The following is a 57,035-nucleotide window of genomic DNA, read 5'->3' on the forward strand; positions in this document are numbered from 1 at the left end:
GGGCATCCTCCACGGCTGCCTGCGCCACCGCACCGCATACGACGAGCAGACAGCATGGTCGCACCGCCAAAACATCCCCACCGCAAAGGCCGCTTGACAACTTGCGCACTTGGGATGTCTAACCAAGTGCCTATCGCGGCCCGTTAAGCTCGGCCCATGAGCGAACCAACCCGCTGGGAGTACGCCACCGTCCCGTTGCTCACGCACGCGACCAAACAGATCCTCGACCAGTGGGGTGAAGACGGCTGGGAGCTGGTCTCCGTCCTGCCGGGGCCGACCGGTGAGCAGCACGTCGCCTACCTGAAGCGGCCAAAGTGAGCGCCTCGGCCAAACTCGCCGAGCTGGGCATCGAGCTGCCCGACGTGGTGCCGCCCCTGGCGGCCTACGTGCCCGCTGTGCGCACCGGCAACCTGGTGTACACCGCCGGGCAGCTGCCCATGGAGTCGGGCAGCCTGCTGCGCACGGGCAAGGTGGGCGCCGAGGTCAGCCCTGAGGACGGCAAGGCTCTGGCGCGGGTGTGCGCGCTCAATGCGCTGGCCGCGATCAACTCGCTGGTCGGCGTCGACTCGGTGACCCGCGTGGTCAAGGTGGTGGGTTTTGTCGCATCCGCACCGGGCTTCAGCGGGCAACCGGGCGTCATCAACGGTGCGTCGGAGCTGTTCGGTGAGGTGTTCGGCCAGGCCGGAGCCCATGCCCGGTCGGCGGTCGGGGTGTCCGAGTTGCCGTTGGATGCGCCGGTTGAGGTCGAAGTGATCGTTGAAGTCGCGTGACTCTGGAGCACCCCGCGTACAAGCAACTCCGTCCGGTGACGGAGACCGCGTCGGTGCTGCTGTGCGACAACCCCGGACTGCTGACCCTCGACGGCACCAACACCTGGGTGCTGCAGGGGCGAGGCAGCGACGAGATGGTGATCGTCGACCCCGGTCCTGAGGAGGATGACGAGCACATCGATCTCATCGCGGGACTCGGCAAGATCCCGCTGGTGCTGATCAGCCACAAACACGAGGACCACACGGGTGCCATCGACAAGCTCGTCGACCGCACCGGTGCGGTGGTCCGCTCGGTGGGCAGCGGTTTCCTCCGTGGACTCGGCGGCCCGTTGACTGACGGCGAGGTCATCGACGCGGCCGGCCTGCGCATCACGGTGATGGCCACGCCCGGCCACACCGTGGACTCGGTTTCCTTTGTGCTCGACGATGCGGTGCTGACCGCCGATACCGTGCTGGGCCGCGGCACCACCGTCATCGACAAAGAGGACGGCAGCCTGCGGCAGTACCTGGATTCGCTGCAGCGGTTACGCGGCCTCGGACAGCACACGGTGCTTCCCGGACACGGTCCAGAGCTCCCCGATTTGGCCGCCGTCAGCGACATGTATCTGGCGCATCGCGAGGAGCGACTCGACCAGGTGCGTGCAGCACTGAGAGAACTCGGCGACGACGCCACCGTGCGACAGATCGTCGAGCACGTCTATACCGACGTCGACGAAAAACTCTGGGACGCAGCGGAATGGAGCGTCCAAGCCCAGGTGGATTACCTACGTTCCTGAGCGATTTGTGTGCATATAGGAGCGCTCACCGCAACACAGCGCACACAAATCGCAAGGATCAGCGGGCGCGACGGGCCAGGCGCTCGCTGTCGGAGATGAGAACGCTCTTGCCCTCCAGCCGAATCCACCCGCGATGGGCGAAATCGGCCAGCGCCTTGTTGACGGTCTCGCGCGAGGCGCCGACGAGCTGAGCGATCTCCTCCTGGGTCAGGTCGTGGGTGACCCGCAGCGCGCCGCCCTCCTGCGTGCCGAAGCGCTGAGCCAGCTGCAGCAGCTGCTTGGCCACGCGGCCGGGCACGTCGGTGAAGATCAGGTCGGCCAGGTTGTTGTTGGTGCGCCGCAGTCGGCGGGCCAACACGCGCAGCAGCTGTTCGGCGATCTCGGGACGATCGGAGATCCAGGCACGCAGCGCGTCGCGGTCCATCGAAACTGCGCGCACGTCGGTGATGGTCGTGGCGCTGGACGTCCGCGGCCCGGGATCGAAGATCGACAGTTCGCCGAACATGTCCGACGGGCCCATGATCGTCAGCAGATTCTCGCGGCCGTCCGGTGAGCGGCGGCCGATTTTGACCTTGCCGGAAACGATGATGTAGAGCCTGTCGCCGGGTTCACCTTCCGCGAACACGGTGTGCCCACGGGGGAAGTCGACGGGCTGTAATTGCTTGGTCAGCGCTGAAACGGCGCTGGGTTCGACTCCCTGGAAGATTCCGGCCCTCGCCAGGATCTCGTCCACGTTGCCCCTCTTAAGCTGTTGGGTGATATGACATGCGCAGGCCGACCTCTGTTTGGTTAGCGAAAACAGTCTAGAGGTAACCCCCGCCGACGTTGTCGGCATTACGCCTCCAGCGTGACCAGCCCACGCTACACACGATTCGGTTGCCGAGTCGCCCGAAACTCCGGATTGACCGCGCTGTGGACATAGACCCGCGTCGGCAAACCGGTGGACTCGGCGAGCGCGGCTCGCGCGCTCGGCACCGCCCCCTGCGCGTTCAGGCGTCGGTGCTGGGAGTCCATGGCGCGGCTCATACCGTCTCGCGCAAGTGTGTTGACGTCGACCGCCTCGGCCTGATCTAGAAATGCCGCGACGTCGCTCGCAGAGACCGTGTCGTGGCGAAGAGTCGCTTCGACTCGATCCAACGCGAACGTTGCCATCATCAGCAACCCCGGGATCAGCGCCACGAGCAACCACGACACAAGGGTGAAGTAAACACGGCCAAGGTCTCATCGGGATCACGAATTGTCACCGGTCCGCACCGGTTCGGTCGGGGCCTGTCGGCGATCCTCAGTACGCTGATTCTGTGACTGTCCCCAAGCGCGCCCGCAAAAGAGACGGCGAGACCCGCCTCGGCCTCATCCGCCGCGCCCGGCGAATGAATCGCGCGCTGTCACAGGCCTTTCCACATGTGTACTGCGAGCTGAACTTCACCAATCCACTCGAACTGACCGTCGCGACCATTCTGTCGGCCCAAAGCACCGACAAGGGGGTCAACCTCACCACCCCCGCGCTGTTCAAGAAGTACCGGACCGCGTTGGACTACGCGCAGGCCGACCGCACCGAACTAGAGCAGATGGTCCGCCCGACCGGCTTCTATCGAAACAAGGCCAACGCGTTGATGCGGCTGGGCGCCGAACTCGTCGAGCGGTTCGACGGCCAGGTGCCCAAGACGATGGAGGAGCTCGTCACGCTGCCGGGCGTCGGCCGCAAGACCGCCAACGTCATCCTGGGAAACGCCTTCGGCATTCCCGGCATCACCGTCGACACCCACTTCGGCCGCCTCGTCCGGCGCTGGAACTGGACGCAGGAAGAGGACCCGGTGAAGGTCGAGCACGCGGTCGGTGAACTCATCGAGCGCAGGGAATGGACCGACCTCAGCCATCGGGTGATCTTCCACGGCCGACGCGTATGCCACGCGCGAAAGCCCGCCTGCGGCGTGTGTGTCCTCGCCAAGGACTGCCCGTCGTTCGGCACCGGCCCGACCGACCCGTTGATCGCTGCCCCGCTGGTCAAAGGCCCCGAAACCGACCACCTGCTGGCACTGGCCGGCCTCTGACCCGCCGTCCCGCCAGTTCCGATGCACACCTCGACTCGATGGACCGTGGCGGTATTGGTCGTCGTCGTGGCTCTCGGGGTAGCCCTGTGGTCCCAGCTCGGGGATGACGAGTCCGCACCGGGCTCGACCGGACCCGGCGCATCGCGCGACCGGCGTGACGCCGACACCGCCGAAGCCCTGGCGGGCCCCCGGACCCGCGCCGACCTGGCACCATGCCCGCCGCCCGGCCTCGGCGACGGGCCGGCGGCGTTACGCGGCATCGTGCTGGAATGCGCGGGTGACGGGTCGAGCGTCGACGTCGCCAAGGCTCTCGCCGGGCGGACGGTGGTGCTGAACCTGTGGGCCTACTGGTGTGCGCCGTGCACTCAGGAGCTGCCCGCGATGGCGGAGTACCAGAAGCGGGTCGGGTCCAAGGTGACCGTGTTGACGGTGCACCAGGATGAGAACGAGACCGCGGGGTTGTTGCGACTGGCTGAACTGGGGGTACACCTGCCGATGTTGCAGGACGGCCGACGTCGCATCGCGGCGGCGCTGAAGGTGCCCAACGTGATGCCAGCGACGGTTGTGCTGCGTTCGGACGGTAGCGTGGCCGCAATCCTGCCGCGGTCCTTCGCCAACGCCGACGAGATCGCGGCCGCGGTCGGGCCGCAGATAGGAGAGGCGGGGTGAGCTGGGCCAGCGAGGGGAGTGAACTCGCACCCCTCAACGCCGAAGCCGCCCCCACCTGGCTCAAACCCCTGGTCGACAACGCCAAGGACATCAAGCGCGCTTATCGGCGGCGGGTGTCGCCCGAGGTGCTGGCGATGCTGACCGCCGCGAACACCAAGGCCGCAGTCGCCGGAGAACGGCGCGACGCCGCGGTGCTGGTGCTGTTCTCCGGCCCGCAGGAGCCCCGCTCTGGCAGCGGGCTCGCCGAGGCCGATCTGCTGGTGACGGTGCGCGCGTCCACCCTGCGCCACCACGCCGGACAGGCCGCCTTCCCAGGTGGGGCCGCCGATCCGGGCGATGCCGACCCCGTGCACACCGCCCTGCGTGAGGCCAATGAGGAGACGGGCATCGATGTGGGACGGTTGCAGCCGTTGACCACCCTCGAGCGGATGTTCATTCCGCCGTCGGGCTTCCATGTGGTGCCGGTGCTGGCCTATTCGCCTGATCCGGGGCCCGTGGCGGTGGTCGACGAGTCCGAAACAGCGGTCGTGGCCCGTGTGCCGCTACGCGCGTTCGTCAACCCCGAGAACCGAATCATGGTGTACCGCAAGGAGAATACGCGTCGCAGTGCCGGACCGGCGTTCCTGCTCAACGAAATGTTGGTGTGGGGATTCACCGGACAGGTGGTTTCGGCGATGCTCGACGTCGCCGGTTGGACGCAGCCGTGGAACACCGACGACGTTCTTGAACTCGAGGACGCGATGGCTCTGGTCGGACACGGCCGCGACGCTGCCGGTTAGGGTAGGCCCAACCATGACATCGTCCCAGTGGCTCGACCTCGCCGTCCTCGCGGTCGCTTTCATCGCCGCTATCTCGGGCTGGCGCTCGGGTGCGCTGGGATCACTGCTGTCCTTCGTCGGCGTGGTGCTCGGCGCGGTGGCCGGCGTGCTGCTGGCACCACACGTCGTCGCCAATATCGAAGGCCCCCGGACCAAACTGTTCGTCACGTTGTTCCTGATCCTCGCCCTGGTGGTCGTCGGTGAGATCGCGGGCGTGGTGCTGGGCCGGGCGGTGCGCGGCGCAATCCGCAGCCCCGGAATGCGCACCCTCGATTCGACGATCGGGGTGGCGCTGCAGATCGTCGCGGTTCTGGTCGCGGCGTGGATGCTCACCTATCCGTTGCAGACCTCGGACCAGCCCAACCTCGCCGCGGCCGTGCGCGGGTCGGTCGTGCTCAAGGAAGTCGACGACGTTGCGCCCCCGTGGCTGAGGTCTGTGCCAAGACGGCTGTCGGCGCTGTTGGACACCTCCGGCCTGCCCGACGTCCTGCAACCGTTCGGACGCACGCCGATCGTGGCTGTCGACGCCCCCGATGCAGCACTCGCCGCCGACCCCGTCGTCGCGGCGACACGGCCCAGCGTGGTGAAGATCCGTGGCGTCGCGCCCGGATGCCAGAAAGTGCTCGAGGGCACCGGATTCGTCGTCGCGCCCAACCGGGTGATGTCGAATGCGCACGTCGTCGCGGGCGCGGAGAGCGCCACCGTCGAGGTCGACGGCCGGACATACGACGCATACGTCGTGTCGTACGACCCCCAGGCGGACATCTCGATACTCGATGTGCCTGGCCTGGACGCCGCGCCGCTGCAGTTCGCCCAGGGCGAGGCCGCAACCGGCACCGACGCCGTCGTGATGGGGTATCCCGGTGGCGGTGATTTCGCCGCCACCCCGGCCCGTATCCGGGAGACCATCGAGCTCAACGGCCCCGACATCTACCGCAGCACTACGGTGACGCGCCAGGTGTACACCATCAGAGGCAGTGTGCGACAAGGCAATTCAGGTGGACCGATGATCGACCGCAGCGGCCAGGTGCTCGGTGTGGTGTTCGGGGCGGCGGTCGACGACGCCGACACCGGTTTCGTGCTGACCGGCGAGGAGGTCGCGCGTCAGCTCGACAAGCTGGGCAACACCGAACGCGTGGCGACGGGCGCCTGCGTCACGTAGTCACGCGCCGTACACCTGTGTGAGGAACCGCTGCAGCTGGGCGTTGACGGCCACGGGTGCTTCCTCATGCGCGAAATGCCCTGCGCCATCGATGGACACGTAGCGGCCGTGCGGCGCATAGTGCTGGGTCCGGTAGACCGGATCGGTGAGGACGTACGGGTCGGCGTCGCCGCGGAGGTGCAGCACGGGAACGTTGATGGGTCGACGCGTCGAGCGCATGAACCGACGGCCCTCGCCGCGGAACTGGCTTCGGACCGCCCAGCGCTGATATTCCAGCGCCGAGTGCGCCGCCGAGGGGATCTGGACCGCACGACGCATGTGCGCGATCGTCTCGGAGAAGTCCTCGGAGGCAAGCCATTTGGCGCTCGCTCGACTGCGAACCAGTCGTTCCAGTTCGGCACCGCCGCGGCGCGTCAACGCGCGCTCGGGCCACATCGGCACCTGGTAGCGCAGCATCCACGGGAGCAGTGCCAGCCCCTGGTCCCGTCTCGTCAGCGCAGAGGCACGCAGCGCGTTCGGATGCGGTGAGCTGACGAGCGCGATCGCCCGGACCGCCCGCGGGTGCAGCACGGTCGTCGCCCAACAGACCAGTCCGCCGTCGGCGTGGCCCACCAGAGTCGCGGTCTTGTGGCCGAGCGCGCGTACCAGCCCGGCGGTGTCGCCGGCCAGGGTCCAACCGTCGTAACCGCGGGGCGGTTTGTCGCTGCCGCCGTACCCGCGCAGGTCGACGGCGACCACGCGAGCTCCGGTCAGGCCCCGCAGCTGGTGGCGCCACGACCACCAGAACGATCCGAATCCGTGCAGCAGGATGACCAGCGGCCGCTGCGTCAACGGGATGGGCGCGTTCCGGGATTCCTGGTGGTCCGCTTCCACCACATGAAATCGAATCCCGTTGGCGTGTACGTCCAGATGACGCCACGGGCCGTCGATGCGAACGACCGACGGGTCTGGTGGCATTACCAGCCTGAGGGGTCAGAGGTCGAGGCCGGCTTGCCGCCGTCGCTCGACTCCACGGCCACCGCCTTGTCGTGGCCAGGGGTCAGGGCCTCGGGGAGCTCTCTGACCGATTCGATGGTCTGCCGCGGGCCCCTGATCCGGCGCACCTTGAGGTAGCCGAGCAGAGCGAAGATCGCGGTCACCACGACCATCACCCCGAAGACGATCAGGAACGCCGCCCAGCGCCACAGCCAGGTGTCGAGCAATTCGGCGGCGAAGAAGAAGAAAAAGAAGGTGGAGTAGAACAGCACCACCAGCGCGAGAATGAAGTAGACGCTGCCGGTGAGACCCTTCTTGACGTCACGGGTGATCTCGGCCTTGGCCAGCTCCACCTCGGCGCGGACCAGCGTGGAGACCTGTGCGGTGGCGTCCTTGACGAGATCGCCGATGGAGGGGTCGGGCTTGGGCGCATGAGGGTCGACCAGTGGTATCGAGGTCACGGTGGTCGGCACGCCATTCCTGCGATCACTCACTGACAGTCCTCCCGCATTGATCGGTGTGCGGTTCATGTTGCCATGTGGCGTGCCGCTAAACGATTCCGGCCGACGTTAGACTGACAGGGTCGAATGGAACGCAGGTCGGGGCACGTCGAGGAGGTTTTCCGGTTGAGGAGCAGCGGCCGCTGCCTGCGGATTCCAGTGATCGTCGCGACCTTGCTCGCGGTGCTGTTCTCGACGTCCGCGCTCGCGCATGCCCAGGAGCCCGTCACGCTGGGCGGCGGCTCGGGTCTGGTCGTCAACGGTGAGACGTTGTGCACGCTGACCACCATCGGCTACGACAATCGCGGGAACCTGGTCGGATTCACGTCCGCGCACTGCGGTGGACCCGGCGCGAAGGTGGCCGCCGAGGGGGCGGAGCGCGCCGGGGTACTGGGCACGATGGTCGCGGGTAACGACGCCCTCGATTACGCCGTCATTCAGTTCGACCCGCAGAAGGTGCGGCCGGTCAACAACATCGACGGATTTCAGATCGACGGCCTGGGGCCCGATCCCGTCGCCGGCGACATCGCGTGCAAATTGGGCCGCACCACCGGTTATTCCTGCGGGATCACGTGGGGTCCGGGCGAGGAACCCGGCACCTTCATCAACCAGGTATGCGGTCAGCCGGGCGATTCGGGCGCTCCGGTGACGGTCAACAACCGGCTGGTGGGCATGATCCACGGGGCGTTCTCAGAAGAACTGCCCACGTGCATCATCAAGTACATCCCGCTGCACACGCCCGCGGTGAACATGTCGTTCAACACGCAACTGGCTGACATCGTCGCCAAGAACCGGCCGGGCTCGGGCTTCGTCCCGATCGGCACCGCCCCGGCAGCCTGATTACTTGCTCGCGCGGATGGCCTCGAACACGCTGGGGTCCACCAGAGTTGACGTATCCCCGAGTTCGCGGCCCTCGGCGACATCGCGCAGCAGCCGTCGCATGATCTTGCCGCTGCGGGTCTTCGGCAGCTCCGGTACGACGTGGATCTCGCGCGGCCTGGCGATCTTTCCGATCTCCTTGGCGACCTGTTCGCGCAGCTCCGCGATCATCTCGTCGCCGCTGTCCTTGGCGTGCGACTCGAGGATCACGAACGCGCAGATGCCCTGACCGGTGGTCTCGTCGGACGCACCGACGACGGCGGCCTCGGCGACATGGGAGTGGCCCACCAACGCCGACTCGACCTCGGTGGTGGAGATCCGGTGCCCCGACACGTTCATCACATCGTCGATGCGGCCCAGCAGCCACACCGAACCATCGGAGTCGACCCGCGCCCCGTCGCCGGCGAAGTACCAGCCCTGCTCGCCGTAACGCGACCAATAGGTGTCCTTGTACCGCTCCGGATCGCCCCAGATGCCGCGCAGCATCGCCGGCCACGGCTGGTCGAGGACGAGATATCCGGTCACGTGCTCGGCTTCGTCGGCGCCGGGAACCAGTTCCTGGCCTTCCTCGTCGACGATCTTGGCGGAGATGCCGGGCAGCGGCTTCATGGCCGAGCCGGGCTTGGCGGCGGTGACACCGGGTAGCGGCGAGATCATGATGGCCCCGGTCTCGGTCTGCCACCAGGTGTCGACGATCGGAGTGCGGTTCGCGCCGAAGGCGTCCCGATACCACCGCCATGCCTCCGGGTTGATCGGCTCGCCGACGGAACCGAGCAGGCGCAGGCTCGACAGATCATGCGCGTCGGGGAACTCGCGGCCCCACTTCATGAACATGCGGACCAGAGTCGGCGCCGTGTAATAGATGGTGACGCCGAACTTCTCGATGATCTCGAAGTGCCGGTGCTCGTTCGGCGAGTTCGGTGTGCCCTCGTAGACCACCTGCGTGGCGCCGTTCGACAGCGGCCCGTAGACGATGTAGGTGTGGCCGGTGACCCATCCGATGTCGGCGGTGCACCAGAAGACATCGGTCTCGGGTTTGATGTCGAAGACGTAGTGGTGCGTGTACGACGCCTGGGTCAGGTACCCGCCGGAGGTGTGCATGATGCCCTTGGGCTTGCCGGTGGTCCCCGACGTGTAGAGCAGGAACAGCGGGTGTTCGGAATCGAACGCCTCGGGTGTGTGTTCCGGTGACTCCGGCTCGACGGTGTCGTGCCACCACAGGTCGCGGCCCTCGGTCCACGGGGTGTCGATCCCGGTGCGGCGGACCACCAGAACGTGTTCGACGGAGTCCTGGCCCTTGCAGGCCTCGTCCACCGACTCCTTCAGCGACACCGCCTGGCCGCGACGGAACTGCCCGTCGCTGGTGATGACCAACTTGGCTTCGGCGTCCTCGATGCGGGCCGCCAGCGCGGTGGAGGAGAAACCCGCGAAGACAACGGAGTGCATGATGCCGAGCCGCGCACACGCCAGCATGGAGACGATGGCCTCGGGGAGCATCGGCATGTAGATGGCGACCCGGTCGCCGGCCACCAGGCCCAGCTTCGTCAGCGCATTCGCGGCCTTGCACACGTCGGCGTGCAGCTGCGCGTAGGTGATGTCGCGGGCGTCGTCCACCGGCTCGCCCTGCCAGTGGATCGCCACCCGGTCGCCGTTGCCCGCCTCGACGTGGCGGTCGACGCAGTTGTAGGCGACGTTGATCTTGCCGCCCACGAACCACTTGGCGAAGGGGGCCTCCGACCAGTCCAGCACCTCGGAAAACGGGGTGTCCCATGACAGCCGTTCGGCCTGCTTCGCCCAGAACGCCAGCCGGTCGGCCTCGGCTTCGGCGTACAACCCCTCGGTCGCGTTGGCCTGCGCGGCGAATTCCTCGGAGGGGGGATAGACGGACGGAACGTCGGTATGTTGCGTCGAGGTGCTCGTCATGTCTGTGAGCGTAGTCACCGATGCTGATGATCAGGTCATCAAGTCACAGTGAGCTCCGCGGGCGGCGGATCGGACGCGCCGAACGTCGTGGCAGACGGGTCCAGCGGTCGGCTAGCGTGTGCTGCCGTGACCGCCGCCGACCCGTTGGCCCCACTGGCAGAGCTGCCAGGGGTGGCCGAAGCGAGCGCGGAAGCCGGCGAGGCGCTGGGGCGCGCGCACCGGCACCGCGCCAATCTCCGCGGGTGGCCGGCGAACGCCGCCGAGGCCGCTCTGCGGACGGCGCGGGCGTCCTCGGTTCTCGACGGCGGCGCGCTGCAGTTGTCCGAGGCGGGTCCCGATCCGATCCTCGCCGGTGCCCTGCGGGTATCGGAAGCGCTCGAGGGTGGCGCGACGTCTCTCGTCGGCGTCTGGCAACGCGCGCCCCTGCAAGCCATCGCGAGGCTGCACGCGTTGGCGGCGGCCGATATCGCCGACGACGACCACCTCGGCAGGCCCCGCACCGATCCCGACGTCGGCCGCCGCCTGGAACTACTGGCCGACATCGTGACCGGCGGGACCCGGGTGCCCGCGCCGGTGCTCGCCGCCGTGGTGCACGGTGAACTCCTGACCCTGGCGCCCTTCGGCAGCGCCGACGGCGTGGTGGCACGGGCCGTCGGGCGGCTGGTGACGATTGCCAGCGGGCTGGATCCGCACGGTCTCGGCGTGCCGGAGGTGTACTGGATGCGCCAGTCCGGCGACTATCGGGCCGCCGCGCGCGGGTTCTCATCCGGCACGCCCGACGGACTCACCGCCTGGTTGCTGATGAGTTGCCAAGGGCTGCGGGCCGGGGCGCGAGAGGCGCTCGCCATCGCCGCGGGCAGCGTCGGGGAGGGCGTCCAGCAAAGTAAAGCGGGCGACGCTCCGAACTAATTCGGCTCGCCGCCCGCTAGCACGGACACCGGTTACCATGCGTGCTCCGGTGGGTTGCGTGGGTGGCCTCGGCGTCTTGTCGATGCGCTTCGACTGCAACCCCACCCAAGGGGCCGTCGTGGCCGTCCGCTATCGCAACTACGCAGGCCCGCAACACTTTTGCCTATTCCGCGGCATGTGCTCCGCGTGGGTGCCGGGATCCGTGCTGGGGAACCTGATTCGGGAGAGCCGAGCCTTCTCTTCCGGCTCGGTCTTGGCCTAACCAGGCTTCCGTGACTCCTTTGTACTCCGTGACCGCGGTCACATCAAGGGGCAAATTCCGCGTGACTCCAGATCGTTACGCGTACGACTCAGAAGGCGAACCGACGTAACAGCGAGTAGGTCAACGCGCCGGCGGCGAGCGCGCTCACACCGACCGCTGCCGTCGTTGCCATCGCCGCCCCGGACGGCGCCGGGATGCGATCACGCAGCGACACCGGCCGCGAGAACGTCAGTACCGGCCAGCCGCGCGCCGCGGCTTCTTTGCGCAACGCACGATCCGGGTTTACCACGGTTGGATGCCCAACCATCTCGAGCATGGGTATATCGGTGATCGAATCGGAGTACGCATAGCAGTGCTCGAGCGCGTATCGCTCACGGGCGGCGAGTTCGCGGATGGCCTCCGCCTTGCCCTCCCCGAAGCAGTAGAAGGCGATCTCTCCGGTGTACTTGCCGTCCTCGACGACCATCCGGGTGGCCATCGCGTGAGTGGCTCCGAGCGCACGGGCGATCGGCGCGACAATCTCCTCGCCAGATGCGGAAACCACGACCACGTCGCGGCCACACAGCTTGTGATCGGCGATGAGTTCGGCGGCCTCTGCGAAGACCAGTGGGTTGACGATGTCGTGCAGTGTCTCGCCGACGATCGACTTCACCTGTTCGACGTCCCACCCGGTGCACATGTTGGTCAGGTACGAGCGCATCCGGTCCATCTGGTCGTGATCAGCGCCCGACATGAGGAACAGGAATTGCGCATAGGCGGACTTCAAAACCGTCCGCCGATTGATTAGCCCTTGATCGAAGAAAGGTTTGCTGAAAGCCAATGTGCTCGATTTGGCGATGACCGTTTTATCAAGATCAAAGAAGGCTGCGGTGCGGACCGGGCCAGGGGGCGAAGCCATTGTTTGCCGAACACTGGATTCTTCTGCCCCGGGGTGCGGTGCGTCCACGACACCAGCATAGGGGCGCCGGTCCGACGCGAGGCGGGAGAGTCTACGAAATGACAGTGGCCGACAGGTGTCGGTGACTGCATTTTTCCTGCTCCAGCGGTGCTTTGCATCACACGCAAGACTTGCGCCCATCCATGGCCGCGTGTGTATAGTGAGTGTCACTCGGCGTACGCCGGGTGTGCATCAGCCCGACCCCCCGGGGCTGATACACGACGACCTCCGCCTCCTCCCCCCCCCTGGCGGGGGTCGTCCCTTTTCTCGGGTCATTCTTCGTCTCTCGGATAAGCGCTTCCTTGCGGCCATCGCCGGACCCCTGCGACTGCGATTCGTCATTCGGATAGGTGATCGCTGCTGCAGTAGTTGCGGAATGTGATTTTCGCGATGCGTTGCCGGTCCATCCCCACATTCACGTTCATCCACAGAGCGCGCGCCGACGATGGCGCGGTGTCGGCGCGACACCGCATGGTTGGCGCATGGGAGCCACCGCCGGAATTCTCGCCCTGATCGGCGACGCCGATCTGCGTGAGGATGTCGATCGCATCACCGCCGCCGCCGGCGTCCAGGTGGTGCATGCCAGCGAGCCGTCCGGTCGCAATGTGTGGACGGGGGCGGTCGCCATACTGCTCGACCGCGATGCGGCCCACCGCTGTGCACGCAGAGCCTTGCCGCGGCGGAGCCGGGTCATCCTGCTGGCTGCGGCGCAGCCCGGCCCCGCCGAATTCCAGGCGGCCATCGCGATCGGCGCACAACACGTCCTGGTCCTGCCTGCCCAGGAAGCCGAGTTGATGGCGGAGTTGTCGGAGGCGGCCGAAGCCGTTTCGACCGCCGGTCCCCGCGGCGCGGTGGTCGCGGCTCTCGCCGGACGGGGCGGTGCGGGTGCTTCGGTGTTCGCGACGGCGCTGGCCCAAACGGCTTCGCAGACGACTGATGCCTTGCTCATCGACGCCGACCCGTGGAGCGGCGGTATCGACCTGCTTCTGGGTATCGAGGCCGACCCGGGGGTGCGCTGGCACGATCTCGCACTGCAGGGCGGCCGGTTGCACTACACCGCGCTGCGCGACTCACTGCCGCGACACCACGGCGTCTCTGTCCTCTCGGGCGGCCGCGGCGACGTCGAAATCGACGCAGCACCGTTGGGTGCCGTCATCGACGCCGGCAGTCGCGGCGGCGCCACGGTGGTCTGCGACGTGCCGAGGCGTGCGACCGCGGCCACCGAGACCGCACTCGAATCGGCCGATCTCGTCGTCGTCATCACGCCCGCCGACGTGCGCTCCTGCGCGGCGACCGAGAGGGTCGCGCGTTGGGTGTCGACCGTCAATCCGAACGTGGGCGTCGTCGTGCGCGGGCCGGCACCGGGTGGGTTGAGGTCGCGCGACGTGGCAGCGATCGTGGGGCTTCCGCTGCTTGCCGCGATGCGACCGCAGCCCGGTATCGCGGCGATGCTCGAGCGCGGCGGTCTGCGGCTGCCGCGCAGGTCTCCACTCGGAGCCGCCGCGCGCCGGGTGATGGCAGTTCTGCAGCAGCATCCGGCGACGAGCGTCGCATGAGCGCATCGCTGATCGACCGCGTCCGCGAGCGGTTGGCTGCCGAGTCGGCGCCGCTCCGGCCGTCGGCGGTCGCCGCGGCGATCCGCGCGGAATCCGGCGGGGTGTTGGGGGACGCCGAGGTCCTCACCGGCCTGCGGGTGTTGCAGACCGAACTCACCGGCGCCGGAGTCCTCGACCCGTTGCTGCGCGCGGAGGGGACCACCGACGTTCTGGTCACCGCTCCCGACGCGGTGTGGGTCGACGACGGCAGCGGGCTGCGCCGGACACCGATCCGGTTCGCCGACGACGATGCCGTCCGGCGGTTGGCCCAACGGCTGGCGCTGGCGGCCGGGCGCCGGCTGGACGAGGCGCAACCCTGGGTCGACGGGCAGCTGACCGGACTGGCGAGTGGGCAGTGCACCGTCCGGCTCCACGCCGTGTTGCCTCCGATCGCCCCCGCCGGCACGTGTCTGTCGCTGCGGGTGCTGCGCCCTGCCACCCAGGACCTCGCCGCCCTGATCCAGACGGGCACCATCGACGCGTCGGCCGCTGCGCTGCTCGACGACATCATCGCCGCGCGTCTTGCCTTCCTGATTTCTGGCGGCACCGGCGCCGGTAAGACGACCTTGCTGGCCGCGGTCCTCGGTGCGGTTCCGCCGCACGAACGCATCGTCTGCGTGGAGGACGCCGCCGAACTGGAACCGGCACACCCGCATCTGGTGAAACTCGTCGCGCGGTGCGCCAACGTCGAAGGCGTCGGGGAAGTGACCGTCCGGGACCTGGTCAGGCAGGCGCTGCGGATGCGACCGGACCGGATCGTGGTCGGTGAGGTCCGCGGCGCCGAGGTGGTCGATCTGCTCGCTGCGCTCAACACCGGGCACGACGGCGGGGCGGGGACCGTGCACGCCAACAACCCGGCGGAGGTGCCGGCCCGGCTCGAGGCCCTCGCTGCGGTCGGCGGGCTGGACCGCGGTGCGCTGCACAGTCAGCTCGCTGCCGCGGTGCAGGTACTCGTGCACGTCACCCGCGACGGCGTCGGCGCGCGCCGGCTCAGCGAGATTGCGGTCCTTCGCCCGGCCGCGGACGGTCGTGTCCGCGCCGAGACCGCCTGGCGCATCGGTAGCGGATTCGATCGCGGCGCCGAACATCTCCGCAGCCTCGTGCATGAGCGGCGACCGACATGACGGGTGCGGCTATGGCACTGGCTCTCGCGCTGCTGGCGGCGCCGCGCCCATCCCGACACCGGCTGCGTGCGCGTGGACCCGTCCCGTCGAGACGGCGCGTCACCGCACGACGCGCGGCAGTGGTTCCTGCAGGCGTCCTGGTGGCGCTCCTGTTGGCATCCTTCACGTCTGCCGGGGTCGTCGTCGCCGCGGCGATCGTCGGCGGGACAGTCGAGATCCGTCGACGCGGTCGGCAGCGGCGCCGCGCCCGCGCAGCCGAAGCGGCCGCGCTGCAGGCGGCGCTGGACATCCTCGTCGGGGAGTTGCGCGTCGGGGCCCACCCCGTCGCGGCATTCGCGGTCGCCGCCGCCGACGTCGACGGTTTGGTCGCTACTGGGTTGCGGACCATCGGGGCACGGGCGCGATTGGGTGCCGACGTCGCGGCGGGCATGCGCAGCGTGGCGCGCTGCTCGTTGTTGCCCGGGCAGTGGGAGAGGCTCGCGGCAGGCTGGCAGCTCGCGCAGAACCACGGCCTCGCCATCGGAACTCTGATGCAAACCGCGCAGCGGGACCTCGTGGAGCGGGAACGATTCTCAGCCCGCGTCGACGCGGGGATGGCCGGAGCGCGTGCCACCGCCGCGGTGCTGGCGGGGCTTCCCGTCGTCGGCGTCGGACTCGGCCAGCTGATCGGTGCCGATCCGCTGAGCTTCCTGCTCTCCGAGGGTTTCGGTGGATGGTTGTTGATCATCGGGGTGTCACTCGCCTGTGCCGGCCTGCTGTGGTGCGACCGGATCACCAGTCAGGTGCTGAGATGATCTGCGCCGCAGTGCTGTTGGCCGCCGCGGTGCTGCTCGGTCCGGCCGGGTCCCGAGCGCGCGTGCGTACGTGGACCGGTCTCGGGGTGCGGACGTCGAGGCGTCCGGCGGTCCCTGCGGCCGATCCGCTCGCCACAGCGTCGGCCCTCGAGGTGTTGGCCGCATGCCTGCGCTCGGGAATGGCGGTATCGACAGCCGCGGCGGCGACGGTGCCGTCCGCGCCACCACACCTGGCCGGGATCTTGACTAGGGCGTCCGACCTACTCGCACTGGGCGCCGATCCGGCAACGGCGTGGACGGATCCGGCCCAGGCCACGGATGAGCACGCCAAAGCGCTGCTGCGACTGGCTCGTCGCTCGGCGTCCTCAGGCGCCGCTCTGGCCCAGGGGGTGTCCGAGTTGGCCTGCCAGGCTCGCGCCGACGCCGCAGACACCGCCCGCGCCGCGGCCGAACGGGCGGGCGTCTTGATCGCGGGGCCGCTGGGGCTGTGCTACCTGCCCGCATTTGTGTGCCTCGGCATCGTGCCCGTCATCGCCGGGCTGGCCACCGATGTGCTGCGTACCGGTGTGTTGTGAAAAGTGATGGGGAGGAAATCGATTGATAAGCAACTGGATTCGCGCAACACAGGCGAAACTGAGTCTGTTGATCGTGGACGAGAGGGGTATGTCCACGGTCGAATACGCCATCGGCACCATCGCCGCGGCGGCGTTCGGCGCCATCCTTTACACGGTGGTGACGGGCGACTCGATCGTCAGCGCATTGACCAACATCATCAACCGCGCACTCAACACCAACGTCTAGGCGGCGAGGGCGGCGGTGCGACGGTCGAGGCGGCGATCGGCATCGCGGGCCTGGTCGTCGTGCTGCTGGTGTGCGTGTCGAGCCTCACCGCGGTATCGATGCACATCCGATGTGTCGACGCGGCCAGGGAGGCGGCACGTTTGGCGGCGCGAGGCGACGACGGATCGCCCGCCGCCCGCGCCATCGCGCCGGAAGGAGCGGCGATACAACTGCGCCGCGACGGTGAACACGTCGTCGTCACCGTCTCGGCGCGGTCGGCGTTCCTCCCGGGCATCACCGTCGCGGGGCGCGCTGTCGCCGCCATGGAGCCGGGTCAGGACGGATGACGGCGCAGCGACCCTCGTCGCCGTCGCGATGATGGCCGTGCTCATGGCGATCACCGTTGCGTGCGTGTACCTCGGCGCGGCGGTGACGGCGCGGCACCGCGCCCAAGCCGCGGCCGATCTCGCCGCGCTGGCCGCAGCCGGACGGCTCGCGCAGGGTGAGGGCGCGGCATGTGGACACGCCGTCGAGCTGGCCGAGGCGATGGGCACCAGGGTCGTCGATTGCACCGTGACGGGACTCGATGCCGTTGTCGCCGTTGAGGTCGCCGTGGCGCTGGGCCGGTTGGGCATCGGAACGGCGCGAGCCGTCGCACGCGCCGGGCCGGTCGAATGACGCGACTAGCCCTCTGCCTGACGAAGTGTGGCCAACCCGGCGTACACCCCGTCGTCGAGCTCGACGCGGTTGATCGTCACGTGCACCGGCGTCCACCCGCCGTCGTTGTCCACCAACCTCAACGTGGCCGAGGTACCGCCGGTGTCGAATTCCGCCGCCATCCTTGCCAATTCGGGTCGATCCGAGGGATGGACCAGATGCTCACCGGCCAAGCTCGCGCGCCAGTCGAAGAACGGGGCCGGATCGTCGAGCCACTTCAGCAATGTCCAGTTGGTCGGATCGACGAGCGCACGGTGAGCGCCGGGCTGCGCCAGTCCCTTCAGAATGCGCTGCGCCAGAACGTCGCGTCGATCCGCGCCGCCCTCGGATTCGCCGCGCCAGTTCATCGCCCGAAGCACCAATCGCTGGCTGCCGTCGTCCTCCTCCTCGGCCAGCACCCTGGCGACGAAGCCGATCGTGATCGGTTCGCCGCGATAATCCGTCACGTCCCACGAATTGCAGAGGGTATGGCCGGGCTCGCGCTTGATCGTCATCGAGAGGACCTCGGCCTCACTCGGATTGAGGTCGCGCTTGGGCAGGTCCTCGGCGAACGCCCTGCCGTGCGTCACCTGACTGTCCGGAGCCCATCCGCTGTTGAACAACGACTCCTTGGTGTCGGTGGCGGTCCCGTTGGTCAGGTCCCAGATGAGTGGCCCCGGAATCGGCCGGTCCGGCGGCTCCATATCGGGTGGGCCGATCCACACATGCACGCCGTGAATTCGGCCGTCCGACATCTGAATCACTTCGGTGCGGATCACGCGGTCGTTTTTCGGCGTGATGCTGCTCAGCCCCTGGCCGGCGCGCACGGTCTCGCCGATCGCCGTCTGGATCGCCATCAGATGCGGATTTCGCCTCAGAAACGCACTGACAGGGACCAGATTCTTCGTTCGGCGCCCTTGTGCGACCACGGCAGGTTCGCTGCCCAATGTCTCCACGAGCAGCCAGTCGTGGTTCATGAGGGGCATTTTAGGGCGGGGTCTTGGACCCTCCGCAGCCAGCATTTGGATACGGAATCCGTGGTCGTTTGCCGTGAGTGCGGTGCGCGGGGAGATTTTTCGCGTGCGTCAGTTAACTTGTCAAAGTTGCGGAACCGTCATTAACAAGGTAGTTTTCGACTGCACCCAGCTATATCGGGATAGGGAACGGATCGAGTTGTCCGACCGTTCGTTCGCAACCGCGGTACCAGGGCTTTCGACCTGACTGGCATGGTCCGCGGAGCTGCGGGGGCGACCGTACGAGGGGTCGGTCGCCCCTTGCGGCGGATTCATGGCGTGGTGCCGCCGAGCTCCTTCAGAACCAGCCGCAGCAACCTGATTGCACCCTCCTTGTCGAGGGGGTCGTTTCCGTTGCCGCATTTGGGCGACTGCACGCACGACGGGCACCCGGCGGGGCACTCGCAGGCCTCGATCGCCGCCGCCGTCGCTCCCCACCAGGTGTCGATCTTTTCGAAACCGCGGTCAGCGAAGCCCGCGCCGCCGGGATAGCCGTCGTACACGAAGATCGTCGGCAGGCCGTCGACAGGGCCGACCGCCGTGGAAACCCCGCCGATGTCGCCGCGGTCGCAGCTGGCGACCAGCGGCAGCAACCCGATCGCCGCATGTTCGGCCGCGTGTAGCGAGCCGGGTACCCGTAACGGCTCTATCCCGTTGTCCTGCAACGCCTCTGGAGTGAGCGTGCACATCACCGCGGAGGTCTCGAGGGTGCGCGTCGGCATCTCGAGTTCGACGAAGTCGATGACCTCTCCGGTCATCTCCCGCCGCAGATAGCCGATGACGGTGTTGGTCACCGATACCGGTACGAGCCCAACGGTCACCGGCCCGTAGGTCTTTCGTACCCCCTCGCCGGTGACGACGATGTCGGTCAGTTCACGGGCGAATGTGGTGTACCCCGGATCCTCGGCGTGCACGAACGCGACACCGTCCTCGAAATCGAGCGAGTCGACCACGTAGCTCTCACCCTGATGCAGATAGACGGCCCCGGGATGCACCGAGGCGGGCGCCTGGCCGGCGCCCGCGGTGCCCAGCAACCGTCCGGTCCCCGCCTCCAGGATCGCGATCTGACCGCCCGACGAGCCGCGGATGTCCACCGCCGGATGCGGATCCACACCGGGTGTCGCGAAGTAACCGGTGGGACGGCGGCGCAGCAGACCATCGTCGACGAGGGACTCCGCGACCGCCTCGGCGTTCCACATCCGCACCTCCGCCTCGGTGAGTGGAAGTTCGGTGGCGGCGCAGAGTAGCTGCGGGCCAAGGACATACGGGTTGGACGGGTCGATGACGACGCGTTCGATCGGTTTGTCGAGCAGCGCCGCCGGATGGTGCACGAGGTACGTGTCCAGTGGGTCGTCACGCGCGATCAACACGATCAGCGCGCTCTGACCCCGGCGGCCGGCACGACCTGCCTGCTGCCAGAAGGACGTCACCGTGCCGGGAAACCCGGCCAGCACGACGGCGTCCAGGCCGGCGATGTCGACGCCGAGTTCCAAGGCATTGGTGGTCGCCAGGCCAAGCAGTTCGCCGTCGGCCAGCGCGCGTTCCAGTGCGCGCCGGTCTTCGGCGAGATAACCCGCCCGATACGACGCGACGCGGTCGGCGAGATCCGGTGCGAGTTCCTCCAGCCTGGCGCGCGCTCCGAGGGCGGTGAGCTCGGCACCGCGACGCGAACGCACGAACGTCAACGTGCGAGCGCCCTCGGCGATCAGATCGCCCATCACCCGGGCGGCATCCGCGCCCGCCGAACGACGAACCGGAGCACCGTTTTCACCGACGAGGTCATCCAGCAGTGCCGGCTCCCACAAGGCGACTGTGCGGGCGCCCTGCGGTGAACCGTCCTCGGTGACCTCGGCGACCGTCTGCCCGATGAGTTCCGACGCGGTGCGCGCGGGGGACGCGGTGGTGGCACTGGCGAAGATCACCGTGGGGCCAGCGGATTCCGATCCGGCGCCCGAGTAGCGGGTGGCCAACCGCAGCAGGCGGCGCAGCACCATGGCCACGTTCGACCCGAAAACCCCTCGGTAGTAATGGCATTCATCCACGACGACGTAACGCAGGTTCCGTAGGAACACCGCCCAGCGGGCGTGGTTGCGCAGCAGCGACAGGTGAATCATGTCGGGGTTGGAGAAAATCCAGCGCGACCGTTCCCTGGCGAAGCGTCGCACTTCGGTCGGGCTGTCGCCGTCGTACGGGCTCGGGGCGACGTCTCGCAGCGCGGGCACGGTTTCCGTCAACGCGACTGCGGCGCGCAACTGGTCGTGGCCGAGCGCCTTGGTGGGCGACAGATAGAGGACGCGGGCGCGCGAATCAGCTTTCAGCGCCGTCAAAATCGGCAACTGGTACGCCAACGACTTGCCCGACGCCGTCCCGGTGCTCAGTACGACGTGACGCCCGGCATGGGCAAGGTCGGCTGTGGCGAGCTGATGCGACCACGGCGTCTCGATGCCGCGATCAACGAACGCCTGCACCACTTCTGGGTCGGCCCACTCCGGCCAGCCTTGTCGGCGTCCCTGCCGCGGCGGGAGATCGGCGACATGGCGCAGCGGATCGTGCCCTCCGACACGGGCGCCGTCGACCGCGCTAGCGAGCAGCTCGCGGCCGAAATCTGCCATACCGAACCTTTCCTGGCCCTCCTGAGCCCCTTCGTACGTGAATTGTTCCCCAATCGATCGCGTCTCCACTGTCGCCGCAGCCCAGAACGTGATTGACTGATCGCGGTCGCAGCTTCTGTGTTCGTGTATTCGCACTCGCAGGATCGACGTTGCGATCGCGGTTCCTGCGAGGGTTGTAGGTCGGGTCGAGTTCCGAGCACTCCACGAAGGTATGGCGGTCGGAACGGGCCCGGTGCACCGAAACGGTGGACCGCACCCGGTATGAAGAGAAGGAAAGTACGAAAGATGCCACAGGGAACTGTGAAGTGGTTCAACGCGGAAAAGGGTTTCGGGTTCATCGCGCCCGAGGACGGTTCTGCCGATGTGTTCGTCCACTACACGGAGATTCAAGGAAGCGGCTTCCGCACCCTTGAGGAGAACCAGAAGGTTGAGTTCGAGGTTGGCCAGAGCCCCAAGGGCCCGCAGGCCACGGGCGTTCGCGCCGTCTAACTGACGCACCCAGAGGAAACCCCCCGCACAGCTCCGACAACGGACATGGCGGGGGTGTTTTCGTTTATGGGGTGCCCGGCCCGGCAGCACCTCGGGTGGGCGGTCCTGGCTTAATGTCGAACGTGTGAGCCAGCTGTCCTTCTTTTCGGCCGAGTCGGTGCCGCCTGCGGTCGCCGACTTGACCGGGATGCTCGCCGCACCTGGACAGGTGGTGCTGGTCGGTTCCGGCTCACAGGTTGGGGCGCGGCTGTCGGTGGTGGTGGACCAGCTGTGGCGGGCTCATGCCTTGGCCGAGATGATCGTCGAGTCCGGACTGGAGCCCGAGATCTCCCGCACCGACGAGAACACCCCACTGGTCCGCACGGCCGTCGACGAACGTCTGGTCGGCATCGCCACCGAGTGGACCCGCGGCGCCGTGAAGACCGTCCCGCCGCAATGGCTACCGGGTCCACGGCAGTTACGGGCCTGGACGCTGGCCGCAGGAACTCCGGAAGCCGACCGCTACCTACTTGGTCTGGACCCGCACGCGCCCGACACGCATTCCCCGCTGGCATCGGCGATGATGCGGGTGGGGATAGCTCCGACACTTATCGGCACCCGAGGGTCCCGTCCGGCCCTGCGGATCAGCGGTCGCCGGCGGCTATCGCGCCTGGTAGAGAACGTGGGGGAACCCCCCGCGGATGTGGACGCGTTTGCTCAATGGCCCCGCGTCTGACGGCTCGGAATAGGGGGTCGGTTTGCGTCGGGTCGAACAGAATGCGAAATTGTCAGGTGCCGACGAGGCCTTACCGGACGCACAGCGCGGTATCGGGCGTTGTAGGCACCAGAAGAAGTGGAGCGTAGGCACTGGTGGCAGACGAGGACCGCAGTAGCGGCCGCAATGGCGGCGATGAGTCGCCTTCGCGAAGAGCCAACGGCTCGGTGCGGCGACTCGTCATAGTCGAGTCGCCTACCAAGGCACGCAAAATCGCCGGGTACCTGGGCTCCAACTACATCGTCGAGTCCTCCCGCGGACACATCCGCGACCTGCCGCGCAACGCCGCCGACGTGCCCGCGAAGTACAAGTCGGAGCCGTGGGCGCGCCTCGGGGTGAACGTCGAGGACAACTTCGAGCCCCTATACATCATCAGCCCGGAGAAGAAGAGCACCGTCGCGGAGCTCAAGGACCTGCTCAAGGACGTCGACGAGCTCTACCTCGCCACCGACGGTGACCGCGAGGGCGAGGCCATCGCGTGGCACCTCCTGGAGACGCTGAAGCCCCGCATCCCGGTCAAGCGGATGGTGTTCCACGAGATCACCGAGCCGGCCATCCGGGCCGCCGCCGAAGACCCGCGGGATCTGGACAACGACCTCGTCGACGCGCAGGAGACCCGACGCATCCTGGACCGCCTCTACGGCTACGAGGTCAGCCCGGTGCTGTGGAAGAAGGTCGCGCCGAAGCTGTCGGCAGGACGTGTGCAGTCCGTGGCGACGCGCATCATCGTGTCCCGCGAGCGGGAGCGCATGGCGTTCCGCAGCGCGGGCTACTGGGATGTGACCGCCGAACTCGACGCCAGCGTGTCCGATCCGCAGGCATCGCCGCCGACGTTCACCGCGAAGCTGAGCTCCGTCGACGGTCGGCGGGTCGCCACCGGGCGCGACTTCGACTCCCTGGGCGGTCTCAAGAAGCCCGATGAGGTGCTGGTGCTCGACGAGGCCGCCGCCGGCGCGCTTGCGGTCGGACTGCGCGGTGCGCAGCTCGAGGTGTCGTCCGTCGAGCAGAAGCCGTACACCCGGAAGCCCTACGCGCCGTTCATGACGTCGACGCTGCAGCAGGAGGCGGGCCGGAAGCTGCGGTTCTCCTCGGAGCGCACGATGAGCATCGCGCAGCGGCTCTACGAGAACGGCTACATCACTTATATGCGTACCGACTCGACGACGCTGTCGCAGTCGGCCATCAACGCGGCACGCAATCAGGCCCGCCAGCTCTACGGCGAGGAGTACCTGCATCCGCAGCCCCGTCAGTACACCCGCAAGGTCAAGAACGCCCAGGAGGCGCACGAGGCCATCCGGCCCGCCGGCGACGTCTTCCAGACCCCGGGCCAGCTGCACAGCCAACTCGACACCGACGAGTTCCGTCTGTACGAGCTGATCTGGCAGCGCACCGTCGCCTCGCAGATGGCGGACGCGCGGGGCACCACGCTGTCGCTGCGCATCTCCGGTCAGTCCAGTGACGGTCAGCAGGTCGTGTTCAACGCCAGCGGGCGCACCATCACGTTCGCCGGCTTCCTCAAGGCCTACGTCGAGAGCATCGACGACCAGGCCGGCGGCGAGGCCGACGACGCGGAGAGCCGGCTGCCTCAGCTCGTGCAGGGCCAGCGGGTGGACGCCAAGGAACTCACCGCGGACGGCCACACCACATCGCCGCCTGCCCGCTACACCGAGGCCTCGCTGATCAAGGCGCTGGAGGACCTGGGAATCGGCCGGCCGTCGACGTATTCGTCGATCATCAAGACCATCCAGGACCGTGGCTACGTGCACAAGAAGGGCAGCGCCCTGGTGCCGTCATGGGTCGCGTTCGCCGTCACCGGTCTGCTCGAACAGCACTTCAGTCGGTTGGTCGACTACGGCTTCACGGCCGCGATGGAGGACGAGCTCGACGAGATCGCCGCGGGCCATGAACAGCGGACCAACTGGCTGGCCAACTTCTACTTCGGTGGCGAGCACGGGGTGGCCGACTCGATTGCACGCTCGGGTGGTCTGAAGAAGCTCGTCGGCGTGAACCTCGAAGGTATCGACGCTCGAGAAGTCAACTCCATCAAGCTGTTCGACGACGCCGAGGGTCGCCCCGTCTACGTCAGGGTCGGTAAGAACGGGCCGTATCTGGAGCGGATGATCACCGGTGAGGACGGCGAGCCCACCCCGCAGCGCGCGAACCTCAAGGACGAGCTGACGCCCGACGAGCTGACGCTCGAACTTGCCGAAAAGCTTTTCAGCACACCGCAGGAGGGCCGTTCGCTGGGGGTCGATCCGGTGACCGGACACGAGATCGTCGCCAAGGACGGTCGATACGGGCCGTACGTCACCGAGGTGCTGCCGACGCCGGACGAACCCGACGACGACGCCGGCGCCACCGCCAAGAAGGGCAAGAAGCCGACGGGGCCCAAGCCGCGCACCGGCTCACTGCTGCGCTCGATGGACCTCGAGACCGTGACGCTGGAAGACGCGCTGCGGCTGCTGTCCCTGCCGCGTGTGGTCGGTGTCGACCCCAGCACCGGCGAGGAGATCACCGCGCAGAACGGCCGCTACGGCCCATACCTCAAGCGCGGCACCGACTCTCGCTCACTGGCCACCGAAGAGCAGATGTTCGACATCACGCTCGAAGAGGCCTTGAAGATCTATGCGGAGCCGAAACGCCGTGGCGGCCAACGCGCTTCGGCGCCGCCGCTGCGCGAGCTGGGCAACGATCCCGCGACGGGCAAGCCGATGGTGATCAAGGACGGCCGCTTCGGGCCGTATGTCACCGACGGCGAGACCAACGCCAGCCTGCGCAAGGGTGACGACGTGCTGTCCCTGACCGACGAGCGGGCCGCCGAGCTGCTCGCCGACCGCCGCGCGCGGGGACCGGTCAAGCGCAAGAAGGCGACCAAGAAGGCGCCTGCGAAGAAGAGGGCCGCCAAGAAGGCCTAGAAGGTCAGGCCTTCTCCTCCACAACCGGTTCGGGCTCAGATTGGGGCGCGGAAGCCGCGTCCTCCGGTGACACCAGGTTCAGCGGCCTCGCCAATTGTGTGGGGGCCACCCGCCCGCGCAGTTCGACGATCTCGCCGACGTCCCAGCACAGTGCCTCCGCGTCCAGCGCCCCGCTGACCGCGATGGCCGACGCGAGCACATGCCCCGGCTCGAGCTTGGCCAACTCGGTCAGCCGCGCGGCCTCGTTGACCGGGTCGCCGATGACGGTGTACTCGAATCGGGCCTGCGCACCGATGTGTCCGGCGATCGCGCGGCCGGCCGACACCCCGATGCCGAATTCGGTCTGGCCCAGCACCTGGATCAGTTCGTCGTGCAGCTCGCGCGACGCGGCCAGCGCAGCGCCACACGCGTCGGGGTGCTCGATCGGTGCGCCGAAGATGGCCAGCGCCGCATCGCCCTGGAACTTGTTGACGAAGCCGCCATGGCGGTTGACCGTGTCGACGACCACCCGGAAGAAGTCGTTGAGCAGGTTCACGACCTCGCCGGCCGGGATTGTGGCCGCCAGCTGTGTCGACCCGACGAGGTCGACGAACAGCACGGCCACATCGCGCTCCTGGCCACCGAGCTCGGTGCCGCGTTCCAGCGCCCGCCGGGCGACGTCCTCGCCGACGTAGCGGCCGAACAGGTCGCGTAGCCGCTGTCGTTCGGCGAGGTCACGCACCATGTCGTTGAAGCCCGCCTGCAGCAGGCCCAGCTCGCTGGCGTCGTAGATCTGCATGTGGGCGTTGTAGTTGCCGCGCTGCACCTCGCCCAGCGCCCACCGCAGCTGGCGCAGCGGGTCGGCGATCGACATCGCGACCAGCACCGTGCCGAACAGCCCGATGACCAATGCCGCGATGGCCAGCAGCAGGATCGGCGTGGTCAGCTTGTCCGCAGGCGCGGTGAGCACCTCGAACTTGCTCGCCACCAGCGCCAGCACGATCGCCAGGATCGGCACGCCGGTGGACAGCACCCACGTCATCACCTGGCGCTGGATCACCCCGGGGGCGCGGAAGTTCTCGGGCACCCCGCCACGCAGCGCGGCGACGGCGACGGGCCGCAACACCCGCTCCGACTGCAGATATCCGATGATCGCCGTCGCCGTGGCGCCCAGCCCGCTGGCGACGAACACGACCGGCGCCGACTTGCTGGCCACCGGCCAGCTGGCGACGATGAACACGACCGACCCCAGCAGCCAGTTCGCGACGTTGATCATGGTGCGGTAGTAGGGCATCTTCAGCGCGCGGACGCGGGCCAGCTCGGTCACGGCCGGGTCGGTTTCGGTGAGCAGCGTGTCGCGGCGCTGCCAGCGGATCACAGGGATCAGCAGCCGCAGGCTCATATACGAGGCCGTCGTGAACGAGATGAAGAGGAAACCCAGGAACACCGCGAGGTTGAACGCCGGTAGATCCTGCAGCTGGATGCGGTCCTCGGGCGGCAGTCCGAACCGTAGGAAGCTCAGGACCAGCAGGGCGCCGATGATGTCGGCCTGCAGCATCCCGAGGGTGAACACCGGCCACGGCGTACGCGCGACCCAGCGGACGAATGCACCGATTCGTCTGATGGGGATGGCCGAATTGGTCACTGGTCAACCGTATCGGTCGGCGCGGACTCGAAAAGGCGCAAACGAGCCCTGTGGGGCTGACGTGTCGCTTCGCAGCACTACTGTTATCTGCGATGACCGGTGTTTTTTCACGTCTGGTGGGCCAGCAGGCAGTAGAAGCGGAATTGGTGGCAGCTGCACAGGCCGCCCGGGGTGATTCGTCTCACACTTCTGGGTCCGACTCCGCCGGGCACACCATGACCCACGCCTGGCTGATCACCGGGCCGCCCGGATCGGGCCGATCGATCGCGGCGCTGTGCTTCGCCGCCGCGCTGCAGTGCACCAGCGACGGGGTGCCCGGCTGCGGTGAGTGCCGCGCCTGCTCGACGGCGATGGCGGGCACCCACGCCGACGTGCGGCGCATCGTCCCCGAAGGCCTGTCCATCGGGGTCGACGAGATGCGCACCATCGTGCAGATCGCGTCGAGACGGCCGAGCACCGGACGCTGGCAGATCGTCGTGATCGAGGACGCCGACCGATTGACCGAGGGCGCGGCAAATGCGCTGCTGAAGGTCGTTGAGGAGCCGCCGCCGTCGACGGTGTTCCTGCTGTGCGCACCGTCGGTCGACCCCGAGGACATCGCGATCACCCTGCGGTCGCGCTGCAGGCATGTCGCGCTGGTGACGCCGCCGGTCGATGCCATCGCTCAGGTCCTGATCGACACCGACGGGCTGGCGCCCGACGAGGCCCGCTGGGCGGCGTCGGTCAGCGGCGGCCATGTCGGGCGGGCGCGACGACTGGCCGTCGACGACGAGGCCCGTGAGCGCAGGCAGCGGGCCCTGGCGCTGGCCCGTGACGCGGCGACCCCGTCGCGCGCGTATGCGGCCGCCGAGGAGCTGGTCGCCACCGCCGAGGCGGAGGCGGTGTCGCTGACGGTCGACCGCAACGAGCTCGAGACGGAGGAGTTGCGCACCGCGCTCGGTGCCGGCGGCACCGGCAAGGGCACTGCTGGCACGATGCGCGGTGCGGCGGGGGCGCTCAAAGATCTTGAGCGACGGCAGAAGTCGCGTAAGACGCGGGCGTCACGCGACGCGCTGGACCGGGCGCTGATCGACCTGGCCACGTACTTCCGGGATGCACTGCTGGTGTCCGCCGGCGCCGACACCATCGCCCCGAACCACCCCGACATGAGTGAGCGGGTCGCCGCGATAGCCGCGCACGCGTCACCGGAGAAGCTGCTGCGCTGCATCGAGGCGGTGCTGGACTGCCGCGAGGCGCTGGATATGAACGTGAAGCCGAAGTTCGCGGTCGACGCGATGGTGGCCACCGTCGGCCGTGCTCTGCGTGACTGAGTTGGGCCCTCGGTGTGCCCTGTCGTAGACTCGTGCCGCCCCGAAACGGGCACGCCACCTTAGCTCAGTCGGTAGAGCGATTCACTCGTAATGAATAGGTCAGGAGTTCGATTCTCCTAGGTGGCTCCAGCTACCAGCGGCGCGTCCGTCAGCTCTTGGCGCCGAACAGCTCACCCGCCACCCGCAGGGCTGAGTTGGCCGCCGGGAATCCGGCATAGCCCGTCGAGTGGTAGATCACCTCGGCGATCTCGTTTTCGGTCAGGCCGTTGTTGCGCGCGATCTGGACGTGAATCTGCAGCTCGTCGGTCGCCCGCGACGCGATGAGGATGCCGAGCGTGACAAGGCTGCGGTCGCGCCGGCTCAGCCCGTCGCGGGTCCACAACCTGCCGAAGACGTTGTCCATCACCAGCGGCAGCATCTCGCTTCCGAATGACCCTTCCGGGATCTCGACGTCGCCCTCCGGCAGCACGCCGGGAAGCAGCTCGCGGAAAACCTCGAATCCTTGCTCACGCACATCTGTCATGGGGGACAGCGTGACACGCGGCGGCCTATCTGGGAGCGACGAACCCGACCGGTCCCGGCGAGATGCACACCGACAACGCCGCGGTGTTGGCCCGGACGTCGATCGCGTCGCCGGCGCCTGGGAGCCGGACGAAGACCCGGTTCAGGCCTGGCCGCACCGGCACCTTCACCTCGACCCCCTCCGTAAGCGACATCGTCAGCGATCCATCGCTGTTGGCCAGGTAGTTGATCTCCGCGGTCCAATCGGCGGGCAGCAGCGGGCCGTCCAACGGCATCCGCACCGGGAAGTCCGGTTGCACCAGGTAGCCGCATTGCGGCTCGGGGCCGTCGACGATGCTGCGGACCCAGGTGACCTTCGCATCCACCAATCGACCGGAACTGTCCAGCATGCGCAAGTCCGTTGTGGCCGAGGCGAACTCGGGCCGGTGGCGCAGCAGGGCGAACATGTGGCTGGCCCGGTTTTCGGGTCCGACCACGCGCTGCAACACCAGCGGGTCGACCTCCTGGTCGAGCATCGCAGCGCTGGATTCCAACGACGCGGCGGCCAGTCCCGCTACGGCATTCTGCAGGTAGGGCTGGGCCGGGTTGTCCCGCCAGCTCGTCAGGAACGTCATCGTCGAGTACAAGCTGCTCGCCATGAATGCGGTTGTCGCGACGACGATTACGGCCGTCCTGGCGCGTGATGCGTCAAGCCACTCCGCACCCTCGCGGTTGGGTGCGCACAGACCGACGGCCGCCAGCAGTGCCAGCACGATCACGAGATCGGGCAGGTACCGCAGGGTCTGCGCCAACTCGAGGGCGGTGTACTGCGACGACCGCATCAGGTAGATCGGTATCTGGCATGCCACCGCGTAGCCGACCGCGACGAGCCACACCGGGCCGATGCGCCGCTTGCGCGCAACCGTCACCGCCACCACGACCGCCAGGGCCACCCAGCCCAGAACCATCACGGTCAGCGGCGGTGTACCCCAAGGCGACGCCGGCGCCCAGCGTTGCCAATCCCACGGCCCGCCATCGAGTCCTGGCACGATGCCGTGCGTCACCGAGCGACTCAACAGATCCCAGGTCATCGACCAGTCGAGGGTCCACCGTTTCTGGTCGACGACGGCGAGATAGACGGCGATCCACGCCGCGGTGACCGCGAGGGCCGAGACCCACAGTCGAATCCCGCGACGCCACACCGTCGTCAGTGATCCGGTGCCCGTGACGTGCGCGAGCAGAGCGACGATCGCGAACGCGACAAAGGGGATGACGGCCGCCTTCTCGAAGAACAACAGACCGCCGAAATAGACCAGCAGACCCGACACGGCATAGCGTTGATTTCCGGTGCGCACCAACAGAACAGCGTCCCCGCACACCCAGGCCAGCGCCGCCAGCATCGGCAGCGAGTTCAACGCGGCAGCCCACCAGGCGAAGCCGGGTACGGCCAACGGGGTGAACAGCGCGAAGGTCAGCGGAATGAGCAACACGGGCCGCCAGCCCAGGATCACGTGCAGCGCCCGCAGCAGCGCCAGCGACGCCAGCAGCTGCAGCACGATCAGGCTGATCGCCGGTAGGAACCACTGCAGCGGGGCGACCCGGGTGATGGCGCCGGCGACCAGGAACGCGCCGGGCATGACGTGACCGTCGTGGTCGTCGAACAGATAGTTCACGGACAGCAGGTTCTGGGTGCCCGCACGGCCGATGAGGATCAGGTCGTCCCAGTAGAAATAGCCGTTGAAGGCGAGCACCGCGCGGATGACCAGTTGCACCGCGATCAGCGCGGCTGCGGTGCGGGCGACCCAGTTGGCTTGGCTCGTAGTGCTTTTCACGCGGGATAGTTGTCGCCGGCCCGGCTGCGCGCCTCCCACGCCGAGGCCACCATCTCGCGCAGCGAATGCCGCATCTGCCAGTCCAGGTCACGCTTGGCCAGGTCGCCCGACGCGACGATGCGGGCCGGGTCTCCCGGCCGCCTGGGTTTGATCGTCGGTTCGAAGTCGATCCCGGTGACGTCCCGGATCGCCGTCATGATCTGGCGCACCGACGTGCCGTCCCCGCTGCCGAGGTTGTACACCGGCTCGACCGGCTCGTTGGCGACGAGCCGTACCGCGGCGGCGACGTGAGCCAGCGAAAGGTCGGTGACGTGGATGTAGTCGCGCACGCATGTCCCGTCCGGTGTCGGGTAGTCGTCACCGTTGATGTGTGGCGTCTCGCCCCGGAAGAGCGCGTTGAACACCAACGGAAACAGGTTGTGCGGACTGGCGTCGAACAGTTCGTCCGAACCGGAGCCGACCACGTTGAAGTAGCGCAGGCTGGTGTGCCGCAGACCAGAGGCGCGGCCGGCGTCGCGCAGCAGCCACTCGCCGATCAGTTTGGTCTCACCGTAGGGCGACTCCGGTCGCGTCGGGGTGTTCTCGGTGACGATGTCGACATCCGGGGTGCCGAAGGTGGCCGCGCTGGACGAGAACACCATCTTGTCGACGCCCGTGGCCTCCATCGCCTTGAGCAGCGTCACCATTGCCGAGACGTTCTGCTCGTAGGTGTGCAGTGGCCGCTGGACCGACACTCCGGCGTACTTGAACCCGGCGATGTGAATGACGCCGTCGACGTGGTGGTCGCGCAGGGTCTGCGTGACGAGGTCCCCGTCCAGCAGGGTGCCGCGCACGAACGGCACCGATGCGGGGACGAACTGCTCCAGCCCCGTGGACAGGTCGTCGATGACAACCACCTGGATGTCGGCGTCCATCAGGGCGCGGACCACGTGGGAGCCGATGTAGCCAGCTCCGCCAGTCACCATCCACGTCATCGGAGCCGCCACCGGGGTGAGTCTAGTAAGCGGCGCGCGGCTGCTCGCGGTGTCGTCCTGCCTGCGGGTACTTTCAAAGGCAAGAAAGATTGTGAGTACTTACTTTCTGTTGTAAGGTCGCCGTCATGACCTACGACGTGATCGTTCGCAACGGCCTCTGGTTCGACGGGACCGGTGCCGCCCCGCAAGTCCGCACCCTGGGCATCCGCGACGGAATCGTGGCGACCGTGTCGGCCGGCCCCCTCGACGAGACGGGCTGCCCCGACGTGATCGATGCGACGGGCAAGTGGATCGTGCCCGGCTTCATCGACGTGCACACGCACTATGACGCCGAGGTGTTGCTCGATCCGGGCCTGCGCGAGTCGGTCCGTCACGGCGTGACGACGGTGCTGCTCGGCAACTGCTCGCTGTCGACGGTCTATGCCGATGCCGATGACGCCGCCGACCTTTTCAGCCGCGTGGAGGCGGTGCCGCGCAAGTTCGTCCACGGCGCCCTCGAAGCCAAGAAGACGTGGTCCGACCCCGCCGAGTACGTGCGTGCACTCGACGAACTTCCGCTGGGTCCGAACATCGGCTCGATGCTCGGCCATTCCGACCTTCGCACCAGCGTCCTCGGGCTGGACCGCGCGACGACCGAGGGTGTCAAGCCGACACCTGCCGAGCTGGACCGGATGGCGGCGATGCTCGAGAAGGCGTTGGACGCAGGGCTTCTCGGGTTGTCGGGCATGGATGCACCGATCGACAAACTCGACGGCGATCGTTATCGGTCACGGGCACTGCCGTCGACGTTCGCCACCTGGCGTGAGCGACGCAAGCTGATCTCGGTGCTGCGCAAGCACCGTCGCATTCTGCAGAGTGCGCCGAACACCGTGAAACCGATGTCGGCGCTGATGTTCTTCCTCACCAGCAGCGGGTGGTTCGGTCGTCGTCCCGGTGTCCGGGTGAGCCTGCTGGTGTCGGCGGACGCCAAGTCCGCGACGGGAGCGGTGCACGTACTGGGGCCCGGCGTCAGGCTTCTCAACAAAGTGCTGGACTCGTTCGTGCGTTTTCAGCATCTGCCCGTTCCGTTCGAGCTGTACTCCGACGGTATCGACCTGCCGGTGTTCGAGGAGTTCGGTGCCGGCACCGCCGCACTGCATCTGCGTGACCAGATCGAGCGCAACGAACTACTGGCCGACACCGAGTACCGGCGCCGGTTCCGCCGCTCCTTCGACAAGAAGAAGCTCGGACCGTCGTTGTGGCACCGGGACTTCCATGACGCGACCATCGTCGAGTGCCCGGACAAGTCGCTGATCGGGAAGAGCTTCGGTCAGATCGCCGACGAGCGCGGGTTGCATCCGCTCGACGCATTCCTCGACGTACTCGTCGAGAACGGTGAGCGCAACGTGCGGTGGACGACGATCGTGGCGAACCACCGGCCCAAGTATCTCGACCGGCTCGCCGCCGACCCGTCCGTCCACATGGGGTTCTCCGACGCCGGTGCCCACCTGCGCAACATGGCGTTCTACAACTTTCCGTTGCGTCTGCTCAAGCGCGTTCGTGACGCCGAGCTGGCGGGTCGCCCGTTCCTGTCGGTGCAGCGGGCGGTGTACCGGCTCAGCGCCGAGGTGGCCGAATGGTTCGGCCTTGCCGCAGGCACTCTCCGTGAGGGTGAACGTGCCGACTTCGTCGTCATCGATCCCGAACACCTCGACGACTCGGTGAACGGCTACCACGAAGAGAGCGTGCCGTTCTACGGCGGGCTGAGCCGCATGGTCAATCGCAACGATTCCACCGTGGTGGCGACCGCCGTCGGCGGCAAGGTCGTGTTCCGCGAGGGTGAGTTCTGCGAGGGTTACGGCATGACGGTGAAGTCCGGCCACTTCCTGCGAGCGGGCACCACTTCGCACGCGAAAGCGCTTGCCTGACATGGCACGAACTCAGCAGCAACGTCGGGAGGAAACGATCGCGCGGCTGCTCGACGCCAGCATCGACACCATTGTCGATGTCGGATACGCACGGGCGTCGGCGGCGATGATCGCCAAGCGCGCCAACGTATCCGACGGTGCGCTGTTCCGCCACTTCCCGACCATGGGTGACTTCATGGCCGCCACCGCCCAGGAGGTGATGCGACGGCAACTGGGACTGTTCTCGAAGCGGGTGGCCGAGATACCGGCCAACGAGCCGGCGTTGGAGGCCGCGCTCACCATCCTGCGCGACGTCACCGGTAACGCCACCAACACCGTCATGTATGAGCTGATGGTCGCGGCGCGCACGGACGAAAAGCTCAGGGGCACTCTGAGAGAGGTGCTCGCCGAATATGCGGCGAACATCTACGAGGCCGCAAGGGCGCTTCCCGGCGCCGAGCAGATTCCGGACGAGACCTTCATCGCATTGGTGGCGATACTCACCAACGCCTTCGACGGCGCGGCGATCGTGCGTGCGGTGCTGCCGCAGCCTGAACTCGAGGACAAGCGAATCGAGCTGCTGGCGGCGCTGCTCAGCGGGACGTCACCGACGCTACGGGCGTAACCCATCTGAAGCCCTAGCGAGCGCGGCGAGGTGCACCGCGATCCCCACCAGTGGCCCGCATGTCAGCGCGACCACGGTGCGCGTCTCGAGGCTCATCGGCAGGAGGAGAAGCGCCGCTGCCGCGACGGTCGCCGAGACCCAGCCCAGCGAGTACGCCCGGTGCAGTGCCGCCGCCACCGTCGCGGCGCCGGTCAGGGTCAGCAGTGCGATGACGATTGCCGCTGCGGTCAACCACGCCAACAGTGACCCGGTGGCGACGTAGTCGGCACCGAATGCGCTGCGGAGCAACCACGGTCCGAAGATTCCTGCGGCCAGCACGCCGAGCAGCCCGACCGCCAACACCACTGCGGTAGGTGTGATGAGCGCCCGCAGCCGGCGCGTGCGCTGGTCGACGAAATAGGCGATCAGGTTGCCCTGCATCGCGGTGAGCGGTACCAGCAGCGGGGCGCGCGTAAGCGTCACGGCCAGAATGACGACCCCACCCGTCGCACCCAGATCACCGGATGTCGCCTTGAGTAACACCGGGAAGCCCATCACCAGGACAGCGCTGGCGCCTGCTGCGGCGATCGAGTGCGCCGTCCCGCGCAGGAACGCGGCCGTGCCGCCGGGTGTCATCAGGTTCGCCGCGGTTCTGGTGGCCGGGGAGACGATCAACATGATCAGCCAGGCGATCGAGCCCGCCACCGTCGCCCACAGGTATCCGATCAACCCCCAACCCACCAAAAACGTTGTCGTGGCCACGATCACCCGCAGCACAGCGTCGGTCACCATCAGCGAGCCGTACGCCGTCCACCGGTTCAGCCCCGCGAGCACGCCCATCAGCGTGGTGTGAAGGCAGAAGCCCGCGAGGCCGACGGCCAGCAGCGCAACCGACGGCCACCGCTCGTCGGCGAACACATATCCCGACCACAGCGGTGAGCTGCCCGCGATCACGACCGCAGCGGCGACTCCGACGAGCGCGGCCACCCGCATGGGATGGGCCTGCGGGCCGGTGACGACCTCGCTGTAGTCGGCCGAGCGCACCTCACGCGTCGTCTCCTGCAACAGACCGAACGCGGCACCGGTGGCGAGGCCGAACGCCCCCCAGAAGACACCGAATGCCGCGAACCCGGCCGGTTCGAGGTCGCGCGCGGCGAGGTAGAGCACGGCGTAGCCGCACAGCGCGGTCAGCGCGGTGGCGGCGCCGACCCGGGCAACGCTCGCTCGCGCGGCGGGACCGGCCGGGGTGCCTGCGTCTGTCACGACGAGACATCCAGGGCGGGTAGCTCGGGGGAGTAGAGCCACGCTGCCCACAGCGGCCTCAGGGAGTCGTTGGTGTAGTTCGACGCCAGCCCGGTGAAGTCGTCGGTGACCACGGTGCTGTGCCGGTGTCGTGCCGTCCAATCACGAAGCAGGGCAAAGAAGTTGTCGTCACCGAGGCGCCGCCGCAGCACGTGCAGGGTGAGCGCACCGCGCTTGTACACGCGGTCGTCGAACATGTCGCGCGCGCCCGGGTCCGCCAGGATGAGGTTCTGCGGCGAATCCGCCAGTCGCTGGTAGTAGTGCTGCGCCCATTCGTCGGCGCTGCGACCGCCCGAGTGCTCCGACCACAACCACTCGGCGTAGCAGGCGAAGCCCTCGTGCAGCCAGATGTGGCGCCAACGCTGGGCGGTCACCGAATTGCCGAACCACTGGTGTGCGAGTTCATGGGCGATCAATCGCTCGGCGCTGCCATTGCCGTCGCAGTGATTCGCCCCGAAAATCGAGATACCTTGCGCCTCAAGCGGTATCTCCAAGTCGTCGTCGGTGACCACGACGGTGTAGCCGGTCGCCAGGGGATAGGGTCCGAACAACTTGACGAACAGCTTCATCATCTTCGGCTGATCGGCGAAGTCACGATCGAAATTGTGCCGCAACCGATCCGGCAGGACCGCGTGCATCTGGACGCCGTTTTTCGCCATACGGTGACGGTTGTACATCCCGATCTGCAGCGTCACCAGATAGGTCGACGTAGGCTCAGCCTGTTCGTATGTCCAGGTCGTCATGCCCGCCCGCGCGCGCCGCGACACCAGCTCACCGTTGGCCAGTGCGTAGTACGGGCTCTCGGTGCTGATGCGGATGGCGAAGATCGCCTTTGCGCTGGGGTGGTCGTCGCAGGGGAACCACGAGGCCGCACCGTTGGGCTGCCCAGCCACCAGGACGCCCTCGGTCAGTTCTTCGAAACCGACCTCCCCCCAAAGGGAGTGGATCGGCTTGGGAGTGCCGCCATACCGCACGACGATCGACATCGCCGCGCCGGCGGGCAGGGCCTCTGACAGGCCGATGTGCAGCTTGTTCTGCGACGACCTGAACCGCTCCGGCCGTCGGCCATTGACGGTCACCTTCGTGACCGTGAACGCATGCGACAGGTCGAGGGTGAAAGTGCGCAGTGCGGCCAGCGTTACCGCGGTGATGGTGGCCGTCCCGGTGAGCCGGTTGATCGCCACCTTGTACTCGAGGTCGAGTTCGTAGCGCGACACTCGGTAGCCGAAGTTGCCGTTGGCCGGGAGGTAAGGGTCGATGACCGGTGGGTTGCCCTTCTTCTTGCTCCCGGTCACGCGGCGGCGTCTTCTGCCGTCTTGGGCGTGGTGACACCGCTGTCCTTCTTGCGGAACAGATTCCACGGCGCGATCGGATTGCCCAACCAGCGCGTCGATGGTGGTACCTCGTCACCACGCATCACCAGCGAGGCCGGGCCGACCGTCGCACCCGCGCCGATCCGGGCCGCGGGCAACGCGACACAGTGCGGACCCAGAGTCGAACCCTCCTCAAGCACCACGGTGTCCATCCGCATGATGCGGTCGTGGAACAGGTGCGTCTGGACCACACAGCCGCGGTTGACGGTCGAGCCATCACCGAGGGTGACCAGATCGGCCTCGGGCAGCCAGTACGTCTCGCACCACACGCCGCGGCCGATGGACGCGCCGAGCGCCCGCAGCCACAGGTTCATCACCGGTGTGCCGGTCGCGGCGCGGGCGAACCACGGCGCTGCGACGGTCTCGACGAACGTGTCCGACACCTCGTTGCGCCACACGAACGCTGACCACAACGGGTGCTCGATCGCGCGGATACGGCCCACCACAAGCCATTTCGCTATCACCGCGACAGTGCCTGCGATCGCACCCGCCACCAACAGGACGACGCCGCCCGTCAGCGCCGGCCACAGCCAGCCGAAGGTCGCCGCCAGCCACTGAAGCGTCAGCAGCACGGCGACACCGATCGCGAAGGTGACGATGAGCGGAACGAGCCGGCAGGTCTCGACCAGTCCGCGCAGGATCTTCAGCCGCCCCGAGGGATGGAAAGTGCGCAGCGTGTCGGCCGCGGTCGGCTTGCGCCGCAACCGAACCGGCGGGCTACCGAGCCACGACGACCCCGCCTTCGCCTTGTGCGGTGTGGCCGACAGTACGGCGACGAGCCCGTCGTCGGGCACTTTGCGGCCCGGTTGGGTGATGCCGGAGTTACCGAGGAACGCGCGCTTGCCGATGGTCGCCTGCGCGACATGAATCCAGCCGCCTCCCAGTTCATAGGAGGCGACCATGGTGTCGTCGGCCAGGAAAGCACTGTCCTCGATGACCGTGAACTTCGGCGTCAGTAGCGCCGTCGAAATCTCAGTACCCCGGCCCACTTTCGCTCCGAGCGCGCGCAGCCACCACGGGGTCAACAGGCTGGCATACAGCGGGAAGAGGTAGTTCCGCGCGGCATCCATCAGTCGTTCGGTCGCCCATATCTGCCAGCCGACGCGACTGCGCACGGGATGATAGCCCTCGCTCAGCCACAGCGAGAGCACCCGCACCCCGATCACCGTCAGCAGTGCGTACGTCAACACGGCGGCCACCGTCGCCACCGGGGTCCACAGCGCGGCGGGTGCGATGGCCTCCGACACCGTCTTCGCGTCACGCACGCCCCAACCGATGACGGCGAGGCCGACGCCCAGCGCCAGCAGTGGAAGGGCACCGAGCAGCAGAGACGTCACGCCGTAGACGGCCACCCACAGCGGTGCCCGTGGCGGGCGGTGATCCGGCCACGGATGGCGGGCCTTGCCCGACTTCACCGCGGGCGAGCCCTTCCAGTATTGGCCGTTCTTGACCTTGCCGACCACGCCGGAACCCGGGGCGACGTCCGCGTTCTTGCCGACGACCGAGCCGGGCAGCAGGGTGGTGCGGGCACCGACGGTGGCGTCGTTGCCGATGGTGATGCGACCGACGTGGAAGTTGTCTCCGTCGATCCAGTGTCCCGACAGATCGACCTCGGGCTCCACGGAACTGCGGTGGCCGAGCTTCAGCATGCCGGTCACCGGAGGAGCCGAGTGCAGGTCGACGCCCTTGCCCACCTTGTTGCCGAGCGCGCGGGCGTAGTACACCAGCCACGGCGCCCCGGCCAGGTTCTCCGCCCCACTTGCCTCCGCGAGACGTTCGGCGAACCACACCCGCAGGTGCACCGCGCCGCCACGAGGGTAGGTGCCGGGTTCCAGCCCGGACAGCAGCATCCGCGCGAAGAGCGCCGCGATGCCCATCCGGCCTAGTGGTGTGACGAACACCAGGAAGCCCGCAGCGACCCACCACCAGCCAAGCGGCCTCGCCCACGGCACGAGGTCCAGTTCGGCCGCGACATTGTTGGCAAGGGCGAGCCAGACGACCCATTGCAGCGCGGTCAGCGTGGCCAGTGGCAGCGACAGGGCCATCTGAACGGCTTGGGCGAGCCGCGGCGTCGGTTTGACCACACGTGTCTGTACCCGCGGCGGTGGTTTCAACTCGTCGAGGTAGGTGGCCAGCGATCCGAGGCGGGGATGGTCGTAGAGGTCGGCGACCGTCACCTGGGGATATCGCTGACGCAGCGCGGCCACCAGCTGCGCGGCGGACAGCGATCCGCCGCCGAGCGCGAAGAAGTCGGCTTCGGGCCCCTCGATCGGCGCGGCGAGGACGTCCCGCCACAGGCTGGCCACCCAGCCCATCGTCCCTGCAAGGTCGGAGGCGTCCTCGGCCACGGGTTCGCCGGGAGGTGGCCACGGCAGTGCGTCGCGGTCGACCTTCCCCGACGTGCGGGTGGGCAGTTCGGCCACGAGCACCAGGCGCGGGACCAGGGCTGCGGGCAGCGCTTCGGCCAGCCTCGCGCGGGCCGCGGCGAGGTCGAACGACGGGTCAGTGCTGGCGATATAGCCCACCAGCAGTGGGGTGCCGCTGGCCGTGCGGCGCACCGCCGCCGCCCCGCCGCTGACGCCCGGGAGGTTGACCAGCGCCGAGTCGACTTCGCCGAGCTCGATCCGGCGGCCGCCGACCTTGACCTGGTCGTCGGCGCGGCCCTGGAAGTAGAGGCCGTCGCTCTCCAGGCGAACCAGGTCACCGCTTCGGTAGCAGCGATCCCACCCCAACGTGGGCATCGGGGCGTACTTCTCGGCGTCCTTCTCCGGATCCAGATAGCGGGCCAACCCGACGCCGCCGATGACGAGTTCACCGACCTCGCCATACGACACCGGCACGCCGTCGCGGTCCACCACCGCCAGATCCCACCCGGGCAGCGGCAGCCCGATGCTCACCGGACCCCAGGCGCGCAGCCGCGCCGCGCACGCCACGACCGTCGTCTCGGTGGGGCCGTAGGTGTTCCACACCTCGCGACCCTCGACCGCAAGACGCTCCGCCAACTCGAGAGGGCAGGCCTCACCGCCGAAGATCAGCAGCCGCACCGACTCGAGCGCCTCGGCAGGCCACAACGCCGCGAGCGTCGGCACCGTCGACACCACCGTGATGTCCCGCGACACCAGCCACGGACCCAGATCCATACCGCTGCGCACCAGCGATCGTGGTGCGGGCACCAGGCACGCGCCGTTCCGCCACGCCAGCCACATCTCCTCACACGACGCGTCGAACGCAACGGACAGACCGGCGAGCACCCGGTCGCCGGGACCGATCGGGTTGTCCTGCAGGAACATTCGTGCTTCCGCATCGACAAACGCCGCCGCACTGCGGTGCGTGACCGCCACCCCTTTCGGGGTGCCGGTGGAACCGGAGGTGAAGATGATCCAGGCGTCGTCGCGTCCGAGGGGAGATGCCGCGCGCCACCCGCGTGAGGAGCCCTGCGCGCGGATCAGTCCGGCCTCGGTGATGATGGCGACCACCCCGGCCTCGCTGAACACCAGGTCGGCCCGTTCGTCGGGGTCGTCCGCGTCGACGGGAACGTAGGCGGCACCCGTGGCCAGGGTCGCGAGGATCGCCACGTACAGCGCGTAGCTGCCCGACGGCATCCGGATCCCGATGCGGTCGCCGCGCCCGATGCCCCTGGCGGCCAGCCAGTCGACGCTCTCCTCGATGTCGGAGATCATCTCCGCGTAGGTCAGCTGGACCTCGCCGTCGTCGATGGCCGGCGCGTCGGGATGACGGGCCGCCGTGTCGTAGAGGATGTCGATCAGTGTGCGGGGCTCGGGTGCGTGCCGGGACCGCTCGTACTGCGCGGGTATCGCGCGTGAAAAGGCCCCAGTCACGGCTACAAAACTACTAAGCGGCGCCGGTCCCGCATACGCGCCGCACGCACCGTGTTTCGATTCCGGGATTTCGGTCAATCGCGGTTACCTGGCAGAATCAGATGCGGAGGGGAGTATTCCTTCGCCGTAGCGTCGTCATCACGTCGACCTCCATCGGACGACCGGTGCTGCGGACCGCGCGGTCGTCGCGGTGGAAGAGACCTCCGGCGTTTTGACGACCGGAGGCTTTGTGAACGTTTCTCAACTCGAGTGGATCATCACGCTGGGCGTGACGATCGCGATCCTGGTGTTCGACGTGATCGTGATCGGGCGTCGTCCGCACGAACCGACGAAACGTGAAACCGGGACCTACCTGACGATCTACATCACGCTCGCGGTGGCCTTCGGGGTGTGGGTGTGGTTCTTCCACGGCGCACAGTTCGGCCTCGAGTTCTTTGCGGGGTGGCTCACCGAATACAGCCTGTCGGTGGACAACCTGTTCATCTTCCTGATCATCATGGCCAGCTTCAACGTGCCGAGGAAATTCCAGCAGCAGGCGCTGCTCGTCGGCATCATCCTGGCGTTGATCTTCCGCGGCATCTTCATCGCGCTCGGCGCGGTCGCGATCAACCAGTTCTCCTGGATCTTCTACGCATTCGGCGCCTTTTTGGTTTACACCGCCATCAACCTGGTGCGCGACACCGACCACGACGACGACGCCGACAACTTCGTGGTGCGCTTCGCGCGCAAGCACCTCAGCCTCACCGATGAGTGGCACGGCCTGAAGATGTGGATCAAGGAAAACGGCAAGCGGCTGATGACGCCGATGTTCCTCGTGATCGTCGCGCTCGGCACCACAGACCTGCTCTTCGCGCTGGACTCGATACCCGCGATCTACGGCCTGACCCGCGAGCCCTACCTGGTCTTCGCGGCGAACGTGTTCGCCCTGATGGGTCTGCGCCAGCTGTACTTCCTGCTGGGTGATCTGCTGCGCCGCCTGGTCTACCTGTCGCAGGGGCTGGCCATCATCCTCGCGTTCATCGGTGTGAAGCTGATCCTGCACGCGCTGCACGAGAACGAGCTGCCGTTCATCAACGGCGGCGAGCATGTGCCGGTGCCGGAGATCCCGACGCTGGCCAGCCTCGGCGTGATCATTGTGACGTTGCTCATAACCACCGCGGCGAGCCTGTACAAAACGCGCGTGCACGACGTGAAAAACGGCAGGCAGACGCCTGAAAATGAGGCTGAGAAGCCCGAGGGGTCCGCAGAGCACTTGGACTCGCACTGATCGCAAGGATCGACGGCGATCCTGGCCGCGCCTAGCGTGACAGTGTGCGGCTTTTCGTGGCGGACGGCGCTGACGGACACTGGAGTGAGTTGACCGACGGTGTCGAGCCGGCTGTGCGCGTCGTCGCCGACGACCTGCTGCAGGCGAAGCGGGCTCGCAACCGGATCCGGGCCGATTCCGACGACGTCGCCGTCATCCTCGACCTCACTGTTGCGGTGGCAGCCGACTTCCGTTCGGCGCGAACCGAACTCGAATCGACCGACGGCGTTCGCTACGCGGGCACTGTCGACGGCCTGGCCGGGTTGATCGCCGATATCAAAACGGCAGGCGTGGCCGACGGTGTCACGCTGATTGCGGCGTCACCGCATCAGGATCTCCGCGCACTGGGTCTGGACGTGCTCGACTGGCTGGCCATCCGGGGTCAGGCGAGGGCCTCGTAGATCAGCCTGAAGTAGCGGTCGGTGCGCGCCGACCCCTCGATGCCCGGCCCCATCTTGTTCATCACGTAGGCGACGGTGGTACGACGGTCGGGGTTCATGGTCTCCCACGATCCGCCCCAACCGCCCCAGAAACAGATCCGTCCTTCGGGGACGAACGGGATCGATTCCGGTTGCGGGAGCCCGAAGCCCAGCCCGAATCTCAGCGGGTGATTGAGCAGAACGAGATCCGTTCCGTCGGACTGGACTTCGAAAATCCTGTCGATGGTCTGCGGGCGCAGTAGCTCGACGCCGTCCACCGTGCCGCCCAGCGAGATCGCCGACAGGATGCGGGCCAGTGACCGGGCGTTGCCATGGCCATTGGCGCCGCCGATGTCTGCAGCCCGCCACCCATCGGTGTTGGCCACGGCGGGATCCGGCGCCGGCCCTGTGAAGGTCTTCAGCATCGGGGCCGGCCACTGATCCATCGGCGGCAGGTCGAGCGGGTCGGTCGCGGGGATGATCTCCGCGATCCGGTCGGCATCAGCGGGCGTCGCGCCGATCTGGAAGTCGGCACCGAGCGGACCTGCGATCTCGTCGCGCACGAACTCCTTCAACGGCTTTCCGGTCACCCGGCGCAGCACCTCGCCGATGAGGTGTCCGTAGTTCAGGGCGTGATACCCGGACGCGGTCCCCGGCTCCCACCACGGCGCCTGGGCGGCCAGCGCGGCCGTCGACTTCGCCCAGTCGAAGACGTCCTCGACGACGACCGGCTGGTCCCAGCCGGAAACACCCGATGTGTGCGACATCAGATGACGAAACTCGATGTGCTGCTTGCCGTTCGCTGCGAACTCGGGCCAATACGTCGCCACCGGGGCATCGGGTTCGACCAGACCCCGGTCGATCAGCATCAGCGCAGCGAGCGCCGTGACCGTCTTGGTCGACGACCACACGTTGACGATCGTGTCCCGCGTCCATGGCACGGTTTTGGCGGCGTCGGAGTGTCCGCCCCACATGTCGACGACGAGTTCGCCGTCGATGTCGATCGCGATCGCGGCACCGACCTCCTCACCGCGGGTGATCTCTTCGGCGAGCGCCTCGGCGACCTTGTCGAACCCTGGATCCCAGTGCCCGTGCAGTAGCTCATGCATCGGACCATCATGCTGCGGGACACGACGCTTTGTTCCGGCAATTGGGAAGTGGTTTCAGCGTCGGCGCGGTACCTTCTGCATGACCCGGTGTCAATGTCGCAGAGGAGCACCTATGCACAAACTCACGATGGCGGTCGCGGCGGCCGCACTCATGGCGGGACCGATTCTGACAGCGCCGACAGCAGCGGCGGGATCGGTCCAGGACACGACCTACACCTCACCTTCACTTCCCGCTGTTCCCAAGGTGGTCGCACTCGACTGCGAAGGCACCACGGGCAACATGGGCTGTGGTCCCGGCTGGTTCTGGCGCGATGGCTGGCGCGGATGGGCGTGCTACCCATGCTGACGACGAAGAGGTATGCGAAGGCGGCAGGAGCGTTCGCCGCCATGGCCGTTGCGGCGACGATCGGCGGGTTGGGTTCTGCCGCAGCGCAATCCAACGATCTCAGCACGCTGCCGGTGGACCCGAACCTCCTCACGGATTCGCTGGCGTACAGCGCGGCGCCGTTCGTCATCAATCCGAACGGCCAGCAAGGCATTCAGGCCGAGTACACCCACCGCGAAGGCGGCACCCGTTCGATCACCACCACGATCCTGCTCTATCCCAACGAGGAGGCAGCGGCTGCATCGCTTTCGGCCGCAGCGGATCAGGTGGCGGCGCCGAGGAAGGTGGCCGCCGGGGTGGGCGCCAACGGGAATCTGTTCTCGGGGACGACGCTCGACGGCACGCAGTCGACGAGCGTGCTGACGTTCACTCAGGGCAACGCGGCCACGACGATTCAGTTCGACGGTCCGCTAAACGATCCTGCGCCAGAGGAATTCGTGATCGACCTCGGCAAGAAGCAGGACACGGCGATTCTGGACTGGCAGGGGGTTTAGCCCCCCTCACCAGTTGTCGTAACCGCCCTCGGGGCCCAGCATGCGTTCGAGGCGGGTGCGGTTGATCCGCGCGAGTTCGTTGCGCACGACCTTGCGCTCGGTCTCGGTGTCGTTGTGCAGACGGTCGGACATCGTCGCAAGCACGTCCTGTGCGGTGTAGCCGTTGATGAACATGACGAAGCCGAAGCCGAAGTGCTCCAGATAGCGCTTCGACGCCTGGCCCAGTTGATCCATCACGTCGGGCTGATCGCACCAGATGGCGCACTGCTCCGCGGCCGACTTCTCGCTGCCGGGCCTGCGACCGATGTCGGGGTAGGCCTGCAGGATCGTGTCGATCGACTCCTCGGCGAGCCCGAACAGCAGCGCGTCGGCCGCTCGGAAGAGTTCGTCGTGGTTGGCGAACGGCCGACTGCGGCACAGATCGGCTGCCAGCGGGACGCTGTAGCAGCATTCGAAGATGGCGTGCACCGCTCGCCGCATCGGCATTGCGTTGAACGCCTCGAGGCCGATCCCCTGATGCATCAACACGCCGTCATCATCGAAGGCGCAGGGTACGCCCGCGTTACCGAATGTTACGGCGATGAAAAATCACGGCCCGAAAGGAGCCGGGCCGGCAACAGCGGGGGGTCAGTGACCGGCGTTCTTGAACCGCTCGATCGAGGCCTGAAGTTCGGCCTCGGCCTTCTCGCGACCCACCCAGTCCGCGGCCTTGACGTACTTGCCGGGCTCGAGGTCCTTGTAGTGCACGAAGAAGTGCTTGATCGCGTCGAGTTCGTAGGCAGGTACGTCTTCGAGGTCCTGGATGTGGTCCCAGCGTCCGTCGCCGGCAGGCACGCACAGCAGCTTGTCGTCGCCGCCGGCCTCGTCGGTCATCTGGAACATCGCGACCGGACGTGCCTCGACGATGCAGCCCGGGAACACGGACTCCGGCAGCAGGACCAGCGCGTCGAGCGGATCGCCGTCCTCGCCGAGCGTGTTCTCGAAAAAGCCGTAATCGGTCGGGTAGCCCATCGCGGTGTAGAGGTAGCGGTCCAGCTTCACCCGGCCGGTGTCGTGGTCCACCTCGTACTTGTTCCGCGAACCCTTCGGGATCTCGATGACTACGTCGAACTCCACGGCGGTGCCTTCCTGCCCTGTACTGAGGTATTGGGGACGGCATCACCCTAATCTGCCTACGATTCTCGCCACCTACTCGGGAGGCGCCATGGGCAGAATCTCTACCGGCTGGGCTCTGACGAAGCAGAGCTGGGCTGTTCTGAAGAACGACCGGTCGCTGGTGATCTTCCCGATCCTGTCGGCGGTGTTCGCGAGCATCGCGGTCGTCGTGATCATGGTTCCGGCGGCGTTCGCCGACGCCATGGTGCAGGGCGGGGCGAACAACCAGGAAGGCATCATCGCTGCCGTCGGCGCGGCCGTGACCATCTATGTGTCCACGTTCTTCGCCATTTTCTTCAATGTGGCGCTGGCCGCATGTGCTGCGCGCTCGCTGCGGGGTGAGGACACCAAGGTTGGTGAAGGTATCTCGGCTGCGATGCGCCAACTCGGGCCGATCCTGGGATGGACCGTCGTCGCGGGGACCGTCGGGGTGATCCTGCGGGTTCTGGAGAACCGCTTGCCGCTCCTGGGGCAGATCGCGACGGCGATAGCCGGGGCCGCGTGGTCGGTCGCAACGTTCTTCGTCGTTCCCGTGATCGCGATGGAGGGCACGGGACCGTTTGCCTCGTTGAAGCGGTCGGTGCAGGTCATCAAGGCCAAATGGGGTGAGGGTGCGACCGGGCAGATCGCGATCTCTGCGGCGACGGGGTTGATCGTGTTCGCGATCGTGTTCGGCGGTGGCGGAATCGCCGCTGCCCTGGTCGCCATCAAACTGCAACCGGTCGCCATCGCGGTCGGGGTCGTCACGGTGGCCGCCGTGATCATCGTCGCGGTCGTCTCCAGCGCGATGAACTCGATCTTCCGCGTCGCCGTCTACCAGTACGCGATCACCGGTCAGACGCCTGTCGCGTTCGACCCCCAGTTGGTGCAGGCGACGTTCGGTGCACGCGGCCGACGGGCGTGATCGGGGTCAACGGATACCCTGAGCTATGCGGCCAACCAGATGGGGGCGTTCCACCCATGCGTTGATCGCGGTGGCGGTGCTGGTGCTGGTCGCCGCCGTCGTCGCGGTTTCGGCCATGGTCACGGGCGGCGGCTCCCCCGATGCGGCGGCGGTCAAGCCGCCACCCCCGGCGGCGACGGCGAACCCGGGCATCGTGCCGGTTTCCGACTCAGCCCCCAAGCCCACCAAGGACCGGCTGGCCGCCGTGCTGGCGCCCGTGCTCGCCGATCCCAATCTCGGCAAGTTCACCGGTCGCATCACCGACGCGATCACCGGCGCGGAGCTCTGGTCGCAGGGCGCCGACGTGCCGATGCAACCCGCGTCGACCAACAAGACGCTGACCGCCGCCGCGGCACTGTTTACCCTCGACCGGGACGCCCGGCTGACCACCCGGGTGTTCAGCACCGACAAACCGGGTGTGGTGGTCCTCAAGGGCGGCGGTGACCAGACGCTGTCGGCGGCCAAGCCCGGCGATGCCACCTGGTACCGCGATGCGGCGCGTATCAGCGATCTGGCCGAGCAGGTGGAGGCCGCCGGGATCGACCCCACCGCCGTGCAGGTCGATGTGAGCCAGTACAGCGGCCCGACGATGGCGCACGGCTGGGATCCGGCCGACATCGACGGCGGTGACATCGCACCGATGGAATCGGTGATGCTCGATGGCGGCCGCACCCAGCCCGTCAGTGTCGACTCCACGCGATCCAAGACACCGGCGCTCGACGCCGGCCGCGCGCTGGCCGTCGCGCTCGGCGTCGACCCTGCCAAGGTGACCGTCGTGCCGGGGGCCGCTCGCGGTGGCCAGGAGATCGGGTCGGTGCAGTCGCCGCCGCTGATCGATCGGCTGCGCGACATGATGAACGCCTCGGACAACGTGATGGCCGAGTCGATCGGCCGCGAGGTGGCCGCCAAACTCGGCCTCCCGCAGAGCTTCGACGGCGCGGTGCGGGCGGTCCTGCGCCAGCTCGAAGCCGCCAAGATCGACACGACGAACGCCAGGCTCTTCGATGCCAGCGGGTTGTCCGTCGATGACCGGCTCACCGCGGAGACCCTCGACGAAGTCGTCAACGCCGCCGCGGGCAACGACCAGCCCAAGCTGCGTCCGCTGGTCGAACTGCTGCCGATCGCCGGTGGTAGCGGCACGCTGTCCAATCGCTACCTCGGCACCGATGCCCACCGGGCCGCTGCCGGTTTCCTGCGGGCCAAGACCGGATCGCTCACCGGAACCAACTCGCTGGCCGGCATCATCACCGATGCGAGCGGACGCGTCCTCACCTTCGCGTTCATCTCCAACGACGCGGGGCCGACAGGTCTGATCGCCCTGGACAACTTCGCCGCCACACTGCGGTCGTGCGGATGCAGCGCATGAGTTCAGAAACCGTGACTGCGCCCAACGTCGGCCGCGCCGTCGATTGGAAGTTCGCCACCGAGGTCGGCGAGAAGCTGGTGCGACCTGGTCCGGCAGCTTCCGACTACACCCGTTGTCAGGTCATCGAGCAACTGCCGGAGGCGTCCCGGCAGGCCGAGGTGCCGGTGCGCGAGGTCACCGGTCTCAACGAAGGCGGCGAGATCCCCGAAGCACGAATCGTCGACCGCCCGCAGTGGATTCACGCGGCGGCGCAGTCGATGCGGGTGATGACCGGCGGCACCGACAAGCCGAAGGGTTTCATCAGCGGGCGGATCGCGGGCGCGCAGACCGGCGCCGTGCTCGCGTTCGTCTCGCAGGGGATCCTCGGACAGTACGATCCGTTTGGCCGCCAGGGCGGTGAACTCCTGCTGGTGTATCCGAACGTGATCGGTGTCGAGCGCCAATTGCGGGTCCAGCCAAGCGATTTCCGGCTCTGGGTCTGTCTGCACGAGGTCACCCACCGGGTTCAGTTCCGGGCCAATCCGTGGCTGGCCGAACATATGTCGCAGTCGCTGGCGGTGCTCACCCAGGACGCCGGGGACGACGTCGCCCAGATGGTGGGCCGGCTCGCGGCGTTCATCCGCAGCCGTCGCGACTATGTCATCGACGCTGACACGGAACCGAATTCGACGGGAATGATCGGTCTGATGAGGGCCGTGCAGGCCGAACCGCAGCGTAAGGCGCTGGACCAACTGCTGGTCTTGGGCACGCTCCTGGAAGGCCACGCGGACCACGTGATGGATGCCGTCGGACCCAAGGTGGTGCCGTCGGTGGCGACGATCCGCAAACGCTTCGACGAACGGCGCCAACGCAAGCAGCCTCCCCTGCAGCGAATCATGCGGGCGCTGCTCGGGATCGACGCCAAACTGCTCCAGTACACGCGCGGCAAGGCGTTCGTCGACCACGTGGTGTCACGGGTCGGGATGACGCGGTTCAACGCTGTCTGGTCCAGCCCCGAAACCCTGCCCCTGCCAACGGAAATCGACAAGCCGCAACGGTGGATCGACAGAGTCCTGTAGCCGCACTGCGGGCGGCCCTCAAGGCGTTCGTACGCGAGTACGGCGATACCGATTCGCGGTGGTGCGTCGCGCTGTCCGGGGGACCCGACTCGCTGGCGTTGACCGCGGTGGCGGCCGAGGTGAAACCGACGACCGCCCTGATCGTCGACCATCGCCTCCAGGCCGGCTCCGACCAGGTGGCTGCGACCGCGCGTGAACAGGCACTCGTGTTGGGATGTGTTGATGCTCAAGTGCTTTGCGTCGATGTCGGCACCGAGGGCGGTCCCGAGGCCGCTGCACGTACCGCCCGCTACCGGGCGCTGGAGGCCGCGCGTGGCGAGGCGCCGGTGCTGCTCGCACACACCCTCGACGACCAGGCCGAGACGGTGCTCCTCGGCCTTGGCCGCGGCTCGGGCGCACGCTCCATCGCGGGTATGCGCCCGCACGATCCGCCGTGGTACCGGCCGCTGCTCGGCGTCCGGCGCGCGGTGACGCACGCGGCGTGCGAGGAGTTGAACCTCACACCGTGGCACGACCCGCACAACACCGACCGCCGGTTCACCCGGACCCGGCTGCGCACCGAGGTACTCCCGCTGCTGGAAGACGTGCTCGGCGGCGGTGTCGCCGAGGCGCTGGCCCGCACCGCCGCTGCGCTGCGCGAGGACAGCGAGACGCTCGACGAGCTGGCGGCCCGCGAACTCGCCGAGGTGTCCGTCGCCGACGGCCTGGACACCGCGCGACTGGTCAAGCTGCCGGATGCCGTCCGGCGCAGGGTGATTCGAGGCTGGCTGTTGGCCGGCGGCGCCAGCGCCCTGACCGACAAGCAGATCCGCGGCGTGGACACCTTGGTGACGGCGTGGCGCGGGCAGGGCGGTGTCGCGGTCGGTTCGCCGTTGCGCAGCAGGCGGCTGATCGCGGGTCGCCGCGGCGGGATGCTGACCCTGCACACCGAGCCGGTGTGAAAACATGGCACGCTGTGCACGTGGCCGCGGAATCCACCGACATGTACCCCGGTGATATCAAGTCGGTGCTCCTGTCGTCGGACGAGATCCAGGCGAAAGTCGCCGAGCTGGGACATCAGCTGGGCGAGGACTACCGCGACGCCATCGTCGGGGGCACCCAGGACCTGCTGCTGATCACGGTCCTGAAGGGCGCTGTCTTCTTCGTGACCGACCTGGCCAGGGCGATCCCGCTGCCGACGCAGCTCGAGTTCATGGCGGTCAGCTCCTACGGGTCGTCGACATCCTCCTCGGGCGTGGTGCGCATCCTCAAGGACCTCGACCGCGACATCAACGATCGCGACGTGCTGATCGTCGAGGACATCGTCGACTCCGGGTTGACGCTGTCATGGCTGCTGCGCAACCTCGCGACCCGGCATCCGCGGTCGTTACGGGTCTGCACGCTGATGCGCAAACCCGAGGCCGTCCGCGCCGACGTCGACATCGCCTACGTCGGGTTCGACATCCCCAACGAGTTCGTCGTCGGGTACGGCCTCGACTACGCCGAGCGCTATCGCGACCTGCCTTACATCGGCACTCTGGACCCAAAGGTGTACGAGCAGGCGTAATCGGCGCACGATGTTGGGCATGACGCATACAGCCCTGCGGATCTGCCCCCTGTGCGAGGCCACCTGCGGCCTTACCCTGACGATCGACGACGGCCGGCTGACCGGTGCGCGCGGCGACCGCGACGACGTGTTCAGCCACGGCTTCATCTGCCCCAAGGGGGCGAGCTTCGCCGAGCTCGACAACGATCCCGACCGGTTGGCGCGGCCGCTGGTCCGGCGTGACGGCGTGCTGACCGAGGCGAGCTGGGACGAGGCGTTCGCCGCGGTCGCCGAGGGCCTCGGTGCCGTCGTCGCCGAGCACGGCGGCACGTCGGTCGGGGTGTACCTCGGCAACCCCAATGCGCACACCGTTGCGGGCGCGCTGTATCCGCCGGTCATCATCCGCGCACTCGGCACCCGGCAGGTGTTCAGCGCGAGCACGCTCGACCAGATGCCCAAGCACGTCGCGCTCGGCCTGATGTTCGGCAGCCCGGTCGCGTTCACCGTGCCCGATCTCGACCGCACGGACTACCTCGTCGTCATCGGCGCGAATCCCCTTGTGTCCAACGGCAGTCTGGCGACCGCACCCGATTTCGGGGGCAAGCTGCGGGCCCTGCGCAAGCGCGGCGGCAAGCTCGTCGTCATCGATCCCGCCCGCACGCGCACCGCCGAGCTCGCCGACCGTCACCTCGCCCCCCGGCCGGGCACCGATCCCGCGCTGATGCTCGCCGTCGTGCACGTGCTGTTCGACGAGGGCCTGGTCGACCTCGGCACTGTCGCCGATCACGTCAACGGTGTCGACGATGTCCGCGCGGTCGCGGCCGACTTCGGACCGGACGCCGTGACCGAGTACTGCGGAGTCGCCGCGGACGACATCCGCGTGCTGGCCCGCGAGCTCGCCGCAGCGCCGACCGCCGCCGTGTACGGGCGGATCGGCACCTCCACGGTCGAATTCGGGACGTTGGGCAGCTGGCTGGTGGACGTCATCAACGTGCTGACGGGCAATCTCGACCGGCTGGGCGGCGCGATGTTCCCGCTCGGTGCGACGGCGCCCGCGCCCCGCCCGCCGAAAGCCGGCCGCGGATTCGGCGTCGGCCGCTGGCACAGCCGGGTCTCGGGCTACCCCGAAGCGCTGTCCGAATTTCCGGCGGCCGCGCTCGCCGAGGAGATCGACACCCCCGGCGACGGGCAGATCAAGGCGATGATCACGATCGCCGGAAACCCCGTACTGTCCGCCCCCGACGGCGACCGCCTCGGCCGTGCGCTCGCAGGCGTCGAGTTCATGGTGAGCATCGACCCGTACCTGAACGAGACGACCCGCCACGCCGACGTCATCCTGCCGCCACCGCCGCCGTCACAGAGCCCCCACTTCGACTTCGCCCTCAACAATCTCGCGGTGCGCAACAACGTCCGCTATTCGCCGCCCGTGCTGCCGACAGAAGGTCGGCCCGACGAGGCGGAGATCCTGTCGCGGATCGCGCTCGTGCTGTTCGGTGCCGGCGTCGACGGTGATCCCTCCGTCGTCGACGAACAGGTCATCGCAATGACGTTGGCGAAGGAGACCTCCGATCCCGGCTCACCGGTCGCCGGTCGCCCCGTCGCCGAACTGACCGCGATGCTGCCTGCGGGTCCGGGGTACGAGCGCCGCCTCGACATGATGCTGCGGCTCGGCGCCTACGGCGACGCGTTCGGCGCCAAGCCGGACGGCCTCACGCTGCAGCGAGTCAAGGAGTCCCCGCACGGCATCGACCTCGGCCCGCTGCGGCCGCGGCTACTGGAGGTCCTGCGAACACCAACGGGCAGAATCGAACTCGCGCCGCCGCCCCTGCTCGAGGAGGCGGCGCGACTGCGGGACGCGCTGGACCGTCGGGCGGATCGGTTCGTGCTGATCGGGCGACGTCACCTGCGCTCCAACAACAGCTGGATGCACAACGTGCCCGCATTGGCAGGCGGCACCAACCGCTGCACACTGCGCATCCATCCCGACGACGCCGCCGAACTCGGCCTCACCGACACCGCGGTCGTGAAGGGCCCCGGCGGCGAGCTGCTGGCTCCGATCGAAATCACCGACGGCATGCGGCGCGGTGTGGTGTCGCTGCCGCACGGCTGGGGTCACGACCGCGACGGCACCGGCCAGGAACTCGCTTCGCGTAATCCCGGGGTCAACGTCAATCAGCTCAACGCAGGCAATCAGCTCGACCCGTTGTCCGGCACGGCGGTGCTGAACGGAATCCCGGTCGACATCGCGCCCGCGGGCTGATTTTCTTCCCGCGAGCAGACGTGAAAACCCCCAATTTCCGTGCAAAAAAGGGGGGTTTTCGCGTCTGCTCGCGAGGGCTAGGTGAGCTCCCAGATCACCGTCACGTTGAACCCGACGGTCTGCTGGCCAGGTTGGAGCGGCACCGGTGCGGCGGCCATGTCGGCGCGTGGACTCTGAAACGGGACGGGCGGCTGGGTGCCCGCGACCTCCGAAATCGAGATCACGCTGCCAAGGGTGAGTCCGGACAGTTGGGCGTACTGCTCGGCGCGTTCCTTGGCGTCGCCGAAGGCGCGGCTGCGGGCGTCGCGGACGAGTTGCGAGTCGTCCTCGATCGAATAGCTCACGTTGTTGATCCGGGTGGCATTGCCGCCGGTGCTGATGATCAGCGCGAGGGCCTGCGAGGCCGCGTCGAGCTGGCGGATCTTCACGTCGATCGTGTTGCTCGCGCGGTAGCCGACGATCGTGGTGCTGTCGGTGGTCGCGAACTGCGGCTGCAGGCTCACCTCGGTGGTGCTGATGTCGTCGCGGTCGACGCCGGCGTCGACCAGTGCGTTGATCACCCCTAGCTGACGATCGCTGACCTGGTTCATCGCGCCGGTCACATCAGGGGCGGTGAATTCGATCGACGCGCTGACGTTCAACGTGTCCGGAGTGCCCTTGACTTCACCTGAACCCACGACGGTGACCTGCCGGACTTGCGGCTCGGCGGCCGTGGTCGGGGCCGCGATCGGACCCGACGAGGCGTCGCAACCCGACAGTGTGACAACGAGTCCCGCGGCGGCGAGAACGAGGAGCCGGATGGGAAACTTCGCACTCGCTGCGATCGACATGTGAGGCACCATACCGTCAGCCAGCATCAAGATCGTGCAGTGCGCGTCGGGCTAGGCTCGGGTCTCCACTTCGCGCAGGAACGCCAACAGGATTCGGTTGACCTCCTCGGGCCGCTCCTGCTGGACCCAGTGCCCGGCACCGTCGATCCACGTTTCGGTGTACGGCCCCGCGACGACCTCACGCGCGCGGGCGGGATTCATCGTCGGGCCCACCGGATCGGCCGTACCTCCGACGAACAGCGCGGGCACCGTGGTCTGCGCACCGGCCAGGTGTGGCGTCGTCTCCCAGTTGCGGTCGTAATTGCGGTACCAGTTCAGGGCGCCGGTGAAGCCGGTCCTGCCGAACTCTGCGACGTAGTGGTCGAACTCGTCGGAGCCGATCCAGTCGGGCAGCGGCGCGTCTCCCTCGAGCAGACCGGCGAACATTCCCCGCATCGTGACGGCCACATCGGCGGCCATCTCGGCGTCGGCGACCCCAGGTTCCTGGAACCGCAGCATGTAGAAGTCCTCGCCGAACTTCTCCCGCCAACGCTCGGTGGGACGGGACCTGGCCCGCGGGATCGGTGGCACGCTGAGCCCGGCGGCTGCGCGGACCCGGTCGGGGTGCAGCAGCGTGGTGTGCCATACGACCATCGCGCCCCAGTCGTGGCCGATGAACACCGCCTGCTCGACGCCGGCGCCGACTTCCGAGTCGAGCAGGCCCACGAGGTCGCCGGTCAGCGCGTGGATGTCGTAGTCCTCGACGGCAGCGGGCCGGCTGGAACCGCCGTACCCGCGCTGATCGGGGGCCAGCACGTGGTAGCCGGCCTCCGCCAGCACCGGGATCTGGTGGCGCCACGAGTAGGCCAGTTCGGGGAAGCCGTGGGCCAGCACCACCAGCGGTGCATCGCGGTCGCCGGCCTCGATGACCCGAAGAGCCACCCCGTTCGTCTCAACCAGCCGCACGGTCGTCGTGAGCACAGCACGAGCCTATCCAGCGTCGACTGCGCGATCGGTGCACGCCATCGGGGAGATCTGCTGGCTGGGCGGGAACCTTAGTTCGTTGGTCTAGCGGTAGCCTTGAGGTTTCTGACTGCGCTCAACAGGAAGTCGACGACGGACATTTGATGAACCGGACTCACGTATGAATCGCAAGAATGTGATCCGCACGCTCACCGTGATTGCGGTGGTGCTGTTGCTGGGGTGGTCGTTCTACTACTTCAGCGACGACACTCGCGGATTCAAGCCCGTCGACACCTCGGTGGCGATGGCTCAGATCAAGAACGACAACGTCAAGAGCGCGCAGATCGACGACCGTGAGCAGCAGCTTCGCTTGGAGCTGAAGGACGGCAACAGCGACACCGAGGACAGCGACAAGATCATCACGAAGTACCCCACCGGGTACGCCGTGCAGCTGTTCGACGCGCTGAGCGCCAAGAACGCCAAGATCAACACCGTCGTGAACCAGGGCAGCATGCTGGGCTCGCTGCTCATCTACCTGCTGCCGCTGCTGCTCCTCGTCGGCCTGTTCGTGATGTTCTCCCGCATGCAGACCGGTGGGCGGATGGGCTTCGGCTTCGGCAAGTCGAAAGCCAAGCAGCTATCCAAGGACATGCCCAAGACCACGTTCGCCGACGTCGCAGGCGTCGACGAGGCGGTCGAGGAGCTCTACGAGATCAAGGACTTCCTGCAGAACCCGTCTCGCTACCAGGCCCTGGGCGCCAAGATCCCCAAGGGTGTGCTGCTCTACGGACCGCCCGGCACCGGTAAGACGCTGCTGGCCCGCGCCGTCGCCGGTGAGGCGGGCGTGCCGTTCTTCACCATCTCCGGCTCCGACTTCGTCGAGATGTTCGTCGGCGTCGGCGCCTCCCGCGTGCGCGACCTGTTCGAGCAGGCAAAGCAGAACAGCCCGTGCATCATCTTCGTCGACGAGATCGACGCGGTCGGCCGCCAGCGCGGCGCCGGCCTCGGCGGTGGTCACGACGAGCGCGAGCAGACGCTGAACCAGCTGCTGGTCGAGATGGACGGCTTCGGCGACCGCCAGGGCGTCATCCTGATCGCGGCCACCAACCGGCCCGACATCCTCGACCCCGCGCTCCTGCGGCCGGGCCGTTTCGACCGCCAGATCCCGGTGTCCAACCCCGATCTCGCGGGTCGTAAGGCCGTGCTGAAGGTGCATTCGCAGGGCAAGCCGATGGCCGGCGACGCCGACCTCGACGGGCTGGCCAAGCGGACCGTCGGCATGTCGGGTGCGGACCTGGCCAACGTCATCAACGAGGCCGCGCTGCTGACCGCCCGCGAGAACGGCACGGTCATCACCGGCCCGGCGCTCGAGGAGGCGGTCGACCGCGTCGTCGGCGGGCCGCGACGCAAGGGCCGCATCATCAGCGAGCAGGAGAAGAAGATCACCGCCTATCACGAAGGCGGACACACGCTGGCGGCATGGGCGATGCCCGACATCGAGCCGATCTACAAGGTGACGATCCTGGCCCGTGGCCGCACCGGTGGCCACGCGGTCGCGGTGCCCGAGGACGACAAGGGCCTGATGACGCGATCGGAGATGATCGCGCGGCTGGTGTTCGCGATGGGTGGCCGCGCCGCGGAGGAACTGGTGTTCCGCGAGCCGACCACCGGCGCGGTGTCCGACATCGAACAGGCCACCAAGATCGCCCGCGCGATGGTCACCGAGTACGGCATGAGCTCCAAGCTGGGCGCCGTCCGTTACGGCACCGAACACGGCGACCCGTTCCTCGGCCGCACGATGGGCACGCAGGCCGATTACAGCCACGAGGTCGCGCAGATCATCGACGACGAGGTCCGCAAGCTCATCGAGGCCGCGCACACCGAGGCCTGGGAGATCCTCACCGAGTACCGCGACGTGCTCGACGTCCTGGCAGGCGAACTGCTGGAGAAGGAGACACTGCACCGCGCCGAGCTGCAGGCGATCTTCGAGGACGTCAAGAAGCGGCCGCGGCTGACGATGTTCGATGACTTCGGTGGCCGTGTCCCCTCGGACAAGCCGCCGATCAAGACCCCCGGCGAGCTCGCGATCGAACGCGGAGAGCCGTGGCCCAAGCCGGTGCCCGAACCCGCATTCAAGACGGCCATCGCGCAGGCCAGCAAGGCAGCGGAGGCCACCCGGCTGGCCGAGGCGGCCAAGCACGGTGGCGCAAACGGCAACGGCTCCAACGGAACTGGGGCCCCTGCACCCACCCAGCCGGACTACGGTGCGCCCGCAGGATGGCATGCGCCGGGTTGGCCGCCGCAGCCACAGGCGCAGCAACCGCAGCCTCATCAGCAACAGCCGCACGGTTACTGGTATCCGCCGCCGCAGAACCCCGGCTGGCAGAACCCCTACCCGCCATATCAGCCCTACCCGCAGCCCGGTCATCCACAGCAGGGTGGCCAGCCCGGCCCGAACGACGATTCGGGGCAGGAGAACGGCCGGCAGAACCCGCACGGCTGATTGGCGTGCAGGCTCACAGGAGGCTTCAATGACGCAGTCGCAGAACAACTCTGTGAAATTCCAACCGGTGGAGTTCGACCAGGCGCGCGCGG

At 67.7% G+C, this 57,035-nt stretch carries 54 protein-coding genes and 1 tRNA gene (1 of these 55 running past the window's edge); 35 read left to right on the forward strand and 20 right to left on the reverse strand.

Annotated elements, in window-relative coordinates:
• Window positions 1-156 precede the first annotated feature (156 nt).
• From sp36 to H7J93_RS09125, 3 genes are read left to right on the forward strand one after another with little or no spacing between them, the layout of a single operon-like run.
• The gene (gene sp36 / locus H7J93_RS09115; RefSeq protein WP_014817956.1) at window positions 157-318 is read left to right on the forward strand and encodes a Sp36 family protein; all 162 of its coding nucleotides are present in this window, start codon (window positions 157-159) and stop codon (window positions 316-318) included.
• Window positions 315-770: a RidA family protein gene (locus H7J93_RS09120; RefSeq protein WP_267305975.1), complete on the forward strand. Its 456-nt coding sequence runs from the start codon at window positions 315-317 to the stop codon at window positions 768-770. Before sp36 ends, H7J93_RS09120 begins: the two co-directional genes overlap by 4 nt.
• Entirely contained in the window at window positions 767-1,546 is a 780-nt protein-coding gene (locus tag H7J93_RS09125; RefSeq protein WP_267305976.1) for an MBL fold metallo-hydrolase, read from the forward strand. The genes H7J93_RS09120 and H7J93_RS09125 overlap by 4 nt, the downstream gene beginning before the upstream one ends.
• A 58-nt stretch (window positions 1,547-1,604) precedes the next feature.
• Here H7J93_RS09125 and crp read toward each other — a convergent pair whose 3' ends face one another.
• Together crp and H7J93_RS09135 are read right to left on the reverse strand one after the other, a co-directional pair.
• Window positions 1,605-2,279: a cAMP-activated global transcriptional regulator CRP gene (gene crp, locus H7J93_RS09130; RefSeq protein WP_163658018.1), complete on the reverse strand. Its 675-nt coding sequence runs from the start codon at window positions 2,277-2,279 to the stop codon at window positions 1,605-1,607.
• A 128-nt stretch (window positions 2,280-2,407) separates the two neighbouring features.
• Window positions 2,408-2,740 (reverse strand): hypothetical protein, encoded by a 333-nt coding sequence (locus H7J93_RS09135; RefSeq protein WP_372507831.1) that lies wholly within the window; start codon window positions 2,738-2,740, stop codon window positions 2,408-2,410.
• Window positions 2,741-2,916: 176 nt separating this feature from the next.
• Here H7J93_RS09135 and nth point away from each other — a divergent pair, with 176 nt between their 5' ends.
• The 4 genes from nth to marP are packed head-to-tail and all read left to right on the forward strand — an operon-like array spanning window position 2,917 to window position 6,246.
• Window positions 2,917-3,597, forward strand: a complete 681-nt coding sequence (gene nth, locus H7J93_RS09140) for an endonuclease III (protein WP_267306045.1) — start codon at window positions 2,917-2,919, stop codon at window positions 3,595-3,597.
• A 21-nt stretch (window positions 3,598-3,618) separates the two neighbouring features.
• Window positions 3,619-4,266: a TlpA family protein disulfide reductase gene (locus tag H7J93_RS09145; protein WP_267305977.1), complete on the forward strand. Its 648-nt coding sequence runs from the start codon at window positions 3,619-3,621 to the stop codon at window positions 4,264-4,266.
• The gene (locus tag H7J93_RS09150; protein ID WP_267305978.1) at window positions 4,263-5,045 is read left to right on the forward strand and encodes an NUDIX hydrolase; all 783 of its coding nucleotides are present in this window, start codon (window positions 4,263-4,265) and stop codon (window positions 5,043-5,045) included. The genes H7J93_RS09145 and H7J93_RS09150 overlap by 4 nt, the downstream gene beginning before the upstream one ends.
• Window positions 5,046-5,058: 13 nt before the next feature.
• Window positions 5,059-6,246: an acid resistance serine protease MarP gene (gene marP / locus H7J93_RS09155; protein WP_267305979.1), complete on the forward strand. Its 1,188-nt coding sequence runs from the start codon at window positions 5,059-5,061 to the stop codon at window positions 6,244-6,246.
• Here the strand turns inward: marP and H7J93_RS09160 are convergent, their stop codons facing one another.
• Complete coding sequence (locus H7J93_RS09160; RefSeq protein ID WP_267305980.1) at window positions 6,247-7,203, reverse strand: alpha/beta fold hydrolase; 957 nt, start codon at window positions 7,201-7,203, stop codon at window positions 6,247-6,249.
• Window positions 7,203-7,721 (reverse strand): phage holin family protein, encoded by a 519-nt coding sequence (locus tag H7J93_RS09165; RefSeq protein WP_267306046.1) that lies wholly within the window; start codon window positions 7,719-7,721, stop codon window positions 7,203-7,205. Before H7J93_RS09165 ends, H7J93_RS09160 begins: the two co-directional genes overlap by 1 nt.
• A 126-nt stretch (window positions 7,722-7,847) precedes the next feature.
• Here H7J93_RS09165 and H7J93_RS09170 point away from each other — a divergent pair, with 126 nt between their 5' ends.
• Window positions 7,848-8,561, forward strand: a complete 714-nt coding sequence (locus H7J93_RS09170; RefSeq protein ID WP_372507835.1) for a S1 family peptidase — start codon at window positions 7,848-7,850, stop codon at window positions 8,559-8,561.
• On the opposite strand, the gene acs is transcribed toward H7J93_RS09170, so the two are convergent.
• Complete coding sequence (gene acs, locus H7J93_RS09175) at window positions 8,562-10,523, reverse strand: acetate--CoA ligase (protein WP_267305981.1); 1,962 nt, start codon at window positions 10,521-10,523, stop codon at window positions 8,562-8,564.
• A gap of 126 nt (window positions 10,524-10,649) precedes the next feature.
• Between acs and H7J93_RS09180 the strand changes: the two genes are divergently transcribed.
• The gene (locus H7J93_RS09180; RefSeq protein WP_267305982.1) at window positions 10,650-11,432 is read left to right on the forward strand and encodes a Fic family protein; all 783 of its coding nucleotides are present in this window, start codon (window positions 10,650-10,652) and stop codon (window positions 11,430-11,432) included.
• A gap of 350 nt (window positions 11,433-11,782) precedes the next feature.
• Here H7J93_RS09180 and H7J93_RS09185 read toward each other — a convergent pair whose 3' ends face one another.
• Complete coding sequence (locus H7J93_RS09185; protein ID WP_267306048.1) at window positions 11,783-12,592, reverse strand: HAD-IB family hydrolase; 810 nt, start codon at window positions 12,590-12,592, stop codon at window positions 11,783-11,785.
• 521 nt (window positions 12,593-13,113) lie between these two features.
• Between H7J93_RS09185 and ssd the strand changes: the two genes are divergently transcribed.
• The 7 genes from ssd to H7J93_RS09220 all read left to right on the forward strand — a co-directional run bounded on the left by ssd (window position 13,114) and on the right by H7J93_RS09220 (window position 17,602).
• The gene (ssd, locus tag H7J93_RS09190; RefSeq protein ID WP_276021677.1) at window positions 13,114-14,187 is read left to right on the forward strand and encodes a septum site-determining protein Ssd; all 1,074 of its coding nucleotides are present in this window, start codon (window positions 13,114-13,116) and stop codon (window positions 14,185-14,187) included.
• Window positions 14,184-15,350, forward strand: a complete 1,167-nt coding sequence (locus tag H7J93_RS09195) for a TadA family conjugal transfer-associated ATPase (protein ID WP_267305983.1) — start codon at window positions 14,184-14,186, stop codon at window positions 15,348-15,350. Before ssd ends, H7J93_RS09195 begins: the two co-directional genes overlap by 4 nt.
• Window positions 15,347-16,144 carry a type II secretion system F family protein gene (locus tag H7J93_RS09200; RefSeq protein WP_267305984.1) on the forward strand — a complete coding sequence of 266 codons (798 nt, stop codon included), beginning with the start codon at window positions 15,347-15,349 and terminating at the stop codon, window positions 16,142-16,144. Before H7J93_RS09195 ends, H7J93_RS09200 begins: the two co-directional genes overlap by 4 nt.
• Window positions 16,141-16,719, forward strand: coding sequence for a type II secretion system F family protein (locus H7J93_RS09205; RefSeq protein ID WP_267305985.1), 579 nt, complete (start codon window positions 16,141-16,143; stop codon window positions 16,717-16,719). The genes H7J93_RS09200 and H7J93_RS09205 overlap by 4 nt, the downstream gene beginning before the upstream one ends.
• A gap of 22 nt (window positions 16,720-16,741) precedes the next feature.
• Window positions 16,742-16,945, forward strand: coding sequence for a DUF4244 domain-containing protein (locus H7J93_RS09210; protein WP_267305986.1), 204 nt, complete (start codon window positions 16,742-16,744; stop codon window positions 16,943-16,945).
• A 74-nt stretch (window positions 16,946-17,019) separates the two neighbouring features.
• Window positions 17,020-17,271, forward strand: coding sequence for a TadE family type IV pilus minor pilin (locus H7J93_RS29130; protein WP_308204911.1), 252 nt, complete (start codon window positions 17,020-17,022; stop codon window positions 17,269-17,271).
• 43 nt (window positions 17,272-17,314) lie between these two features.
• Complete coding sequence (locus tag H7J93_RS09220; protein WP_267305988.1) at window positions 17,315-17,602, forward strand: Rv3654c family TadE-like protein; 288 nt, start codon at window positions 17,315-17,317, stop codon at window positions 17,600-17,602.
• Between the two features lie 5 nt (window positions 17,603-17,607).
• Here the strand turns inward: H7J93_RS09220 and H7J93_RS09225 are convergent, their stop codons facing one another.
• Complete coding sequence (locus tag H7J93_RS09225; RefSeq protein ID WP_267305989.1) at window positions 17,608-18,597, reverse strand: PAS domain-containing protein; 990 nt, start codon at window positions 18,595-18,597, stop codon at window positions 17,608-17,610.
• Between the two features lie 308 nt (window positions 18,598-18,905).
• Window positions 18,906-21,245: a DEAD/DEAH box helicase gene (gene sftH, locus H7J93_RS09230; protein ID WP_267305990.1), complete on the reverse strand. Its 2,340-nt coding sequence runs from the start codon at window positions 21,243-21,245 to the stop codon at window positions 18,906-18,908.
• A gap of 285 nt (window positions 21,246-21,530) precedes the next feature.
• On the opposite strand from sftH, the gene H7J93_RS09235 reads away from it, so the two are divergent.
• From H7J93_RS09235 to topA, 3 genes are all read left to right on the forward strand, one after another.
• On the forward strand, window positions 21,531-21,734 hold the full coding sequence (locus H7J93_RS09235) for a cold-shock protein (RefSeq protein ID WP_006243848.1): 204 nt from the start codon (window positions 21,531-21,533) through the stop codon (window positions 21,732-21,734).
• Window positions 21,735-21,858: 124 nt separating this feature from the next.
• Window positions 21,859-22,449, forward strand: coding sequence for a hypothetical protein (locus tag H7J93_RS09240; protein WP_267305991.1), 591 nt, complete (start codon window positions 21,859-21,861; stop codon window positions 22,447-22,449).
• A gap of 134 nt (window positions 22,450-22,583) precedes the next feature.
• A complete protein-coding gene (gene topA, locus H7J93_RS09245; RefSeq protein WP_372507832.1) occupies window positions 22,584-25,403 on the forward strand; it encodes a type I DNA topoisomerase in 2,820 nt (939 codons plus the stop codon).
• Window positions 25,404-25,407: 4 nt separating this feature from the next.
• On the opposite strand, the gene H7J93_RS09250 is transcribed toward topA, so the two are convergent.
• Window positions 25,408-27,027: an adenylate/guanylate cyclase domain-containing protein gene (locus H7J93_RS09250; RefSeq protein WP_267305992.1), complete on the reverse strand. Its 1,620-nt coding sequence runs from the start codon at window positions 27,025-27,027 to the stop codon at window positions 25,408-25,410.
• 92 nt (window positions 27,028-27,119) lie between these two features.
• Here H7J93_RS09250 and H7J93_RS09255 point away from each other — a divergent pair, with 92 nt between their 5' ends.
• Together H7J93_RS09255 and H7J93_RS09260 are read left to right on the forward strand one after the other, a co-directional pair.
• Complete coding sequence (locus H7J93_RS09255; RefSeq protein WP_267305993.1) at window positions 27,120-28,337, forward strand: DNA polymerase III subunit delta'; 1,218 nt, start codon at window positions 27,120-27,122, stop codon at window positions 28,335-28,337.
• A gap of 53 nt (window positions 28,338-28,390) precedes the next feature.
• Window positions 28,391-28,466: transfer RNA gene (locus tag H7J93_RS09260), tRNA-Thr, on the forward strand.
• Window positions 28,467-28,485: 19 nt separating this feature from the next.
• Here H7J93_RS09260 and H7J93_RS09265 read toward each other — a convergent pair.
• From H7J93_RS09265 to galE, 3 genes are read right to left on the reverse strand one after another with little or no spacing between them, the layout of a single operon-like run.
• Complete coding sequence (locus H7J93_RS09265; protein WP_267305994.1) at window positions 28,486-28,860, reverse strand: carboxymuconolactone decarboxylase family protein; 375 nt, start codon at window positions 28,858-28,860, stop codon at window positions 28,486-28,488.
• Between the two features lie 25 nt (window positions 28,861-28,885).
• Complete coding sequence (locus tag H7J93_RS09270) at window positions 28,886-30,670, reverse strand: hypothetical protein (protein ID WP_267305995.1); 1,785 nt, start codon at window positions 30,668-30,670, stop codon at window positions 28,886-28,888.
• On the reverse strand, window positions 30,667-31,644 hold the full coding sequence (galE, locus tag H7J93_RS09275) for a UDP-glucose 4-epimerase GalE (RefSeq protein ID WP_267306051.1): 978 nt from the start codon (window positions 31,642-31,644) through the stop codon (window positions 30,667-30,669). The genes H7J93_RS09270 and galE overlap by 4 nt, the downstream gene beginning before the upstream one ends.
• A 125-nt stretch (window positions 31,645-31,769) precedes the next feature.
• Between galE and H7J93_RS09280 the strand changes: the two genes are divergently transcribed.
• Both H7J93_RS09280 and H7J93_RS09285 read left to right on the forward strand, forming a co-directional pair.
• A complete protein-coding gene (locus tag H7J93_RS09280) occupies window positions 31,770-33,551 on the forward strand; it encodes an N-acyl-D-amino-acid deacylase family protein (RefSeq protein ID WP_267305996.1) in 1,782 nt (593 codons plus the stop codon).
• Window position 33,552: 1 nt separating this feature from the next.
• Entirely contained in the window at window positions 33,553-34,155 is a 603-nt protein-coding gene (locus H7J93_RS09285) for a TetR/AcrR family transcriptional regulator (RefSeq protein WP_267305997.1), read from the forward strand.
• Here H7J93_RS09285 and H7J93_RS09290 read toward each other — a convergent pair.
• From H7J93_RS09290 to H7J93_RS09300, 3 genes are read right to left on the reverse strand one after another with little or no spacing between them, the layout of a single operon-like run.
• A complete protein-coding gene (locus H7J93_RS09290; protein ID WP_267305998.1) occupies window positions 34,144-35,397 on the reverse strand; it encodes a polysaccharide biosynthesis protein in 1,254 nt (417 codons plus the stop codon). The genes H7J93_RS09285 and H7J93_RS09290 overlap by 12 nt on opposite strands.
• Window positions 35,394-36,731, reverse strand: a complete 1,338-nt coding sequence (locus H7J93_RS09295; RefSeq protein ID WP_267305999.1) for a M1 family metallopeptidase — start codon at window positions 36,729-36,731, stop codon at window positions 35,394-35,396. The genes H7J93_RS09290 and H7J93_RS09295 overlap by 4 nt, the downstream gene beginning before the upstream one ends.
• Window positions 36,728-40,648, reverse strand: a complete 3,921-nt coding sequence (locus tag H7J93_RS09300; protein ID WP_372507833.1) for a Pls/PosA family non-ribosomal peptide synthetase — start codon at window positions 40,646-40,648, stop codon at window positions 36,728-36,730. Before H7J93_RS09300 ends, H7J93_RS09295 begins: the two co-directional genes overlap by 4 nt.
• Before the next feature lie 229 nt (window positions 40,649-40,877).
• Between H7J93_RS09300 and H7J93_RS09305 the strand changes: the two genes are divergently transcribed.
• Window positions 40,878-41,915 carry a TerC family protein gene (locus tag H7J93_RS09305; protein WP_267306000.1) on the forward strand — a complete coding sequence of 346 codons (1,038 nt, stop codon included), beginning with the start codon at window positions 40,878-40,880 and terminating at the stop codon, window positions 41,913-41,915.
• A gap of 44 nt (window positions 41,916-41,959) precedes the next feature.
• Window positions 41,960-42,355 (forward strand): hypothetical protein, encoded by a 396-nt coding sequence (locus tag H7J93_RS09310; protein ID WP_267306001.1) that lies wholly within the window; start codon window positions 41,960-41,962, stop codon window positions 42,353-42,355.
• On the opposite strand, the gene H7J93_RS09315 is transcribed toward H7J93_RS09310, so the two are convergent.
• Entirely contained in the window at window positions 42,337-43,482 is a 1,146-nt protein-coding gene (locus tag H7J93_RS09315) for a serine hydrolase domain-containing protein (protein WP_267306002.1), read from the reverse strand. The genes H7J93_RS09310 and H7J93_RS09315 overlap by 19 nt on opposite strands.
• Before the next feature lie 112 nt (window positions 43,483-43,594).
• Here H7J93_RS09315 and H7J93_RS09320 point away from each other — a divergent pair, with 112 nt between their 5' ends.
• Complete coding sequence (locus tag H7J93_RS09320) at window positions 43,595-43,828, forward strand: hypothetical protein (RefSeq protein WP_267306003.1); 234 nt, start codon at window positions 43,595-43,597, stop codon at window positions 43,826-43,828.
• A complete protein-coding gene (locus H7J93_RS09325) occupies window positions 43,822-44,361 on the forward strand; it encodes a hypothetical protein (protein WP_267306004.1) in 540 nt (179 codons plus the stop codon). The genes H7J93_RS09320 and H7J93_RS09325 overlap by 7 nt, the downstream gene beginning before the upstream one ends.
• 6 nt (window positions 44,362-44,367) lie before the next feature.
• Here the strand turns inward: H7J93_RS09325 and H7J93_RS09330 are convergent, their stop codons facing one another.
• Together H7J93_RS09330 and H7J93_RS09335 are read right to left on the reverse strand one after the other, a co-directional pair.
• Complete coding sequence (locus tag H7J93_RS09330; protein WP_267306053.1) at window positions 44,368-44,883, reverse strand: 2-oxo-4-hydroxy-4-carboxy-5-ureidoimidazoline decarboxylase; 516 nt, start codon at window positions 44,881-44,883, stop codon at window positions 44,368-44,370.
• A 105-nt stretch (window positions 44,884-44,988) separates the two neighbouring features.
• A complete protein-coding gene (locus tag H7J93_RS09335) occupies window positions 44,989-45,477 on the reverse strand; it encodes an inorganic diphosphatase (protein WP_267306005.1) in 489 nt (162 codons plus the stop codon).
• Between the two features lie 88 nt (window positions 45,478-45,565).
• Here H7J93_RS09335 and H7J93_RS09340 point away from each other — a divergent pair, with 88 nt between their 5' ends.
• Genes H7J93_RS09340 through H7J93_RS09365 form a run of 6 tightly spaced genes read left to right on the forward strand, consistent with a single transcriptional unit; the run spans window position 45,566 to window position 52,668 of the window.
• Entirely contained in the window at window positions 45,566-46,420 is an 855-nt protein-coding gene (locus H7J93_RS09340) for a DUF6159 family protein (protein ID WP_267306006.1), read from the forward strand.
• 25 nt (window positions 46,421-46,445) lie between these two features.
• Window positions 46,446-47,825: a D-alanyl-D-alanine carboxypeptidase/D-alanyl-D-alanine endopeptidase gene (dacB, locus tag H7J93_RS09345; protein WP_267306007.1), complete on the forward strand. Its 1,380-nt coding sequence runs from the start codon at window positions 46,446-46,448 to the stop codon at window positions 47,823-47,825.
• The gene (locus H7J93_RS09350) at window positions 47,822-48,883 is read left to right on the forward strand and encodes an Rv3626c family coenzyme F420 biosynthesis-associated protein (protein ID WP_267306008.1); all 1,062 of its coding nucleotides are present in this window, start codon (window positions 47,822-47,824) and stop codon (window positions 48,881-48,883) included. The genes dacB and H7J93_RS09350 overlap by 4 nt, the downstream gene beginning before the upstream one ends.
• Window positions 48,862-49,824: a tRNA lysidine(34) synthetase TilS gene (tilS, locus tag H7J93_RS09355; RefSeq protein WP_267306009.1), complete on the forward strand. Its 963-nt coding sequence runs from the start codon at window positions 48,862-48,864 to the stop codon at window positions 49,822-49,824. The genes H7J93_RS09350 and tilS overlap by 22 nt, the downstream gene beginning before the upstream one ends.
• A gap of 41 nt (window positions 49,825-49,865) precedes the next feature.
• Window positions 49,866-50,429 carry a hypoxanthine phosphoribosyltransferase gene (gene hpt / locus H7J93_RS09360; RefSeq protein ID WP_267306054.1) on the forward strand — a complete coding sequence of 188 codons (564 nt, stop codon included), beginning with the start codon at window positions 49,866-49,868 and terminating at the stop codon, window positions 50,427-50,429.
• Between the two features lie 19 nt (window positions 50,430-50,448).
• The gene (locus tag H7J93_RS09365) at window positions 50,449-52,668 is read left to right on the forward strand and encodes a molybdopterin-dependent oxidoreductase (protein WP_267306010.1); all 2,220 of its coding nucleotides are present in this window, start codon (window positions 50,449-50,451) and stop codon (window positions 52,666-52,668) included.
• Window positions 52,669-52,745: 77 nt separating this feature from the next.
• On the opposite strand, the gene H7J93_RS09370 is transcribed toward H7J93_RS09365, so the two are convergent.
• On the reverse strand, window positions 52,746-53,498 hold the full coding sequence (locus tag H7J93_RS09370) for an SIMPL domain-containing protein (RefSeq protein ID WP_267306011.1): 753 nt from the start codon (window positions 53,496-53,498) through the stop codon (window positions 52,746-52,748).
• 51 nt (window positions 53,499-53,549) lie between these two features.
• On the reverse strand, window positions 53,550-54,458 hold the full coding sequence (locus H7J93_RS09375) for an alpha/beta fold hydrolase (protein ID WP_308204912.1): 909 nt from the start codon (window positions 54,456-54,458) through the stop codon (window positions 53,550-53,552).
• A 163-nt stretch (window positions 54,459-54,621) separates the two neighbouring features.
• On the opposite strand from H7J93_RS09375, the gene ftsH reads away from it, so the two are divergent.
• Entirely contained in the window at window positions 54,622-56,943 is a 2,322-nt protein-coding gene (gene ftsH / locus H7J93_RS09380) for an ATP-dependent zinc metalloprotease FtsH (protein ID WP_267306012.1), read from the forward strand.
• 28 nt (window positions 56,944-56,971) lie between these two features.
• A protein-coding gene (folE, locus tag H7J93_RS09385) for a GTP cyclohydrolase I FolE (RefSeq protein ID WP_267306013.1) crosses the window boundary here: on the forward strand, window positions 56,972-57,035 show its start. The gene runs 545 nt beyond the window's last position; only the first 64 of its 609 coding nucleotides appear in the window; the start codon lies at window positions 56,972-56,974; its stop codon lies beyond the right edge, outside the window.

Origin of the sequence: Mycobacterium barrassiae (genome assembly GCF_025822765.1) — a bacterium.
In the GTDB taxonomy this organism is placed as follows: Bacteria; Actinomycetota; Actinomycetes; order Mycobacteriales; family Mycobacteriaceae; genus Mycobacterium; species Mycobacterium barrassiae.

What these genes read in the sequence shown, in the direction of transcription:
- H7J93_RS09225 (WP_267305989.1), bottom strand. Translation starts at nt 18,597, where the DNA reads ATGAACCACGACTGGCTGCTCGTGGAGACATTGGGCAGCGAACCTGCC.
- sp36 (WP_014817956.1), top strand. Translation starts at nt 157, where the DNA reads ATGAGCGAACCAACCCGCTGGGAGTACGCCACCGTCCCGTTGCTCACG.
- nth (WP_267306045.1), top strand. Translation starts at nt 2,917, where the DNA reads ATGAATCGCGCGCTGTCACAGGCCTTTCCACATGTGTACTGCGAGCTG.
- H7J93_RS09205 (WP_267305985.1), top strand. Translation starts at nt 16,141, where the DNA reads ATGATCTGCGCCGCAGTGCTGTTGGCCGCCGCGGTGCTGCTCGGTCCG.
- H7J93_RS09195 (WP_267305983.1), top strand. Translation starts at nt 14,184, where the DNA reads ATGAGCGCATCGCTGATCGACCGCGTCCGCGAGCGGTTGGCTGCCGAG.
- H7J93_RS09280 (WP_267305996.1), top strand. Translation starts at nt 31,770, where the DNA reads ATGACCTACGACGTGATCGTTCGCAACGGCCTCTGGTTCGACGGGACC.
- H7J93_RS09185 (WP_267306048.1), bottom strand. Translation starts at nt 12,592, where the DNA reads ATGGCTTCGCCCCCTGGCCCGGTCCGCACCGCAGCCTTCTTTGATCTT.
- H7J93_RS09320 (WP_267306003.1), top strand. Translation starts at nt 43,595, where the DNA reads ATGCACAAACTCACGATGGCGGTCGCGGCGGCCGCACTCATGGCGGGA.
- acs (WP_267305981.1), bottom strand. Translation starts at nt 10,523, where the DNA reads ATGACGAGCACCTCGACGCAACATACCGACGTTCCGTCCGTCTATCCC.
- H7J93_RS09285 (WP_267305997.1), top strand. Translation starts at nt 33,553, where the DNA reads ATGGCACGAACTCAGCAGCAACGTCGGGAGGAAACGATCGCGCGGCTG.
- marP (WP_267305979.1), top strand. Translation starts at nt 5,059, where the DNA reads ATGACATCGTCCCAGTGGCTCGACCTCGCCGTCCTCGCGGTCGCTTTC.
- sftH (WP_267305990.1), bottom strand. Translation starts at nt 21,245, where the DNA reads ATGGCAGATTTCGGCCGCGAGCTGCTCGCTAGCGCGGTCGACGGCGCC.
- H7J93_RS09350 (WP_267306008.1), top strand. Translation starts at nt 47,822, where the DNA reads ATGAGTTCAGAAACCGTGACTGCGCCCAACGTCGGCCGCGCCGTCGAT.
- H7J93_RS09200 (WP_267305984.1), top strand. Translation starts at nt 15,347, where the DNA reads ATGACGGGTGCGGCTATGGCACTGGCTCTCGCGCTGCTGGCGGCGCCG.
- H7J93_RS09315 (WP_267306002.1), bottom strand. Translation starts at nt 43,482, where the DNA reads ATGCATGAGCTACTGCACGGGCACTGGGATCCAGGGTTCGACAAGGTC.
- ftsH (WP_267306012.1), top strand. Translation starts at nt 54,622, where the DNA reads ATGAATCGCAAGAATGTGATCCGCACGCTCACCGTGATTGCGGTGGTG.
- H7J93_RS09340 (WP_267306006.1), top strand. Translation starts at nt 45,566, where the DNA reads ATGGGCAGAATCTCTACCGGCTGGGCTCTGACGAAGCAGAGCTGGGCT.
- galE (WP_267306051.1), bottom strand. Translation starts at nt 31,644, where the DNA reads ATGACGTGGATGGTGACTGGCGGAGCTGGCTACATCGGCTCCCACGTG.
- hpt (WP_267306054.1), top strand. Translation starts at nt 49,866, where the DNA reads ATGTACCCCGGTGATATCAAGTCGGTGCTCCTGTCGTCGGACGAGATC.
- H7J93_RS09365 (WP_267306010.1), top strand. Translation starts at nt 50,449, where the DNA reads ATGACGCATACAGCCCTGCGGATCTGCCCCCTGTGCGAGGCCACCTGC.
- H7J93_RS09235 (WP_006243848.1), top strand. Translation starts at nt 21,531, where the DNA reads ATGCCACAGGGAACTGTGAAGTGGTTCAACGCGGAAAAGGGTTTCGGG.
- H7J93_RS09160 (WP_267305980.1), bottom strand. Translation starts at nt 7,203, where the DNA reads ATGCCACCAGACCCGTCGGTCGTTCGCATCGACGGCCCGTGGCGTCAT.
- H7J93_RS09220 (WP_267305988.1), top strand. Translation starts at nt 17,315, where the DNA reads ATGGCGATCACCGTTGCGTGCGTGTACCTCGGCGCGGCGGTGACGGCG.
- H7J93_RS09265 (WP_267305994.1), bottom strand. Translation starts at nt 28,860, where the DNA reads ATGACAGATGTGCGTGAGCAAGGATTCGAGGTTTTCCGCGAGCTGCTT.
- ssd (WP_276021677.1), top strand. Translation starts at nt 13,114, where the DNA reads ATGGGAGCCACCGCCGGAATTCTCGCCCTGATCGGCGACGCCGATCTG.
- H7J93_RS09330 (WP_267306053.1), bottom strand. Translation starts at nt 44,883, where the DNA reads ATGCATCAGGGGATCGGCCTCGAGGCGTTCAACGCAATGCCGATGCGG.
- H7J93_RS09255 (WP_267305993.1), top strand. Translation starts at nt 27,120, where the DNA reads ATGACCGGTGTTTTTTCACGTCTGGTGGGCCAGCAGGCAGTAGAAGCG.
- H7J93_RS09325 (WP_267306004.1), top strand. Translation starts at nt 43,822, where the DNA reads ATGCTGACGACGAAGAGGTATGCGAAGGCGGCAGGAGCGTTCGCCGCC.
- H7J93_RS09370 (WP_267306011.1), bottom strand. Translation starts at nt 53,498, where the DNA reads ATGTCGATCGCAGCGAGTGCGAAGTTTCCCATCCGGCTCCTCGTTCTC.
- H7J93_RS09145 (WP_267305977.1), top strand. Translation starts at nt 3,619, where the DNA reads ATGCACACCTCGACTCGATGGACCGTGGCGGTATTGGTCGTCGTCGTG.
- dacB (WP_267306007.1), top strand. Translation starts at nt 46,446, where the DNA reads ATGCGGCCAACCAGATGGGGGCGTTCCACCCATGCGTTGATCGCGGTG.